The 57,671-nt window shown below is 37.1% G+C and carries 55 protein-coding genes, 1 tRNA gene and 1 pseudogene (1 of these 57 running past the window's edge); 29 read left to right on the top strand and 28 right to left on the bottom strand.

Going from position 1 to position 57,671, the window contains the following annotated elements; translation table 11 throughout:
- Nucleotides 1-94: 94 nt before the first annotated feature.
- From mnmG to rpmH, 6 genes are all read right to left on the bottom strand, one after another.
- The gene (gene mnmG / locus JUD45_RS04275; protein ID WP_138727257.1) at nt 95-2,023 is read right to left on the bottom strand and encodes a tRNA uridine-5-carboxymethylaminomethyl(34) synthesis enzyme MnmG; all 1,929 of its coding nucleotides are present in this window, start codon (nt 2,021-2,023) and stop codon (nt 95-97) included.
- Between the two features lie 41 nt (nt 2,024-2,064).
- Nucleotides 2,065-3,456 (bottom strand): tRNA uridine-5-carboxymethylaminomethyl(34) synthesis GTPase MnmE, encoded by a 1,392-nt coding sequence (gene mnmE, locus JUD45_RS04280; protein WP_138727258.1) that lies wholly within the window; start codon nt 3,454-3,456, stop codon nt 2,065-2,067.
- 178 nt (nt 3,457-3,634) lie between these two features.
- Nucleotides 3,635-4,363 carry an RNA-binding cell elongation regulator Jag/EloR gene (gene jag / locus JUD45_RS04285; RefSeq protein ID WP_203619741.1) on the bottom strand — a complete coding sequence of 243 codons (729 nt, stop codon included), beginning with the start codon at nt 4,361-4,363 and terminating at the stop codon, nt 3,635-3,637.
- Nucleotides 4,364-4,467: 104 nt separating this feature from the next.
- Nucleotides 4,468-5,301 (bottom strand): membrane protein insertase YidC, encoded by an 834-nt coding sequence (yidC, locus tag JUD45_RS04290; protein ID WP_034530614.1) that lies wholly within the window; start codon nt 5,299-5,301, stop codon nt 4,468-4,470.
- On the bottom strand, nt 5,301-5,663 hold the full coding sequence (rnpA, locus tag JUD45_RS04295) for a ribonuclease P protein component (protein ID WP_034530615.1): 363 nt from the start codon (nt 5,661-5,663) through the stop codon (nt 5,301-5,303). Before rnpA ends, yidC begins: the two co-directional genes overlap by 1 nt.
- A 60-nt stretch (nt 5,664-5,723) precedes the next feature.
- Nucleotides 5,724-5,858, bottom strand: a complete 135-nt coding sequence (gene rpmH, locus JUD45_RS04300) for a 50S ribosomal protein L34 (protein WP_034530627.1) — start codon at nt 5,856-5,858, stop codon at nt 5,724-5,726.
- Nucleotides 5,859-6,345: 487 nt separating this feature from the next.
- On the opposite strand from rpmH, the gene dnaA reads away from it, so the two are divergent.
- From dnaA to JUD45_RS04380, 16 genes are all read left to right on the top strand, one after another.
- Nucleotides 6,346-7,689, top strand: coding sequence for a chromosomal replication initiator protein DnaA (gene dnaA / locus JUD45_RS04305; RefSeq protein WP_138727260.1), 1,344 nt, complete (start codon nt 6,346-6,348; stop codon nt 7,687-7,689).
- Nucleotides 7,690-7,858: 169 nt separating this feature from the next.
- Nucleotides 7,859-8,995 (top strand): DNA polymerase III subunit beta, encoded by a 1,137-nt coding sequence (gene dnaN, locus JUD45_RS04310; protein ID WP_203619742.1) that lies wholly within the window; start codon nt 7,859-7,861, stop codon nt 8,993-8,995.
- Nucleotides 8,996-9,126: 131 nt separating this feature from the next.
- Nucleotides 9,127-10,221, top strand: coding sequence for a M24 family metallopeptidase (locus tag JUD45_RS04315; RefSeq protein WP_138727262.1), 1,095 nt, complete (start codon nt 9,127-9,129; stop codon nt 10,219-10,221).
- 202 nt (nt 10,222-10,423) lie between these two features.
- Nucleotides 10,424-10,642, top strand: coding sequence for a S4 domain-containing protein YaaA (yaaA, locus tag JUD45_RS04320; protein ID WP_187155851.1), 219 nt, complete (start codon nt 10,424-10,426; stop codon nt 10,640-10,642).
- Between the two features lie 9 nt (nt 10,643-10,651).
- The gene (gene recF / locus JUD45_RS04325) at nt 10,652-11,767 is read left to right on the top strand and encodes a DNA replication/repair protein RecF (RefSeq protein ID WP_138727263.1); all 1,116 of its coding nucleotides are present in this window, start codon (nt 10,652-10,654) and stop codon (nt 11,765-11,767) included.
- A 23-nt stretch (nt 11,768-11,790) separates the two neighbouring features.
- Nucleotides 11,791-13,737, top strand: a complete 1,947-nt coding sequence (gyrB, locus tag JUD45_RS04330; protein WP_034533762.1) for a DNA topoisomerase (ATP-hydrolyzing) subunit B — start codon at nt 11,791-11,793, stop codon at nt 13,735-13,737.
- 118 nt (nt 13,738-13,855) lie between these two features.
- Entirely contained in the window at nt 13,856-16,333 is a 2,478-nt protein-coding gene (gene gyrA / locus JUD45_RS04335) for a DNA gyrase subunit A (protein ID WP_236018484.1), read from the top strand.
- Between the two features lie 123 nt (nt 16,334-16,456).
- Complete coding sequence (locus JUD45_RS04340; protein ID WP_203619744.1) at nt 16,457-17,749, top strand: MFS transporter; 1,293 nt, start codon at nt 16,457-16,459, stop codon at nt 17,747-17,749.
- A 168-nt stretch (nt 17,750-17,917) separates the two neighbouring features.
- Complete coding sequence (locus JUD45_RS04345) at nt 17,918-19,006, top strand: hypothetical protein (RefSeq protein WP_138766079.1); 1,089 nt, start codon at nt 17,918-17,920, stop codon at nt 19,004-19,006.
- 185 nt (nt 19,007-19,191) lie between these two features.
- Nucleotides 19,192-19,482, top strand: coding sequence for a 30S ribosomal protein S6 (rpsF, locus tag JUD45_RS04350; protein ID WP_053791249.1), 291 nt, complete (start codon nt 19,192-19,194; stop codon nt 19,480-19,482).
- 42 nt (nt 19,483-19,524) lie between these two features.
- Nucleotides 19,525-20,019 (top strand): single-stranded DNA-binding protein, encoded by a 495-nt coding sequence (gene ssb, locus JUD45_RS04355; protein WP_054606012.1) that lies wholly within the window; start codon nt 19,525-19,527, stop codon nt 20,017-20,019.
- 28 nt (nt 20,020-20,047) lie between these two features.
- The gene (gene rpsR / locus JUD45_RS04360) at nt 20,048-20,284 is read left to right on the top strand and encodes a 30S ribosomal protein S18 (protein ID WP_034530639.1); all 237 of its coding nucleotides are present in this window, start codon (nt 20,048-20,050) and stop codon (nt 20,282-20,284) included.
- A 162-nt stretch (nt 20,285-20,446) separates the two neighbouring features.
- A complete protein-coding gene (locus JUD45_RS04365) occupies nt 20,447-22,483 on the top strand; it encodes a DHH family phosphoesterase (RefSeq protein WP_138727267.1) in 2,037 nt (678 codons plus the stop codon).
- 67 nt (nt 22,484-22,550) lie between these two features.
- A complete protein-coding gene (gene rplI, locus JUD45_RS04370) occupies nt 22,551-23,003 on the top strand; it encodes a 50S ribosomal protein L9 (RefSeq protein ID WP_138727268.1) in 453 nt (150 codons plus the stop codon).
- 24 nt (nt 23,004-23,027) lie between these two features.
- On the top strand, nt 23,028-24,416 hold the full coding sequence (gene dnaB, locus JUD45_RS04375) for a replicative DNA helicase (protein WP_034530644.1): 1,389 nt from the start codon (nt 23,028-23,030) through the stop codon (nt 24,414-24,416).
- A 60-nt stretch (nt 24,417-24,476) separates the two neighbouring features.
- Nucleotides 24,477-25,658 (top strand): MDR family MFS transporter, encoded by a 1,182-nt coding sequence (locus JUD45_RS04380; RefSeq protein WP_203619745.1) that lies wholly within the window; start codon nt 24,477-24,479, stop codon nt 25,656-25,658.
- Nucleotides 25,659-25,683: 25 nt separating this feature from the next.
- On the opposite strand, the gene JUD45_RS04385 is transcribed toward JUD45_RS04380, so the two are convergent.
- Nucleotides 25,684-26,505: a DUF1129 domain-containing protein gene (locus JUD45_RS04385; RefSeq protein WP_203619746.1), complete on the bottom strand. Its 822-nt coding sequence runs from the start codon at nt 26,503-26,505 to the stop codon at nt 25,684-25,686.
- Complete coding sequence (locus tag JUD45_RS04390) at nt 26,495-26,818, bottom strand: PadR family transcriptional regulator (RefSeq protein WP_203619768.1); 324 nt, start codon at nt 26,816-26,818, stop codon at nt 26,495-26,497. Before JUD45_RS04390 ends, JUD45_RS04385 begins: the two co-directional genes overlap by 11 nt.
- A gap of 608 nt (nt 26,819-27,426) precedes the next feature.
- On the opposite strand from JUD45_RS04390, the gene JUD45_RS04395 reads away from it, so the two are divergent.
- The 6 genes from JUD45_RS04395 to JUD45_RS04420 all read left to right on the top strand — a co-directional run bounded on the left by JUD45_RS04395 (nt 27,427) and on the right by JUD45_RS04420 (nt 33,684).
- On the top strand, nt 27,427-28,617 hold the full coding sequence (locus tag JUD45_RS04395) for a metal-dependent hydrolase family protein (RefSeq protein WP_203619747.1): 1,191 nt from the start codon (nt 27,427-27,429) through the stop codon (nt 28,615-28,617).
- 17 nt (nt 28,618-28,634) lie between these two features.
- Nucleotides 28,635-30,275, top strand: coding sequence for a peptide ABC transporter substrate-binding protein (locus JUD45_RS04400; protein WP_203619748.1), 1,641 nt, complete (start codon nt 28,635-28,637; stop codon nt 30,273-30,275).
- A 180-nt stretch (nt 30,276-30,455) separates the two neighbouring features.
- Nucleotides 30,456-31,622 carry an aminotransferase class I/II-fold pyridoxal phosphate-dependent enzyme gene (locus tag JUD45_RS04405; protein WP_203619749.1) on the top strand — a complete coding sequence of 389 codons (1,167 nt, stop codon included), beginning with the start codon at nt 30,456-30,458 and terminating at the stop codon, nt 31,620-31,622.
- Entirely contained in the window at nt 31,623-32,612 is a 990-nt protein-coding gene (locus JUD45_RS04410; RefSeq protein ID WP_203619750.1) for a D-2-hydroxyacid dehydrogenase, read from the top strand.
- Between the two features lie 98 nt (nt 32,613-32,710).
- Nucleotides 32,711-33,160, top strand: a complete 450-nt coding sequence (locus tag JUD45_RS04415; protein ID WP_203619751.1) for a MarR family winged helix-turn-helix transcriptional regulator — start codon at nt 32,711-32,713, stop codon at nt 33,158-33,160.
- Between the two features lie 11 nt (nt 33,161-33,171).
- Nucleotides 33,172-33,684 (top strand): GNAT family N-acetyltransferase, encoded by a 513-nt coding sequence (locus JUD45_RS04420; protein WP_203619752.1) that lies wholly within the window; start codon nt 33,172-33,174, stop codon nt 33,682-33,684.
- Nucleotides 33,685-33,708: 24 nt separating this feature from the next.
- Here JUD45_RS04420 and JUD45_RS04425 read toward each other — a convergent pair whose 3' ends face one another.
- The 11 genes from JUD45_RS04425 to JUD45_RS04475 form a co-directional block, all read right to left on the bottom strand.
- Nucleotides 33,709-34,029 (bottom strand): hypothetical protein, encoded by a 321-nt coding sequence (locus JUD45_RS04425; RefSeq protein WP_203619753.1) that lies wholly within the window; start codon nt 34,027-34,029, stop codon nt 33,709-33,711.
- 86 nt (nt 34,030-34,115) lie between these two features.
- Nucleotides 34,116-35,483 carry an aspartate ammonia-lyase gene (locus JUD45_RS04430; RefSeq protein WP_203619754.1) on the bottom strand — a complete coding sequence of 456 codons (1,368 nt, stop codon included), beginning with the start codon at nt 35,481-35,483 and terminating at the stop codon, nt 34,116-34,118.
- A gap of 139 nt (nt 35,484-35,622) precedes the next feature.
- On the bottom strand, nt 35,623-37,032 hold the full coding sequence (sufB, locus tag JUD45_RS04435) for a Fe-S cluster assembly protein SufB (RefSeq protein ID WP_203619755.1): 1,410 nt from the start codon (nt 37,030-37,032) through the stop codon (nt 35,623-35,625).
- Nucleotides 37,016-37,438 (bottom strand): Fe-S cluster assembly sulfur transfer protein SufU, encoded by a 423-nt coding sequence (gene sufU / locus JUD45_RS04440; protein WP_203619756.1) that lies wholly within the window; start codon nt 37,436-37,438, stop codon nt 37,016-37,018. Before sufU ends, sufB begins: the two co-directional genes overlap by 17 nt.
- A complete protein-coding gene (locus tag JUD45_RS04445) occupies nt 37,425-38,639 on the bottom strand; it encodes an aminotransferase class V-fold PLP-dependent enzyme (protein WP_203619757.1) in 1,215 nt (404 codons plus the stop codon). The genes sufU and JUD45_RS04445 overlap by 14 nt, the downstream gene beginning before the upstream one ends.
- Nucleotides 38,632-39,789 (bottom strand): SufD family Fe-S cluster assembly protein, encoded by a 1,158-nt coding sequence (locus JUD45_RS04450; RefSeq protein WP_203619758.1) that lies wholly within the window; start codon nt 39,787-39,789, stop codon nt 38,632-38,634. The genes JUD45_RS04445 and JUD45_RS04450 overlap by 8 nt, the downstream gene beginning before the upstream one ends.
- The gene (gene sufC, locus JUD45_RS04455; RefSeq protein ID WP_203619769.1) at nt 39,789-40,562 is read right to left on the bottom strand and encodes a Fe-S cluster assembly ATPase SufC; all 774 of its coding nucleotides are present in this window, start codon (nt 40,560-40,562) and stop codon (nt 39,789-39,791) included. The genes JUD45_RS04450 and sufC overlap by 1 nt, the downstream gene beginning before the upstream one ends.
- Nucleotides 40,563-40,566: 4 nt before the next feature.
- The gene (nrdG, locus tag JUD45_RS04460; protein WP_041152657.1) at nt 40,567-41,139 is read right to left on the bottom strand and encodes an anaerobic ribonucleoside-triphosphate reductase activating protein; all 573 of its coding nucleotides are present in this window, start codon (nt 41,137-41,139) and stop codon (nt 40,567-40,569) included.
- Nucleotides 41,108-43,282: an anaerobic ribonucleoside-triphosphate reductase gene (nrdD, locus tag JUD45_RS04465; protein WP_203619759.1), complete on the bottom strand. Its 2,175-nt coding sequence runs from the start codon at nt 43,280-43,282 to the stop codon at nt 41,108-41,110. The genes nrdG and nrdD overlap by 32 nt, the downstream gene beginning before the upstream one ends.
- 318 nt (nt 43,283-43,600) lie before the next feature.
- Complete coding sequence (locus tag JUD45_RS04470; protein WP_203619760.1) at nt 43,601-44,746, bottom strand: YdcF family protein; 1,146 nt, start codon at nt 44,744-44,746, stop codon at nt 43,601-43,603.
- Between the two features lie 100 nt (nt 44,747-44,846).
- Nucleotides 44,847-45,542, bottom strand: coding sequence for a YoaK family protein (locus tag JUD45_RS04475; RefSeq protein WP_080998063.1), 696 nt, complete (start codon nt 45,540-45,542; stop codon nt 44,847-44,849).
- Between the two features lie 110 nt (nt 45,543-45,652).
- Between JUD45_RS04475 and JUD45_RS04480 the strand changes: the two genes are divergently transcribed.
- Nucleotides 45,653-46,807 carry a cation:proton antiporter gene (locus tag JUD45_RS04480; RefSeq protein WP_138727285.1) on the top strand — a complete coding sequence of 385 codons (1,155 nt, stop codon included), beginning with the start codon at nt 45,653-45,655 and terminating at the stop codon, nt 46,805-46,807.
- Between the two features lie 522 nt (nt 46,808-47,329).
- Here JUD45_RS04480 and JUD45_RS04485 read toward each other — a convergent pair.
- Nucleotides 47,330-47,755: a GNAT family N-acetyltransferase gene (locus JUD45_RS04485; protein WP_138727286.1), complete on the bottom strand. Its 426-nt coding sequence runs from the start codon at nt 47,753-47,755 to the stop codon at nt 47,330-47,332.
- Complete coding sequence (locus JUD45_RS04490) at nt 47,742-48,191, bottom strand: MarR family winged helix-turn-helix transcriptional regulator (RefSeq protein ID WP_138727287.1); 450 nt, start codon at nt 48,189-48,191, stop codon at nt 47,742-47,744. The genes JUD45_RS04485 and JUD45_RS04490 overlap by 14 nt, the downstream gene beginning before the upstream one ends.
- A 298-nt stretch (nt 48,192-48,489) precedes the next feature.
- On the opposite strand from JUD45_RS04490, the gene thiW reads away from it, so the two are divergent.
- Nucleotides 48,490-48,999 carry an energy coupling factor transporter S component ThiW gene (gene thiW, locus JUD45_RS04495; RefSeq protein WP_203619761.1) on the top strand — a complete coding sequence of 170 codons (510 nt, stop codon included), beginning with the start codon at nt 48,490-48,492 and terminating at the stop codon, nt 48,997-48,999.
- A gap of 29 nt (nt 49,000-49,028) precedes the next feature.
- On the opposite strand, the gene JUD45_RS04500 is transcribed toward thiW, so the two are convergent.
- The gene (locus tag JUD45_RS04500; RefSeq protein WP_203619762.1) at nt 49,029-50,168 is read right to left on the bottom strand and encodes a cation:proton antiporter; all 1,140 of its coding nucleotides are present in this window, start codon (nt 50,166-50,168) and stop codon (nt 49,029-49,031) included.
- 280 nt (nt 50,169-50,448) lie between these two features.
- On the opposite strand from JUD45_RS04500, the gene JUD45_RS04505 reads away from it, so the two are divergent.
- On the top strand, nt 50,449-51,093 hold the full coding sequence (locus tag JUD45_RS04505) for a CPBP family intramembrane glutamic endopeptidase (RefSeq protein ID WP_138727290.1): 645 nt from the start codon (nt 50,449-50,451) through the stop codon (nt 51,091-51,093).
- A gap of 36 nt (nt 51,094-51,129) precedes the next feature.
- Here JUD45_RS04505 and JUD45_RS04510 read toward each other — a convergent pair whose 3' ends face one another.
- Genes JUD45_RS04510 through JUD45_RS04530 form a run of 5 tightly spaced genes read right to left on the bottom strand, consistent with a single transcriptional unit; the run spans nt 51,130 to nt 55,183 of the window.
- Complete coding sequence (locus JUD45_RS04510; RefSeq protein ID WP_203619763.1) at nt 51,130-51,993, bottom strand: transporter substrate-binding domain-containing protein; 864 nt, start codon at nt 51,991-51,993, stop codon at nt 51,130-51,132.
- A gap of 17 nt (nt 51,994-52,010) precedes the next feature.
- Nucleotides 52,011-52,703, bottom strand: coding sequence for an amino acid ABC transporter permease (locus JUD45_RS04515; protein WP_203619764.1), 693 nt, complete (start codon nt 52,701-52,703; stop codon nt 52,011-52,013).
- Between the two features lie 14 nt (nt 52,704-52,717).
- Nucleotides 52,718-53,383 (bottom strand): amino acid ABC transporter permease, encoded by a 666-nt coding sequence (locus JUD45_RS04520; protein WP_203619765.1) that lies wholly within the window; start codon nt 53,381-53,383, stop codon nt 52,718-52,720.
- A gap of 19 nt (nt 53,384-53,402) precedes the next feature.
- Complete coding sequence (locus tag JUD45_RS04525; protein WP_054605195.1) at nt 53,403-54,149, bottom strand: amino acid ABC transporter ATP-binding protein; 747 nt, start codon at nt 54,147-54,149, stop codon at nt 53,403-53,405.
- A gap of 2 nt (nt 54,150-54,151) precedes the next feature.
- Nucleotides 54,152-55,183 carry a uroporphyrinogen decarboxylase family protein gene (locus JUD45_RS04530; RefSeq protein ID WP_190238381.1) on the bottom strand — a complete coding sequence of 344 codons (1,032 nt, stop codon included), beginning with the start codon at nt 55,181-55,183 and terminating at the stop codon, nt 54,152-54,154.
- 575 nt (nt 55,184-55,758) lie between these two features.
- On the opposite strand from JUD45_RS04530, the pseudogene JUD45_RS07090 reads away from it, so the two are divergent.
- Nucleotides 55,759-55,824: pseudogene (locus JUD45_RS07090) on the top strand (zinc-ribbon domain-containing protein); the annotation flags it as partial.
- Between the two features lie 12 nt (nt 55,825-55,836).
- Nucleotides 55,837-56,331, top strand: a complete 495-nt coding sequence (locus JUD45_RS04535) for a hypothetical protein (protein ID WP_225424902.1) — start codon at nt 55,837-55,839, stop codon at nt 56,329-56,331.
- Between the two features lie 96 nt (nt 56,332-56,427).
- Here the strand turns inward: JUD45_RS04535 and JUD45_RS04540 are convergent.
- Nucleotides 56,428-56,500, bottom strand: a tRNA-Lys gene (locus JUD45_RS04540).
- Between the two features lie 359 nt (nt 56,501-56,859).
- Between JUD45_RS04540 and yycF the strand changes: the two genes are divergently transcribed.
- On the top strand, nt 56,860-57,570 hold the full coding sequence (gene yycF / locus JUD45_RS04545; RefSeq protein ID WP_203619770.1) for a response regulator YycF: 711 nt from the start codon (nt 56,860-56,862) through the stop codon (nt 57,568-57,570).
- Nucleotides 57,571-57,596: 26 nt separating this feature from the next.
- Nucleotides 57,597-57,671, top strand: partial view of a cell wall metabolism sensor histidine kinase WalK gene (gene walK / locus JUD45_RS04550; protein ID WP_138727297.1) — the start only. Its footprint extends 1,782 nt past the window's final position; 75 of the gene's 1,857 nt are visible here — the first part of the coding sequence; it begins with the start codon at nt 57,597-57,599; its stop codon lies beyond the right edge, outside the window.

Below are 57,671 nucleotides of genomic sequence, written 5' to 3' on the forward strand. Positions count from 1 at the left end.
TGTCACCGGTTGAATACCGGATCAATTCCTCCCAGAAAATAGCATAACCATCTTCCAATTTTAGGGGTTCAGGTCAACGGCTTTTTTATTTTACTTATTTTTTGATTTTAGCGATTTTGCCTTGTTGGATGTAAACACCTAAAATGGCAACATCTGAAGGGTTAACCCCTGAAATTCTAGAAGCTTGAGCCACAGTACGTGGTCTAATCTTTTCTAGTTTTTGACGAGCTTCAGTAGCTAAACTGTCAATTGCATCGTAATCGATGTCATCTGGAATCTTCTTAGCTTCCATCTTCTTCATACGAGCAACGTTTTCTTCGGCCTTCTTGATGTATCCAGCGTACTTAGTTCTAATTTCAACTTGTTCTACCACACGACGACCTAATGGCTTGTCAGCTGGTTCAATGAACTTCAACAATGTGTTGTAAGTTACGTATGGACGACGTAGGAATACAGATGCCAAAATACCATCCCTAAGTGGCTTGTCACCGTGAGATTCAACGAATTCGTTTACTTCATCACTTGGTTTGATACGAGTGTGATCTAGACGATCTAATTCTTTAATAACGGCTTCTTTCTTTTCCAAAAACTTGTTGTATCTTTCGTCTGAGATTAGGCCTAATTCGTGACCCTTTTCAGTTAGACGGAAGTCAGCATTATCGTTTCTTAGAAGTAGACGATATTCGGCACGACTAGTTAGTAAACGGTAAGGCTCGTTTGTTCCCTTAGTTACCAAGTCATCGACTAAAACACCAATGTATGCTTCGTTACGTTTTAGAACCATTGGATCCTTGCCTTGGGCACGTAATGCAGCGTTGATTCCGGCGTATAGACCTTGTCCAGCGGCTTCTTCGTATCCTGAAGTACCGTTAGTTTGACCGGCAGTGTATAGGTTCTTAACAATCTTAGTTTCAAATGTTGGTTTTAATTGGTAAGGTGCAACGACATCGTATTCGATGGCGTAACCTGGTCTCATCATTTCAGCGTGTTCTAGTCCAGCAACACTGTGTAACATCTTTTGTTGTACTTCTTCTGGAAGAGAAGTTGAAAGACTATCACAGTAGTATTCGTTGGTTTCACGACCTTCTGGTTCCAAGAAAACTTGGTGTCTGTTCTTGTCAGCGAAACGAACAATCTTATCTTCGATTGATGGACAGTAACGAGGGCCAACCCCTTCGATAACACCGGTAAACATAGGTGCACGGTCTAGGTTGTCACGAATGATTTGGTGTGTGTGTTCGTTAGTGTAGGTTAACCAACATGATAGTTGATCCTTAACTGGAATGTACTTGTCATCAGGAGTTTCAAAACTGAAGTGGTTAACTTCTTCATCTCCTGGTTGTTCTTCTGTCTTAGAGAAGTCAATTGTACGACCGTTAACACGTGGAGGTGTACCAGTCTTGAAACGTTTCAATTCGAAACCTAATTCTTCTAGGTTTTCTGACAACTTCAATGCAGGTTGGGAGTTGTTTGGACCTGAAGAGTATCTTAGTTCACCAATGATAATTCTTCCACGAGCAGCAGTTCCGGCACAAATAACAGTTGTTTTTGAGTAGTACTTAGCACCTGTGAAAGTGACGATACCCTTGCAGACACCGTCTTCAACGATTAGTGAATCAACAATTCCTTGTTTTAAATCCAAGTTAGGTTGTTTTTCGATAGTTTCCTTCATTGCACGGTGGTAAGCGTGCTTGTCAGCTTGCGCACGTAATGCACGAACGGCAGGACCCTTACCAGTGTTTAGCATTCTCATTTGCACGTAGGTCTTATCGATATTTCTACCCATTTCCCCACCTAATGCATCGATTTCTCTAACCACTGTTCCTTTGGCTGGTCCACCAAGTGATGGATTACATGGCATAAATGCAACCATGTCCAAGTTAATTGTGATTAGCATTGTTTTGTTTCCCATTCTGGCTGAAGCAAGCGCAGCTTCACTACCAGCATGACCGGCACCAACGACGATAACGTCGTATTCACCGGCATCGTATTGGATATTTTCTTCGCTTACGATTTGGCTCATTTGTTTTCCTCCATTAAAAATGTTTCACATGAAACAATTGACTATTTTCCTAGACAGAATTGGCTGAATAGTTGATCTAATAGCTCACCGTTATAACTATCACCGGTAATTTCACCAAGTGATTCCCAACATGCGTGCATGTCCATTTGAACTAAATCAACCGGTAGACCTTCATCCAATCCGTTAATTACGCTGTTTAGTGATTCCTTTGCATTGTGTAACAAACTAACGTGTCTGGCATTCGTAACCATGACGTCGTTTTGTGAGCTTTGAATTCCTTGAGTAAAGAATAACTTAGCAATCATTTCCTCAAGTGGTTCAGTTCCGTTGTCTTGTATTGCAGAAGTAGTAATCACGTTTTCTGCACCGACTAAGTTCTTAACTTCATCAACATCGATTTGTTGAGGCAAGTCGGTCTTGTTCAAGATAGTGATTCGCTTGGAATCATTAGTTAATTCGATTAATTGACGATCTTCGTCAGAAAGTTTTTCAGAGTAGTTCAATACTAATAGAACTAGGTCTGAACTAGCGATAGCCTTTCTTGAACGTTCCACACCGATTTTTTCAACTTTATCTTCGGTTTCACGGATTCCGGCAGTATCGACTAATTTCAAAGGAACACCCTTAACGTTAACGTATTCTTCCAACACGTCACGTGTAGTTCCTGGAACATCTGTAACGATGGCCTTATCTTGGTGTAACAAGTGGTTTAAGATACTTGATTTACCAACATTTGGACGACCAACGATAGAAGTAGCAAGTCCATCCCTTAGCACTTGTCCTTGCTTGGCAGTTTCTAGTAGTTTTTCAACCTTAGCTTTTAAATCAACCGCATTTTCCTTCAATAACTTAGAAGTCATTACTTCGGCATCGTCATATTCAGGGTAATCGATGTTAACCTCAACATTTGCTAAAACGTCCAAAATTTGTTGTCTAAGCGTTCTAATTAGTCTTGAAAGGTTTCCTTCAAGTTGGCTTTCAGCAGCCTTCATAGAGCGCGTAGTTTTGGCGTCAATAACATCCATGACCGCTTCTGATTGTGAAAGGTCAATTCGTCCATTCAAGAATGCACGTTTAGTAAATTCACCCGGTTCAGCAAGACGGGCACCATAACTTAAAATCAATTGAAGAATGGTGTTAGTGGCTAAGATACCACCGTGACAGTTAACCTCAATCACGTCTTCACATGTGTAGGTCTTTGGTGCTCTCATTACTGATACCATCACTTCATCGACGTCTTCGTTAGTGTCTGGATCAAAGACATGTCCGTAGTTAATGGTGTGTGAGGCAACCTTGTTTAAGTCTTTGCCTCGATAAATTTTACTAATTACCTTTAAAGCGTCATCCCCACTGATTCTAACGATGGAGATTCCCCCTTCACCAGGTGGTGTTGAAATCGCTGCGATTGTATCAAAATCTGTAGTCGTTGCCATGTTCCTCTTCCTTTCTTAATTATCAAAATCCGTATTGTGGCCTAGCGCACAAAAAAAGTGCCCACTCCACGCCAAAAAAACTCAGCATGGATAAAGCACTTTGACTACTTCATCTATCTCTGATAAGAATGATACCTTATATAATAAAAACTTTATCCGGTTTTGTCAATTTATATGACTATCCTTGTGGTTCTACAACGACAGCACGGTAAGGTTCGCGACCTGATGAGAATGTGTTGACGTATAGATTGTCTTCTAGTTGGTTATGAATAACCTTTCTTTCAAAAGAAGGCATTGGATCTAGGTATACCGGTTGTCCTGTTGCGACCGCTTCTCTGGCTGTTTTTTCAGCTAATTTCTTCAAAATTTCAGTACGGCGGTGACGATAATCGGCTGTATCTAGTTGAATTGATAAACGGCTGTATCCGATGTGGTTCAAGTAGATTTGTGCCAAGTTTTGTAAAGCATTGATGGTTAGACCATGCTTACCGATTAATAGACCTTCTTGTTCAGTCTTGAAGTTAATACGAGCGAACTTTCTGTTAATAATCTTAGGTTGTAATTCTGCTGAAACGCCCAATTCTTCAATAATTGGCTTCAAATAAGCCACTAGATCTTCCATAGCTTGTTCATTTGAATGATGACGTTTCTTTGTTTCTGTTGTTTCTTCTGGTTGATTGTTAATCTTAATGTTTTTTGTTGGTGTTGCTGCGATTTCTTGAGAGTTTGATGCATTTTTATCATTTTTAACGTTGATTTCGACGATTGCATCACGTTTTCCGATTCCAAAAAAGCCTTTACGGTTTGTTTGAACAATGTTGATATCAGCATTGCTCTTATCAACGTTTAGTGACTTTAGTCCTTCCTCGATCGCTTCACTGACTGTTTTAGCAGTAAATGTTGACATGTTGGGACTCCTTTTAAAATAAACTATGTTATTAATAATATCACAAACTAGCGGTCCAATGATACACAAAAAAAGCGTCTGATTATAAAATCAGACGCTTTTTATTATTTACGACGAGATTTTTTAGCTTTACGAATTGCTTTTTCAACATTACGCTTGTGTTGTTTTTCAGCACGAAGCTTTTCTTCTCGTTCTCTTTGAATCTTCCAAGGGTTTTGAATAAACAATGTTTGTACAGCTTGGAAGGCATTTGTTACTACCCAATAAATTGAGATTGCAGCAGGAATATTTAATGCCATGAAGAAAATGATAACGGGCATCCCAAACATCATTCCCTTTGTCATCCCATTTTGCTCAGGTTGTGACTTCATTGCTAGCCATGAACTAATGAAAGTAAATACGGCGGCTAGAACCGGCATAATAAAGTATGGGTCTTTATGTCCTAATTGTAACCATAGGAAATGACCTGACTTCAAAATATCTGTACGCCAGATAGCTTGGTATAAGGCCCACAAGATTGGTAATTGAACTAATAGTGGCAAACAACCAGCAACAGGGTTAACCCCTGCTTCAGCGTATAGCTTTTGTTGTTCTTCACGAAGTAACTTAACAGTTTCAGTATCCTTTGATGAATACTTCTTTTGAAGTTCCTTTAACTTAGGTTGTAGTTCTTGGGTCTTCTTCATACTCTTGGTTTGATAAATCATCAAAGGCAAGATAATGATACGAACGATGATGGTGAAAGCAACGATACCCATTCCATAGTTAGAACCGAAGAATTTGGCTAACCAAATGATGGCTCTTGAGAAATTAAGTACGATAACTCCATCCCATAGACCGGTACTGTGTGAAGTAATTGGTTTATTACTACATGCAGTCAAGAAAAATACCAATCCTAAAATTGAAGTAAGTGAAAGATACTTTTTAAATTTTTTCATTAGTCTTCTCCCTCAACATAATCAGAATCAAGCAAGTTTGCTAATTTTAAAACATGAACCATATTCTTTTTGACTTCTTCCATTGATAATTGGTCGGCTCTTGGACGAGCAATGACCAAGAAATCAACATCTTGTCTTAGATATGGCTTTAATTCAGTCAAACTTTGTCTAACTCGTCTTTTAACCCAGTTTCTGTGAACGGCATTCCCAATCTTCTTACCAACTGAAATACCAACTCTAAAATGGGGTTGATCAGGCTTTTCCATTTGATAAATGACAAAAGTCCGATTAGCAACTGAATTATGTTTTTCAAAAACATTTTGGAATTCTGCTTCTTTTTTGACGCGATATGACTTACGCATAATCCATCTCCATTAAATTTTGTTCAATATAATGAAAAAGACCACTGAATGGTCAGTGGTCTATACAGTCAATGACTTTCTACCTTTTTTACGACGGCGAGCTAAAACTTTACGACCGTTGCTAGTGCTCATACGACTACGGAAACCGTGAGTACGTGCGTGCTTACGTTTCTTTGGTTGGTAAGTTCTCTTCATTACTAACCCTCCCTTATATATTTTGTATGTTTCTTTTCTATGTCAAATACATTTCCTAAACATAATACCATAAAAAAATTAATGATGAAACATAAAAATCAAATTCTTTCCCTAAAGGACCCCATTTTTTATCCACATTTTAATTTGTTTCATACACATTTTGATATTTTTCTTGTTAATTAAAATTTTCCAATTAACAGGCTTTTCCACAAGTTTTCCACAAGCGAACAGCCTGTTATTAAAATTATTCACAAGTTGTGCATAACTTTTTGTTTTTATTGATATGTCGGTTATACTTACTTGTGGATTATTAACATTTTTCTGTGGAAAACTGAAAAATTAGATGATTTTAATCAAGTTATCAACAGGGTGTGGAAAATAAAATTAACAGGGTGTGAAACAATTATACACAAGTAAATGTGCTTGTGGAAAACTTTTTTTTTTAATGGTAAAATTACTAAAGATTTTTAACGGGAGGAAATGATTCATGGATAAAGACTCATTATGGGAAGCAATCAGTGAAGCTTTTGAAAAAAATTACTCCACTACAACCTATTCAACATGGATTGCTACAGTTAAGCCCATTAGCTTAGTCGGAAATGAGCTAACGCTAGAACTTCCATCTCCTCTCCATCGTGATTATTGGGAAGATAAGTTAGAGGACTCTTTAGTAGAGTATTCATACAAAATAACTAAAAGAGATATCGTTCCAAAGTTCGTATTAGAAGGAGATCTAAGGAATTCAGCTAAGAAAGATGATCATGTTAAAGAGAATTCAAGCAGCGCAAATGACAATGAATTCTTACAAAACAGTCATCTAAATCCTAACTATACATTTGAATCCTTCGTTATCGGTAAAGGTAATCAAATGGCGCATGCAGCGGCGCTAGTTGTTTCCGAAGACCCAGGAAAAATGTATAACCCACTTCTTTTGTACGGAGGTGTCGGATTAGGAAAGACCCACTTGATGCACGCAATTGGTAACAAAATTCTAGAAGACAATCCAACTGCAAACATTATGTATGTAACTAGTGAATCATTTACCAATGATTTCATTAATGCGATTCAAAATAATGAAACTGAAGCATTCAGACAAGAATACAGAAACGTCGATGCTTTGCTAGTTGATGATGTTCAGTTCTTTGCTGATAAGGACGGGACTCAAGAAGAATTCTTCCATACTTTCAATGATTTGTATGAAAATAAAAAACAAATTGTTTTAACTTCTGATCGTTTACCAAAGGAAATTGCCAAGTTGCAAGATCGTTTGGTTTCTCGATTCGCCTGGGGACTTCCGGTAGATATTACCCCTCCAGACTTAGAAACAAGAATTGCTATCTTGCGTGCAAAAGCAGAAGCAGACGGGATTCAAGTTCCCCCAGATACGCTTAACTACATAGCTGGTCAATTTGATTCAAACGTTCGTGAACTAGAAGGTGCATTGTCACGTGTACATGCATTTGCTAACTTCAAAAAAGTTCCAATTACAACTGATTTAGTATCAGAAGCCCTACGTGGCCTTAACAATGGTGATTCAAAACCTGAGATTACGGTTGAAAACATCATTAAATCAGTTTCAACTTACTACAACGTTTCTATAGACGATTTAAAAGGGAAAAAACGTGTCAAAACTATCGTTATCCCTCGTCAAATAGCAATGTATTTAAGTCGTACTTTAACTAATAGTTCTCTTCCAAAGATTGGAAATGCATTTGGTGGTAAAGATCATACAACTGTTATTCACGCATACGATAAAATCGCAGAAGCAGTTCAATCAGATTCAACCATCAAAGATCAAATTAAAGAGCTAAAAGAAACATTAGAGAGATAATTGGTGTGTGGAAAAACGTGGTAACTTATCCACAGGTTATCCACATGTGTAAAACTCTATGTCCGTAAGTGCTAATTAACTTTTCCACAGTATACACAGGCCCTACTACTACTGTTTTAACTATATATATTAATTAATATTAAATAATACATGCGAGGAGACATTCAAAATGAAATTTTCAATCAAACGATCAGCATTCATTCAAGGAATAAACATGGTTTCAAGAGCAATTTCATCAAAAACCACTATTCCTATTTTGACTGGTCTTAAGCTAACAGCATCAAACGAAGGTTTGATCTTAACTGGTAGCAATGCTGATGTTTCTATCGAAACTGTTATTGATAAAAACGATGCTGATAACGAGCTAATCATCGAAGAAGAAGGTTCAATCGTTTTACCTGCTAGATTCTTCAGTGGAATCGTTAAGAAATTACCTAGCGATAAAATGACACTTTCTGTTGCTAATGGTTTCCAAACTGAAATCACTTCAGGAAGTTCATCATTCACTATCAATGGTTTAGATGCGGCTGATTACCCTCACTTACCTGAAATCGAAAACGATAACGAAATTTCATTGTCAGGTGATGTATTCAAGGAAATCATCAACCAAACTGTTATTGCCGTATCAAACCAAGAAAGTCGCCCTATCCTAACTGGTGTTCACTTTGTACTAAAGGACGGTACTTTATTTGCTGTCGCAACTGATTCACACCGTCTAAGTCAACGTAAAGTGGCCCTTCCTGATAACCAAGGCGAATACGACGTTATCATTCCTGGTAGCAGTCTTTCAGAACTATCAAAGATGATTTCAGATGATACTGAAAACGTTAAGATGAAGATCACTGAAAACCAAGTGCTATTCACTATTGGTAACACTTACTTCTACTCAAGATTACTTGAAGGAACATACCCTGATACTTCTAGATTGATTCCTAAAGAATCAGAAACTGACGTTCAATTTGATGCATATGAACTACTTGGAGCTATCGAAAGAGCTTCACTTCTATCTCATGAATCAAGAAACAACGTTGTTAAGCTAACTATCAAGGCAAATGTTAAACAAGTAACCATCTCTGGTAACTCTCCAGATGTTGGTAACGTTGAAGAAGAAGTTGAAAGCAAGGAAGTTGCTGGAAATGACTTAGAAATTTCATTCAACCCTGACTACATGAAGGACGCCCTACGTGCATTTGGACACTCAATGATTAATGTGTCATTCACATCATCACTACGTCCATTCACCCTTGTTCCTTCTGAAGATGCTGAAAACTTCATCGAATTAATTACCCCAGTACGTACTTTCTAGTGAATTTAATATTTCATCTAATAAAACGCGGCTCTTGTCTAATAAAGGGTCGTGTTTTTTTAATTTACGAATTAATAATTGTTTGAATTTTTGTCATTTTAGTCTAAGATATATTAAAAGGAGGGGTTTGCATGTCTAAGATAAAGTCAATCCAGGACTGGACCTACAACAACGGATTAGATTTCACATATCTAAGTGATCCGAAAACAATTCAATACTTAACTGGGTTTTACAGTGATCCAGTAGAGAGGGTATTAGCATTAATCGTATTTCCTGAAAAGGATCCGTTTATGTTTGCACCCGCATTGGAAGTAGAAGCAATTAAAGATACTGGTTTTCCATATGATGTTTATGGATACTTAGATCATGAAAATCCATGGCAAAAGATTGCTGCTCATATTCAACAAAGAGTGGAAACGCCAAAATCAGCAGGAATTGAAAAAGAAAGCTTAACAGTTGCACGTTTAGAAAATTTACACAGAGAGTTGCAAAATGTGACTTTCGAAACTGATGTTACTGATTATTTGAACACAATGCGTTTGATTAAGACTCCAGACGAAATCGAAAAATTAAAAGAAGCAGGTAAAGAAGCTGATTTTGCTTTTGAAAAAGGTTTCGCAGCATTAAAAGCGGGAAAGTCAGAAAAATCAGTCGTGGCTGAATTGGAATACGCACTAAAACAAAAGGGTGTCATGGAAATGAGTTTTGATACCTTAGTTCAAGCAGGGGCACATGCCGCTGAACCACATGGTGCAACTTCCGATAATTTAGTAAAAGAAAATGAAATGGTGCTATTTGATCTAGGAACAGTACATGATGGATACATCTCTGATGCCACTAGAACTGTTGCTGTTGGTGAAATTAGCGATAAACAAAAAGAAATCTACGATGTCTGTCTAGAAGCTCAATTAGCTGCGATGGATTTCGTAAAACCTGGTGTTACAGCTGAAGAAGTTGATAAGGTCGCAAGAGACATTATTGAAAAGGCTGGATACGGCAAGTACTTCATTCACCGTTTAGGTCATGGAATGGGGATGTCTGAACACGAATTCCCATCAATCATGGAAGGAAACAAGATGGTCTTAAAACCCGGTATGTGTTTCTCAATTGAACCCGGAATTTATGTTCCAGGATTCGCCGGAGTTAGAATCGAAGATTGCGTTTACGTAACCGAAGATGGATGCGAACCATTTACCCATACACCTAAAGAAATTAAATATTTATAAAATAAGACCCCTTAGAAAGTTATCTAAGGGGTTCTTTTTGCGTTTAAAGTGATTTTTTAAGGATATGAGCGATTTTGGCATAGATTTAACTAACTAGTAAGCACTTTTTTATAATTGCTTAGAAAGGCGAAAATTAGCTTATAAACTATACTTTTAACCACCAAAAGGGTATAATAATACATAGGAAAAGGTGGGTGAAGTTTTGAAAAAGAATGTTTTCATCGATACCGAATATATAACATTAGGTCAATTGTTGAAGGAAGAAGATGTTGTGTCTTCCGGTGGTCAAGCTAAGTGGTATTTAAAGGACCATGCAGTAAAACTAAACGATGAACCTGAAGATCGTCGTGGTAAGAAATTATACGACGGGGATAACGTTGAAGTTATTGATGTTGGTTTGTTTTTTATTCGCAAAAAGTAGGCTTTATTTATGAAATTAAGAGAACTCAAATTACGTAATTTTCGTAATTATAGCAATGTAGAGGTGCAGTTCTCACCTTCAATCAACGTTTTATTGGGTAACAATGCCCAGGGAAAGACCAACATGCTAGAAGCAATCTATGTTTTAGCATTAACACGTAGTCATCGTACCAATAACAATCGCGATTTGATTAATTGGGAAAATGAAAATGCTCAGGTCTATGGCGAAGTTGAAAAAGAGCTAGGCACCACTAAATTGGAAATCGATTTGGGAAAGAAAGGCAAACGTGCAAAGGTAAATCAACTCGAACAGGCCAAACTATCCTCATACGTTGGTGAACTAAACGTGATTTTGTTTGCTCCGGAGGACTTATCCATTGTTAAAGGAGCACCGACAGTACGCCGTCGCTTCATGGACATGGAATTTGGTCAAATGAGCAGCCAGTATTTATACAATAATTCTCAATATCGCAAAATTCTAAAACAACGAAATAATTACCTAAAGCAGCTACAGCTAAAAGAGGCTTCGGATAAGCTTTACCTAGATGTCTTATCTGATCAATTAGCGGCATACGGTGCCAAGTTAATTTTTCAACGTTTGGAATTATTGAAGAAATTGCAGGGATGGGCAGCAAACATCCATGCTGAAATTTCTCAGGGTAAAGAAGAATTGAAGTTTAAATATGTTTGCGCATTGAAGAAAAAACAGCAGACCAATGAAAACGACATCTATACCGGTCTAAAGGAATTGTTTGACGAAAATAAAGACAAAGAAATTAGACAGGGTAATACGTTATATGGTCCGCATCGTGATGATTTACAGTTTATTATCAACGGAAAAGATGTTTCGACGTTTGGCTCACAGGGCCAACAAAGAACATCCGCACTTTCGGTTAAGTTAGCCGAAATTGATTTGATGAAGGAAGAAACGAACGAATATCCAATCCTATTGTTGGATGATGTTTTATCCGAGTTAGACGATAATCGTCAGACTCACTTATTAAAGTCAATTCAAGATAAAGTGCAAACGTTTTTGACGACTACGAGTCTAAGCGGAATTGCTCGCGACTTAATATCTGATCCAAAGGTATTCAATATTTCAAGTGGGCAAGTCGTAGAAGAATAGTCTGAATTAGGGGAGGAATAAAGTTGACTGAAAATGAAAAAGAAGAACAAAGAAGGAAAGCTGACGAATATAATGCCAGCCAAATTCAAGTTCTAGAAGGTCTAGAAGCGGTACGTAAACGTCCAGGTATGTACATTGGATCAACCAGTGTACAAGGTCTCCACCATTTGGTATGGGAAATTATTGATAACGGGATTGATGAAGCCCTAGCTGGTTTCGCCGACACAATCCACGTAACTGTTGAAAAAGATAACAGTATTACAATCGTTGATAATGGACGTGGGATTCCTACTGATATCCAAGAAAAAACTGGAAAGCCAGCCCTAGAAACAGTATTTACTATCTTGCATGCCGGAGGTAAGTTCGGTGGTGGCGGATACAAAGTTTCTGGTGGTCTTCACGGGGTTGGGGCATCAGTTGTTAACGCGTTATCAACTGAATTAGATGTAACCGTAACTCGTGATGGTAAGAAGTACTACATGGACTTCAAGCGTGGTCATGTTAACACCAAGATGAAATTCGTCGGTGATGATGATCCAGATAACCACGGTACTAAGGTTCACTTCCTTCCAGATCCAGATATCTTTACTGAAACAACCACATATAACATCAAGACTTTAACTGAAAGAATTAGAGAACTTGCTTTCTTAAACAAGGGACTAAAGATTTCACTTCGTGACAATCGTCCAGAAGAACCAACATACGAAGAATTCCACTACGAAGGTGGTATCAAGCACTACGTTGAATACATCGATAGTGAAAAGACACCATTATTCGAAGAACCAATCTATGTTGAAGGAATGGAAAATGACATTTCAGTTGAAGTTGCACTTCAATATACTGATGATTACCACAGTGAAATGAGAACATTTACTAACAACATTCACACCATCGAAGGTGGTACTCACGAAGAAGGTTTCAAACGTGCATTAACTCGTGTTATTAACGATTACGCTCGTAAGAATAACCTATTAAAAGAAAAAGACGATAACTTAACCGGTCCTGACGTTCGTGAAGGTTTAACAGCCGTTATTTCTGTTAAGCATCCGGACCCACAATTCGAAGGACAAACTAAGACTAAGTTAGGTAACTCAGACGCAAGAACTGCTACTGACCACATCTTCTCAGAACACTTTGCTAAGTTCTTATTTGAAAACCCAACATTGGGTAAGCAAATTGTTGAAAAGGGTGCATTAGCATCTCGTGTTCGTGCCGCTGCAAAACGTGCACGTGAAGTTACTAGAAAGAAATCAGGACTAGAAATTTCTAACTTACCTGGTAAGTTAGCCAACAATACTAGTCGTGACCCTGAAATCTCTGAATTATTCATTGTCGAAGGGGACTCCGCGGGTGGATCTGCTAAGCAAGGTCGTTCCCGTTTGACCCAAGCTATCTTGCCAATTAGAGGTAAGATTTTGAACGTTCAAAAAGCGACAATGGACAAGATTTTAGCCAATGAAGAAATCAGATCAATGTTTACAGCAATGGGTACTGGTTTCGGTAATGACTTTGATATTGAAAAGGTTCATTACCACAAACTAATTATCATGACCGATGCCGATGTCGATGGTGCCCATATTCAAACACTTCTATTGACATTGATTTACAACTACATGCGTCCACTAATTGACGCTGGATATGTCTACATCGCTCAACCACCTTTGTATCGTTTACAACAAGGTAAGATGATTAGATACATTGCAAATGATGATGAATTGGAACAATGGAAGGCTCAATTGCCTGCATCTCCAAAACCTAGCATCTCTCGTTACAAGGGTCTTGGTGAAATGGATGCCGAACAACTTTGGGATACTACTATGAACCCAGACAACCGTCGTTTACAAAGAGTTGAAGCAAAGGATGCTGCACAAGCTGCTGAAATCTTTGATATGTTGATGGGTAACAAAGTAGAACCACGTCGTAAATTCATTGAAGAAAACGCCACATTCGTTGAAAACTTAGACATTTAACATGAATGTTTCATGTGAAACATTTTAATGTAACGACCATGAATTGGAGGTAAAAACATTGGCCAATAATGAAGATTTATCAAGCCATCGTATTGAAAACGTTGACTTATCTGAAAAAATGAAAACATCATTCTTGGACTACGCAATGAGTGTTATCGTTGCGCGTGCCCTTCCTGATGTTCGAGACGGAATGAAACCAGTTCACAGAAGAATCCTATACGATATGCGTGAACTTGGTTTAACTCCTGATAAACCATTCCGTAAGTCTGCCAGAATCGTAGGGGATACTCTTGGTAAGTATCACCCCCATGGTGACGCTGCAGTTTATGGATCAATGGTTAGAATGGCCCAAACATTTAGTTACAGATATCCATTGGTTAATGGACATGGTAACTTTGGTTCTGTCGATGGTGACGGTGCCGCTGCCATGCGTTATACCGAAGCAAAACTAAGTAAAATTGGGATGGAAATGCTAAGAGACATCAACAAGGACACTGTCGATTTCCAAGATAACTTCGATGGTAGTGAAAGAGAACCAGAAGTATTACCTTCTCGTTTTCCTAACCTACTTGTTAATGGTGCTTCCGGAATTGCCGTTGGGATGGCTACAAACATTCCACCTCACAATTTAAGCGAAGTAATCTCAGCAATTCATATCTTGATGAACAATCCAGAAGCTACTACTGCTGACTTGATGGAAGCATTACCTGGACCTGACTTCCCAACTGGTGGGGTCGTTTTAGGTAAGTCTGGAATTAGAAGAGCTTATGAATCTGGTAAAGGTAGCATCGTGCTACGTGCCAAGACTGAAATTGAAGAACAAAAGAGTGGTAAGCAACGCATTATCGCCACTGAAATTCCATACATGGTTAACAAAGCGAAGTTAATCGAACACATCGCCAACCTAGTTCGTGACAAACGATTAGACGGAATTACAGATATCAATGATGAATCTGACCGTGATGGTATGAGAATCGTGATTGATGTTAGACGTGATGCATCTGCTCAAGTTGTTCTAAACAACCTATACAAGCTAACATTAATGCAAACTAGCTTTAGCTTTAACATGCTAGCTATCGTTGAAGGTACTCCAAAGATTTTAAGCTTGAAAGAAATCTTAAATGAATACTTGGAACACCAAGTTAACGTTATCAAACGTCGTACTGAATACGAATTAGCCAAAGCTGAAAATCGTGCTCACATCTTAGCTGGTTTGATTGTGGCATTGGATAACATTGATCGTGTTATTACAATTATTCGTGAATCACAAACCTCAGCCATCGCCAAGGATCAATTAATGAGCGAATTCTCGCTAACTGATAAGCAAGCTCAAGCTATCTTGGACATGCGTCTTGTTAGATTGACTGGTTTGGAACGTGACAAGATTGTTAGCGAACACGCTGAACTATTAAAAGACATCGAACGTTACAAGGAAATTCTAGGTAGTCGTGAAAAGATTAATGAATTAATCTATCAAGAATTACTAGAAATCCAAGAAAAATACGGTGACGAAAGAAAGACTGAATTACGTGTTGGTGAAGTTCTAAGTATCGAAGACGAAGATTTAATCGCTGAAGAAGATATCATGATTACATTGACTCACAACGGTTACATCAAGCGTACAGCTACTTCAGAATTCAAGAGCCAAAACCGTGGTGGTCGTGGTGTGCAAGGAATGGGTGTCCATGATGATGACTTCATCGAACACTTACTAGCAACTACTACCCACCATTCATTACTATTCTTTACCAACCTAGGTAAGGTTTACAGAATGAAGGGTTACGAAATTCCTGAATACGGTCGTGCTGCTAAGGGTATTCCAATCATCAACTTATTAGGAATTGATACAGATGAAAAGATTCAAGCTGTTATTCCAGTTGACGATAACGAAAGTAACGATGGTAAGTTCTTATTCTTCACAACCCTAAAGGGAACTGTAAAACGTACACCAATCGATGAATTCCAAAACATCAGAAGCAATGGTCTAAAGGCTATTCACTTGAAGGATGAAGACGAATTGATGCGTGTATCAACAGTATCTGAAGACCAAAACATTATTATTGGTACTCACTTAGGTTACTGTGTCAGCTTCAAGGTTTCAGACGTTCGTTCAATGGGACGTTCTGCTACCGGTGTTCGTGGTATCCGACTAAGAGAAAATGATTACGTAGTTGGTGGGGATGTATTAGATCCAAACGACAACGTCTTCGTTATCTCTGAAAATGGTTACGGTAAGCAAACTCCTGCTTCCGAATACCAAATCAAAGGCCGTGGTGGTAAGGGTATCAAGACAGTTAACGTGACTGAAAAGAATGGTCCATTAGCTGGATTGACTACTGTTGCCGGTGATGAAGATATCATGCTTGTTACTGACAAGGGTGTTATGATCAGATTTAGCATTGCTGATGTTTCACAAACCGGTCGTGCTACTCTAGGGGTTCACTTAATCAAGATTGATGAAGATTCTAGAGTATCAACTGTTGCCCGTGTTCAAAAAGAAGACGAAACAGAAGATGATGCTGAAGAACAAACTGCTAGTGTAAGTTCTGACGACGCACAATCAACTGAAGAAACAAATAACAACGACGAAGAATAATCGTTAAACAAAAAAGCTTTCATGTAGGACGTTAAATCCTATGATGAAAGCTTTTTTATTGTGGTTGCTCATCAATAAATCTATAATGAGTCCTTAATACATTTTAAAAACGGGGGTGAGCGAATGGAAAAACAAAATCAATTAACGCAAAGCGAATCAAACCAACAAATTATTAAGTCATTGACCAGTAATGGCTTAGGAGCATTTAGCTATGGTATTTTTCAATATGGTATTAGCTTTATGCTGCTACATGCAACACACTCGCCGCTAAGTTTTGGAATGAATATAGCGGTTGGTCCATTAATCAGTCTTTTGACTTTTATTTCAATTGGAAACTTTGTGGATACCCATAATCATAAGAGAATCATATTTTGGGGATATATATTAAGAATAATTGGTTTTATTGCGCTCGCTTTAGCATTGCCATTTTTTCATGGAGAGTCATTATTAATTCCAGTTGCGTTATTTATCGCGATTGATTCAATTTTAGTTAATCTTAGGAATACGGCCTATTCAGCGTCGATTCGTCAATTAGTAAAAATGTCTGATGTTGCCAAACTGACTTCGCTCACAACAGCAGTGGCTTCTGCTTCCAGGATTTTATCTCCGGTGTTAGGAATTACCCTTTATGCACTGATTAGTGTTGAAGGATTAATTGTACTGGAAATACTTGCAACAATCGTTGCGATGATAATTATGATGACACTTCACTTTTTCGAAGTAGACGATAGTAAACGTGAAAAAGTTTCACAGGTTGATCAATTTAAACAAACACTTCAATATGTAAAAAAACGTCCTTTTATTCGAGACAGTATTGTGGCTGAAATTGTAGTTAATTTTTTCTACACGGCTGTTGTTACCGGGAGTCCGTTCATTATTGTTAACCAATTAGGACTACCAAACTCTGTAGTGATTTGGACAGAGACAGGATATTCAATTGGATATTTAACTGGTAGCTTGATTACCAGTCAGTTGAAAGAGCAACGCCACTTTGGAATTAAGCTTATGTCAACAATGATTCTAGTTGGAATTAGTTTACTAGGATTAGGTGGATTGTTCTTAATAACTAGAAATCAAATAATTGTTTCAGTAATTGGAATGTTATTGTCATTATTAATGGAATTATCGTTTGCCATTTTTGATTTAGCGATTGAAATTAGGTTGCAAAGTACGGTTGAACATAGCATTTTAGGGAGAGTTAGTTCAACTTTGTATACTGTTGGTTATGCGATTATGCCATTTGGAACACTAGTATACACATGGTTGTATGATACATTCTCTAACGGTAGTTATATTATGATTGCAAGTGGTGTAATTCTGATTGTTTACACTGTTTTTAGCATCTCTAAATTTATTAAAAATATTAGAATCGATGACGTGTATGTTGAAAAACATGCAGATCAGATAAACTCTTAGAGGGGATTAACATGCGAAGAAATAAGCGTCATTCACCAGAAACAATTAAGCAAATTAATCATTCATCGCGATTAATTAAATTTCAAATCTAATAATTTTATAAAAAAACGATTAAATATTCCTTTATTGATGATAAAATAATTTTATACGGAGATAGAGGGGATATTTATGGTAATAAAGAAAAAATTCAAAATGATGATATTGTCTCTCGCTTTGCTTTTGTTTGTATTAATGGGGGTTAATGCAAATGCAAACGTGAAGACGTATCATCAAAAAGGGTACGCAATGGTTGGCGGATATGCTACACATTACGTTAAAAATAAAAATTATGCATATATACCATTGTATGATTATGGTTCTAGTGTAGGATATTACGAAAATAGAACTTATCAAACAGAGTCATTTACAATGTTGGGTAGTCGTGGAAACTTCCACCGTAATGCAATAAGTAGTTATTATCTACCAGTAACATATAATTGGAGTGGAGATTTAGGAAATGCCCAAAGCGTTGTTATCTCTAAATCAGGCCAATATGCGTACATAATGTATCCAGGTGCAAATACTACAATTGTTAGATATGATTTATGGAAACTTCAAAGTTTAGGTATTACTACCAACAACATGGCTGGATTAAGACTGGGTGTCAAAAGAAGGGATCCACAAATTCTATCAGCAATTAAGTTTGGTCCAAAATTCGATGCAGGTCATGGTCAATCGCTTGCATTAAACCCAAAGACTAATATGCTTTGGTATATCAAAATGGATGTTGTGACCAACAAACCAACATTAGTTGAAGTTAGTCCTAATACGTTAAAACCAGTAAAGCAAATTAAATTTAATTTTAGTAGAAATTATTCAATCAATAATGAATTAGCTATTGATAAGCGTGGTAATTTTTACACATACGTTAAATATCGTATGCACGGAAAATCCGCCGGAAGAGTTGTTATCTTTAAGGGACAAGTAAAGAAAAATTATGTAATCTTTAGAGCAATCAGACAAGGATTAGAAAATGGACCAGGTTTTCAAACCCAAGGAATGGGATATAACCCGGTCAGCAATCGTTTATATCTAGTTTCTGATGGTGTTATTTCATCAATTCCAGTAAATAGATTAAGTAAACTACGCCCTAAAGATGTTCGAACAACTAAGTTTAAAACTAATCTAGAATTTGAAGGGATTGCCTTTAACCGAGCTGGTTTAGGATACATCTTAACAATTCGCGGAACTCAATTATTTACCATTAATAACTTTTAAAAAAATAACGGGAATGTTTCTTTGCGTATATTTAAATGTATCGCAGAAAAACAATCCCGTTTTTTGTATTGAATATTTTATTTTTTAATGTTAAACTTATTGAACGTGAGTATTGGTTATAAATAACTCGTACTCCTTACTCAGCCCAAGAGGTTGGGTCTAAAGTCCACAAGGAGGTGTAATTCATGGAAGAACACAAATATGAAATTACTTACATCATTCGTCCAGATATGGAAGAAGGAGCTAAGAACGACTTAGTTGCTAAGTTCGACAAGGTTCTAACTGACAATGGTGCTAAGATTATTGATTCAAAAGACTGGTCAAAGCGTCGTTTCGCTTACGAAATCGCCGGTTACAACGAAGGTGTATACCACATCGTTAACCTAACTACTGCAGACAAGACTGCTCTAGACGAATTCGACCGTCAATCAAAATTCAGTGATGACATTCTACGTCAAATGACTGTAAGAAGATAATTTAGAATTTAAACGTTTAAAAAGAGAGGAGTAATTTTCAGCATGATTAATCGTACAACTTTAACTGGTAGATTAACACGGGATGTTGATTTGCGATACACTCCAAGCGGTTCAGCCGTAGGTAACTTCACTTTAGCTGTTGATCGTAGTTTTACTAACCAACAAGGTGAAAGAGAAGCAGATTTTATCAACTGTGTTATCTGGCGTAAATCCGCTGAAAACTTTGCTAACTTCACCCACAAGGGTGCTTTGGTTGGTATTGATGGACGTATTCAAACAAGAAATTACGAAAATCAACAAGGCCAAAGAGTATATGTTACTGAAGTAGTTGTAGAAAACTTTGCATTACTAGAACCTCGTTCAAGTAATCAAGGTAACAACAACGCCGGCAACAATGCTCCTCAAGCAAATGCAGGAAATAATAATCCATTTGATTCATCAAACAATGCCCCATCTAATGGTGGTAACAACTCAGCGGATCCATTCGCTAACTCTGGTGATCAAATTGATATTTCCGATGATGATTTACCATTTTAATGTGTAAATAAAAGAGGAGGGAAATTTAATGGCTCAACAAAGAAGAGGTGGACGTCGTCGCCGTAAGGTTGACTTCATCGCCGCAAACCATATCGAATACATTGATTACAAAGATACTAACCTATTAAGTCGTTTCGTATCTGAAAGAGGTAAGATTTTACCACGTCGTGTTACTGGTACTAGCGCAAAGAACCAACGTAAGTTAACTCTTGCTATCAAGCGTGCACGTATCATGGGCTTAATGCCATTCGTTTCAGAAGACTAAAAATAACTTTTTAACTGGGATTGATTTTTATTAATCTCAGTTTTTTTATGCTAAAAAATACTGATATGAAGGGGATACAAACAATGTTTGTAGCTCCTTTTTTTGAATAATCACCTAATGTGATAAAATAAAGATATAAAAAATAAAAAAAGAGGAGTTACAATGAAAAAATTGTTCTCGCTAACTAACCTACCTCCATTTTTAAAGAACCAGGTTCTTAGATGGATTGCGTTAGCTTTAACCGTATTATCAATCTTTGGTTTGGTTGTATCTTTCCTATATGATTGGAAATCCGGTGTTATTTTCTTAATATTCGTATGTTCATTGTTATCTTACATCTTTAAGAAAATGAACGATCTAAGTGTCAGCACCGATAATTACATCTCAGACCTTTCATACCGTATGCACCGTGGCGAACAAGAAACGCTCTTGGAAATGCCGGTTGGTGTATTAATGATCAGTGAAACAGGAGCAATTGAATGGGTAAACCCATATTTGACCCCTTATTTTGGTGATCAAGATTTACTTGGCAAGACCGTTGAAGAAGTAAATGAAGAACTATCAGATATTTTAGAAAATAACTGGGACAACCCTGATTATGCAACTGTAAAATGGGAAGACCATTATTTTACAATGTTGGTTCAAAAGGAATATCGCACCGTTTACATGATGGATATTACTAAGTACTACCAAATTGAAAAAGACTACAACGATGAAAAGATTGCTGTTGGTCAAGTTTTCTTGGATAACTATGATGAAATTACTCAATCAATGACTGACCAAGAAATCTCAAACCTAAATAACTACGTTACTAATGAATTGACTATTTGGGCGCAAAAATTTGGTTTCTTCATCAAACAAGTTGATGAAGATCACTACATCATGATGGCCTATTCCAAGGTCCTAAAGGATATTGAAGATGACAAGTTCAGTATCTTAGATGAAATTCGTGAATCTACATCTAAGCAAAACTACCCAGTTACATTGAGTATTGGGATTGCTTATGGTGAAGACAACTTAAACGACCTATCTGAACAAGCTCAAAGTGATTTGGACTTAGCTTTAGGTCGTGGGGGAGACCAAGTTGTTGTGAAGGCTAAAGACCACGAAGCTCGTTTCTATGGTGGTAAGACCAACCCAATGGAAAAACGTACCAGAGTTCGTGCTCGTATGATTTCTCAAGCCCTACAAGAACTATTCAAAGAAGCAGATACTATCTTTGTGCAAGGTCACAGCCAACCAGACATGGACTCAATTGGTGCCGGCCTTGGTATTCATCGTTTAGCTAAGATGAACAACAAGCACTGCTACGTTGTTATCCCAGATGGAACTTTCCACTCTGACGTACAACGTTTAATCGACAAGACTAAGGAAGACGAAACATTAGCTTCTGATATCATCACACCAGATGAAGCACTACAATTAGCTACTGACAACAGTCTTTTAATCATGGTTGACCACTCTAAACCATCAATGAGTGTGTCTGAAGACCTATACAATAGATTGGAAAGTAAGGTTATGATTATTGACCACCATAGACGTGGTGAAGAATTCCCTGAAAACCCAGTCTTGGTCTACATCGAACCATACGCTTCATCAACTTGTGAATTGATTACCGAAATGTTTGAATATCAATCACAAGATGCTGAACCAGTAAGCAAACTAGAAGCAACTGCAATGTTGACTGGTATCTTTGTTGATACTAAGCAATTCACTTTACGTACAGGTACTAGAACGTTTGATGCTGCATCATACCTACGTTCAGCTGGTGCTGACTCTGAAGAAATGCAACAATTCATGCGTGAAAATCCTGATGCCTACATGGCAAGAATGCACCTAATTTCAATGGCCAAGGTAGTTGAAGGACACGAAAACATGATGTACGTAGCCGGTGAAGAGGATAAGGTATACGATCCTGTCACTGCTGCTCAAGCTGCTGATTCAATGCTAAACATGTCTGGGGTAGAAGCTTCTTACGTTATCTCTCATCGTCCAGATGACTTAATCGGCATTTCTGCTAGAAGTAACGGTGAAGTCAATGTGCAAAGAGTAATGGAAGAACTAGGCGGTGGTGGTCATTTATCAAGTGGTGCTACCCAAATTGCTGACAAGACAATTGAAGAAGTAGAACAAATGCTTTTAGATTCTATCAATGAAGTAAAGAGCGAAGAAGCTCCAGAAGAATCTGAAGACAATTAATTCATTCATTTAAAAAAACACCCAGAGAGTTTATAATAATAAAAAGACATTAAGAGGAGTGATTTGAATGAAAGTTATATTTTTAGAAGATGTTCGCGGTAAAGGTAAACGTGGAGAAATCAAGAACGTTTCCGACGGATATGCACAAAACTTCTTAATTAAACAAGGTAAAGCTAAAGAAGCAACTAACTCAGCATTAAGCCAACTTCAAGGTGAAAAGCATGCCGAAGCAAAGGAAGCTGCTGCTGAATTACAAGAAGCAAAAGACTTAAAGAAAAAACTAGAAGATGATAAAACAGTCGTTGAATTATCTGCTAAAGTTGGTGCTGACGGCCGTTTATTCGGATCAGTATCCTCAAAACAAATTGTTTCAGAAATGCAAAAACAACATGGCTTAAAGATTGATAAGCGTAAGATTGAATTGGGTGAACCAATTAGAACCTTAGGTTACACTAACGTTCCAGTTAAACTACACAAGGAAGTTACTGCTACAATCAGAGTTCATGTAAGTGAAAAATAATCTTAAAGGAAATCGAGGGGTAGTATGAGTAACGAGTATATGAATGGTCAAACACCACCACAAGATTTAGATGGTGAAAAAGCCGTCTTGGGTGCTGTCCTATTAGACAATGAAAAATTAGCAGAAACCCAAGAATTTATTACCTCTGATGATTTTTACCGACATGCTCATCAGTTGATTTTCGCCGCTATGGAGACCTTGGGTGACAAGGATGAACCAATTGATGCGTCGACTTTAAGAACTGAACTTGAAGGTGGCCATAATCTAGAAGATGCCGGTGGTGTGGCTTACTTAGCAGAATTAGCAACCACAACACCAACTGCAGCCAATGCGGTCTACTATGCCAAAAACGTTCATCAAAAGGCAGTTGCTAGACGTCTGATCAAGACTGCAACGGACATCGTGACCGAAAGTTACAACAATAACGGAAACATTGACGAACTATTGGATAACGCTGAACGTTCAATCTTAAACGTTTCAGAAGATAGAAACAGCAATGGTTTCAAGTTCATTGGGGATGTTTTAGGCCAATCCCTAGATAGTATTCAAGAATTAGCACAACAAAAATCAACCGTTACCGGTTTGTCGACTGGTTTTCCAGCCTTAGATAAAATGACAACCGGTTTGCATGATGATGAATTAGTAATTCTAGCTGCTCGTCCAGCCGTTGGTAAGACTGCGTTTGCCCTAAACTTAGCGCAAAACGTGGGTACCAAATCTGGAAAAGCTGTTGCTATTTTTAGTTTGGAAATGAGTGCCGAATCACTAGTTAGTCGTATGATTTGTGCCGAAGGTAGTATCGACGCCAATCATTTGAGAACTGGTCAATTGACTGGTGAAGAATGGCAAAGCGTCTACATGGCAATGGGTAGTCTATCCAATGCCAGCATCTATATTGATGATACTGCCGGAACTAAGATTTCCGAAATTCGTGCTAAATCAAGACGTTTGGCCAAGGATACTAACAACCTTGGTCTAATCGTGGTCGATTACTTGCAACTGGTTGATGGTGGTAGCCAAGAAAACCGTCAACAAGAAGTTTCATACATTTCACGTCAATTGAAGAAGATTGCCAAGGAACTGGGTGTTCCAGTTATTGCGCTATCCCAATTGTCTCGTGGAGTTGAACAACGACAAGACAAGCGTCCGGTTCTATCTGATATTCGTGAATCTGGATCAATCGAACAAGATGCCGATATCGTTGCCTTCCTATATCGTGATGATTATTACGAAAGAGAAGACGGCGACGATGATGAAGAAGAATCAGAAGTAGAAGAAAACAACGACGTAGGTGAAGTTGAAGTAATTATCGAAAAGAACCGTTCAGGTCCTCGTGGAACTGTTAAGTTACTATTTATCAAATCACATAATAAATTCTCATCTATCGCGTACAATCCAGATGATGAGGGTTAATTAAAACTAAATCCTTAGCGTTTGCTAAGGATTTTTTTGTCAAAATTCGGGGGTGAGAGAATGAATGAAATTAAACTGCACTGGTTATTTCTTGGATCATTAATCAATAACATTGCGGTAAGTACGGTCTGGCCGCTTACGACGGTTTATATGCATGATGCATTGGGCAAGTCATTAACTGAGGTCGGCATAATTTTATTCCTATACTCAAGTTCTAACGTTTTGGGTAATTATATATCGGGGAAACTATTTGACCGCCATAATCGCTATATTTTGACGATAATGGGGATTATTACTTCCGTGTTGATATCGTTTGGATTAATTTTCTTTAATGGCTGGCCATATTATCCAATTGGATTGGTATTATTTGGCTTTACGACCGGATGGAACTTAACGATGATTAATTCATTAGGAACCACCGTTAAACTAAAATCTGGCCGTTTTATCTTTAACATGTTGTATCTAGCGCAAAACGTCGGGGTGGTATTTGGAACGATTGCGGTTGGCTTTATCTATCCAATCGGAATTGGCTATGTCTTCATGCTAACCACTGCCATATTGATTGTTTACGGTATTAGCGCCATTTTAACTTATCACAAAGAGGGTTCGATTTACCCAGTCAAACGTGATGCAATGAAGAAGACAAAGGTGAAGTTGCCACGTCCAAACTGGATTATCGTTACAACATTCTTTGTAACGCTAGCCATCATTTGGATTGTCTATGAACAATGGGTATCCAACATGTCGGTATACATTACCGGATCAGGAATTCCATTATCAATGTACAGTCTATTGTGGACGTTAAACGCATTCTTGTTGGTAGTATTCCAACTATTGATTAATTGGATTGCGCAAAAACACGACAGCCTATACTTCCAAATTTACTTTGGAATTCTATTTATCGGTTTGTCATTCTTCACACTAATCTTCACCCATACCTACACCGGATTCGTCATATCAATGATTGTTCTAACGTTGGGAGAAGCATCCGTAATTCCTTCAATTCCAGCGTTGGTCAACGAGTTAACGCCGGCTGAAGTAAAGGGTAAGTACCAAGGATTAACTAACGCCTGGGCCGCAATTGGTAAGGCAATTGGACCATTGGTCGGTGGAATCATCATCGATGCCACTTCGTATGGATTATTGTTCATCATTTGTACAATCACGTGTGTAGTAATCATTCTAGGATCAGAATTAATCGCCAGATACTCACGTAAAAAAGTAACTAAATATTCAGAATAAAAAAGAACCCTCAACAGGGTTCTTTTTATTTGTTTCTTTTTAGGATTTTCCAAATTGTCCTTACGTTAATGATTAATATGAAAACCAAAAAGATTAGAACAATTCTTGCTAGATTTTGTGAATGACCATGATAAAGATACTTTTCAAAAAGAGGAATTCTGATAATGATTCCAATAATGGAAAAACCGATTTCGTATAGATACACGGCGGATAAGAACGGTAGGTTTTTTCGTTCAATTATATAAATGACGGTTGATATGATGAATATAACAATGATTGTTAGTATGCCGGATAGACCTGGTAGATGAAGTTTTAACGGCGTTTCTATTAAGAAACTACCAATAACAAAAGCCAAAAATAAAATAAATAATATTGAGTAATTAATCCCTTTTACTAGTTTATTCTTTCGATATGCTTGATTTCCGATTAACCATAAAATTATAAGAGCAAAAAAGAAGACGCTGATGCCCATTAATAATATTCTTCCCAAATCTATGTTTGAATTAGGATTAATCATTTGTGGGACACTGAAAAAGATAGTGTAGCCAAAGAAGATATAACAAGCTAATTTAAAGGTATCAAAAAATGATTTTGGTAGGTTATCAATAATTTCAGATGCTAGTTGTTCAGGATCTTTACCAAAATAATCTTCGGCGTCTTGGCCATTATTTTGGGCTTCGATTAAATCGTTTAAGATTTCTAGTAAAGTGGTTTCGACGTCTTCTTCTCTTTGAAAGACCGCTTTGGCGCGGATATAAAGTAACAGATTTTCATAGTATTTCTTGTTTTTGGGATTTAATTTTTCCCTAAGTTCATTATTTCGCTCGATTAGTTGTTCAGCTTTCATTATTTTGCCCTCTTTCGTTGATTAATTTGTTTACGTTTAGCGATAAGTGGTTCCATTGATTTATAAATGATTCTAGAGATTGTCTACCATTGTCGGTGATGTAGTAGTATTTTCTCTTTGGGCCTTCTTTTGACGTCTGCATTTTACTAAAGATTAATTCTTTCTTTTCCATGCTAATAAGAAGTGGGTAGATTGTTCCTTTTGGAACGTCTTCAAAGCCGTATTGTGAGAGACCTTGGCTTATTTCATATCCATAGTATGGTTTTTGGTTAATTAAGATAAGAAGGCATCCTTGGAGGATTCCTTTCAGCATTTGACTGGATATATCTTGAGATTTTTTTGTTCCCAAAGCACTTTCTCCTTTACTAGTTTGTATAACATACTAGTAAGCATAAATATCTTCTACTAGTTTGTAAAGCAAACTAGTTAATTTACTAAAAAATATTTAAATTCGATCTATATCATTAGAATTAAATGAGAGTGATAAACGTTGCTATGTAGCTATCATTATTTTATCTAATGTTAGTATCGAAAACGCAAATGGCAAAATGGTTAGAAAATCATTGACCTTTTTGAACTCGAAGTCTAGTATTTGAAATGTTCAATAAATAAAAAACAAATAACTAATAAAACATTTTTGATTAAGGTAATTAGATTATTAGCCGTACAAAGCGAGTGTCGTTGCTGAAAGGACATTGCGACTACTGATTGAAAGACTTGATTGTATAAGTTCACTTTTCTAGGTGAAATGGTAGTACCCATTATCGTACCGCGTATGAAGCATTAATTTGTGTAGTACGAGCGAGAAAATATTTGTGAAAATATTTTGAATCTGGGTGGTACCACGTTACAGACGTCCCTTGGCCAATTGGCTGAGGGGCGTTTTTTTAGTTATTTGTTAAAAAGTTGGGAGAGATTTATATGCATAGAAAAATTTTTAAGAACGCCAACATCTTTGATGGAGTCCACGAAGATGTCTTTAAAGATTTTAGTTTTGCAGTCGATGTAGAGACAGGAAAGATTACTGAAATCGCTCAAGAAATTTCGCCAGCATCAGACGACGAAGTAATTGATGTAAATCATAAGTTTGTCGCACCGGGTTTAATCAATGCCCACACGCATATTACTAGCGAACCTCATGTTGGCAAAGAAAAAGATAAGGATATTGTTGAAACCACGGTTGATTCAATTCAAGCCTTACATGACTTCTTAAAATCAGGTTGTACATATGTTAGACAATGCGGATCCAAGTTTGGAATTGATATTCCAATTAAAAGATTAATTGTCGAAGGGAAAATCAAAAAGGTTCCACATATGATGGCCGCAGGGAAAGCTTTCACGATGACTGGTGGACATGGAGATTACTCTAACGGTGGAAACGTTGTAGATTCCCCTGATGAAATGAGAAAGAAAATTCGTGAAGGATTAAAAGCTGGTGCCGATTGCATCAAGATCATGGCTTCTGGAGGGGTCATGTCACCTGGTGACTTCATGGACGAAGCACAGTTAACTGTTGAAGAAATGAAGGTAGCTGTTTATGAAGCTCACAATAAACATAAGATTGTCGCAGCTCACGCAGAAGGAAATCCAGGAATTAGAAATGCGATTGAGGCGGGGGTTGATTCAATAGATCATGGATTTTATGTCGATGATGAAGAAATTGAAATGATGAAAAAACAAGGTACATATATTGTTCCTACCATCATTGCAGCTGCTTCCGTTACTGAAAAGGGAAAAGAAACATTACCTAAATGGGAGCACCAAAAGATGGCAAATGCAATGGAAGATGGATATAGAAATATCAAAAATGCCTTCCAAAAAGGCGTCAAAATTGCATTAGGTACGGATGCAGGAACACCTTATAACTATTTTGATATGACAACACCTAAAGAGTTAGAAATGATGGTTGAACGCATCGGAATGAGTGAATTTGAAGCGTACAGAACTTCTTATAACGCCGCAGAGTTAATGAAAATTAATGATGACTACGGCTCGATTGAAGAAGATAAATATGCGGATTTCATAATCATTGATGACAACCCAATGAAAGATATCAAGGCAGTTCAACAAACAGATAAAGAAGTGTATGTAAGCGGAAGAAAAGAATTTTAAATTAGGGGATGAATTTTATGAAGAAAAACAAGTTTATTATCGGATCAGGAATTTTAATGATGGCAATTGGATTAGCAGCTTGTGGCAAAACAAACTCAGCTACTGAAACATCAAATAATGGAACTACCAAACCAATTAATTGGATGGAAACAGCTGACTTAAGTACATTAGATCCATCTAAAGTGTCCGATGCAGTTACTTCAAATACGATTTCTAATATTCAACAAGGTTTATTAGTAAGTGGTAACAACGGCAAAGTTAATTACGGAATCGCTAAGAGCTATGATATTTCAAAAGATGGTAAAACCTATACATTTCATTTACGTGATGCAAAATGGAGCAATGGTGAAGACGTAACAGCTGATGATTTTGTTTACGGAATTCAACGTACAGTTGATCCAAAGACAACGTCTCAAAGTTCTTATGACATGGATCACATTCAAAACTATGATGAAGTGCAAAAAGGAATTAAACCAGCTACTGACTTAGGAGTATATGCACCTGATAAACATACTGTTGTATTTAAGCTTTCATCACCACAACCTTACTTTAAGTACCTAGTTACTGGCACAGACTTCTTCCCACAAAAGAAATCTTATGTAGAATCAAAGAGAGATAAGTTTGGAACTAGCTCAGACAATGATATCTATGATGGACCATTTACCATGACTGGTTGGACTGGTACAAACGATACCTGGAATTTGGTTAAGAATAAGTACTATTGGAACGCTAAAAATACCAAAATTGATAAAGTTAAGGTTAGTGCTGAAAAAGATACTAATACTGCCTTTGATGAATATCAATCTGGACAATTAGATGAAATGATGCTTTCAAGTAAAGAACAAGTAAAGCATTTCAAGAATAGCCCAGAGTACCATCAAAGAACTAATTCAGGTGTTTACTTTATTGAAATGAATGAAAAGAGAGTTCCAGCTTTTAGAAACGCAAACATTCGCAAGGCAATGTCTATGATTATTAATAGAAGTCAATTTACCAAAGATGTAATGGGTGATGGTTCAGTACCAGCTAGGGGAATTGCTGCTCAAGGAATTTCATATAATAATGGTAAAGACTTCACTGATGCATCATATGTAAAAGATGCTGCTACTTACAACAAAGATAAAGCCATTCAATACTGGAAGAAAGGGATGAAAGAAATTGGTAAGAAATCAATAACTATTGATTTGCTATATGACGACACTACATTGGGTAAATCAGTAAATGAATTTCTTCAAAACGTTGCTTTTAGTCAACTACCAGGATTGAAAGTAACTACTTCAACCATTCCAATGAAGAATAGAATGGCTCGTCAACATAGTGGCGACTTTGACATTACTGTGGCTGGATGGGAAACAAATTATCCAGACCCAATTTCATACTTGCAACTAATGACTAGCGATAGTTCATCTAACTACGGTAAGTGGAGCAATAAAGAATACGACAAACTTGTAAAGGCCGCTTCAACAACCGATGCCAACAACAAGGAAAAACGTTGGGACGACATGGTTAAAGCCGAAAAGATTCTTATGAACGAACAAGGAATTATTCCTTTCTATCAAAGATCACAACCACAAGTTTTGAAGACTAACATTAAAAATGTTGGATATTCTGCTACAGGTGCAATGTGGTATCTAGGTGATGCCTACGTTGAAAAATAACATCAAAAAAAGAACCCGTTTAAAGGGTTCTTTTTTATTTTCTACAGATAAGTAGATGAAATAATTTCATTTTTCTAATACTAAATTAATAATTAGTTTGACATTACCTATCTAAACGTAATAATATATCGATAATGTTTCTAATCATTTTCTAATATTTGCAAAGGGAGGTTGATTAATATGTCTAAATTAATTAACAAAATTAGTGACAGAATGAGTAACGTCCAACCTGATGTCTTATTAGGTTTCAGTAACTCTATTTCTGATGTTGAAGGCTTAATTCCATTAACAATTGGTGAACCAGATTTTAATACACCTGATCACATTAAGGAGGCAGCTATTGATGCAATTAACAATAACCACAGTCATTATACTGACTCACGTGGTGTGAAAGAATTGCGCGAAGCTGCCGTTAAATTTTTAGCAGATAAATACGATTTACACTATGATTCCGAAACTCAATTCGTATCTACTGTAGGGGTAACTGAAGCGCTATTTATTACTTTTGGTGCATTACTAAACCCAGGCGATGGCGTTGTTGTTCCTTCACCCGCGTTTTCACCATATTTCAATAACGTTGAATTCTATGGCGCTCATTCGGTAGAAGTAGATACATCTGATGACGGATTTGTTTTAACTCCCGAAAAATTAGAAGAAGCGATTAAGGAACACCCAACGATTAAAATAGTAATCATCAATACACCTAATAACCCAACTGGAGTTTCATATACTTCAGAACAGTTAAAGGGAATTGCTGACGTAATTAAAGAACATGATTTAATTTGTTTCAGTGACGAAATTTATAGCGAATTAACTTACGATCAAGAACATGAATCAATTGCTAAGTTTATTCCTGAACGCACAGTTGTTTTCAATGGACTATCTAAGTCACACGCTATGACCGGTTGGAGAGTTGGTTTGGTTTACGGACCAGAAGAAATTATTAGTACTGCTCGCTCAATTCATGAATACACGGCAACATCATTACCAGGACCAGTTCAATACGCTGCAATTGAAGCGTTAACTAATGGTAAAGACGACGGTCTTGGCATGAAGAAAATTTACGAAAAGCGTCGTAACTTATTACGTCAAGGATTAGCTGATGCAGGTATCGAAAGTGCAAACCCAAGTGGAGCTTTCTATATTTTTGCTAAGATTCCTGATAAGTTTGGCGATGATGATTTTGAATTTTGTCGTCGTATTGCCAGAGAAGCTAAGGTTGGTACAATGCCTGGTAGCGCTTTTGGTAAGTCAGGAAAGGGGTATTTCCGTCTAAGTTATGCAACTAGCGAAGAAAACTTGAACGAAGCAGTCAAAAGAATTGCTAAGTTTGTGGAGGATAACTAGATGAAATTACTAATGTTTAACACCCAACCATATGAAATAGAAACTTTTGAAAAAATTGCCGATGATTTGAATGTTGAGATTGATTGTATAGAAGATGGTTTATCTCTTGATAACGTCGATAAGACAAAGGACTACGATGCAATCACTATTCAACAACACGGTAACCTTGAAGGTGATGAATTATACAAACGTTTAGCCGAAAACGGTATTAAACAAATTTCATTACGTAGTACCGGATACGAAATCATTGATTTAGATTTGGCAAATAAATACAACTTAAAAGTGACCAATGTTTCTGGATACTCACCTCGCTCAGTCAGTGAATTAGTATTAGCTGATACCATGGCGTTATTGCGACGCTTAAAAGATTACAGCAAACGTGAGGAACGAAACGACTTTAGTTGGACTGGTGCGCAAGCCCGTGAAATTCACAATTTAACCGTTGGAGTAATCGGTGCTGGAACCATCGGAAGTGCATCCGCACGTATTTTTAGAGCGCTAGGTGCTCGTGTATTAGCTTATGATCCAGTGCAACGAACTGATTTAGCTGATACGGTCGAATACGTCGATGTAAACTACCTATTATCAGAATCTGATGTTGTAACCCTACACACACCTTTAACACCTGAAATGGACCGTTTTATGAATTTTGATCGATTCAAGAAGATGAAAAACGATGCCATTTTTATCAATGCTTCACGTGGTGGAGTCGTTGATACTGACGCGTTAGTTGCTGCATTAGAAGCCGGTGAAATCGGTGCAGCAGGAATTGACGTGTTTGATGGTGAAGCTGGAATCACCAGTGTCGATCTTGGCGACAAAGGATACGATAATGACAACTTAAAGACTTTAATTGCGATGGATAACGTAATTGTTACTCCACATATTGCCTTCTTTACCGACATTGCGGTCTACAATATGGCGTTATTCTCAACGAGAGATGCTATCAAGATTGTTAACGGAGAAGAGGCTGTTTACCCCGTTAATTAAAGAAACAAAAAAGAGCTCATAATGAGCTCTTTTTTATTTGGAAAATAATATGTAATTGTGATATAGTTGCATTTACAACAAAAATCGGAGGTACTTATATGGATTCATTAAGGAAAATAGGTGTGATAGCAAGGTCTTTGGATTCGATTAGTAATATAGAGTTTAAGGAGTATGAATTATCAAAGGGTCAATATCTATATTTAGTCCGTATAGGTGAAAACCCCGGGATTATTTTACAACAACTATGTGAAATGATTTGTGTTGATAAAACGACTGGTAGCAGGGCCGTTAATAATCTAGTAAAAGCAAATTTAATAAGAAAAGAAATTAGTGAGAACAATAGAAAAAATCAGCTCTTATACCTGACTGAAAAAGGAAGAGAAATGTATGGCATTGTAGATAGGGAAAATAAGTATTCTAACGAAGTTGCACTTAGTGGTTTTAGTGCATCCGAAAGAAAATTATTTAATCAATTATTGAATAAAGCCAAAGACAATGTCGTAAAAGATTGGCAAAAAGTTAAACGTGGTGAGAAGAGAGAATACTAGGAGGAATCGTTATGACAGAAATGAAGAAAGTGAAATTATCTGACGCTTACGAACTTCGTCAAATTAGTATTGAAACTTTTAAAGATACATTTGGTGACGATAACAGCCAAAAAGATTTAGATGAAATGTTTGCTAATAGTTATGGAATGGATCAGCTAAAGAAAGAAATTAGTAATGATAACACTGATTTTGAGTTTGTTTACGTTGATAATGAACTGGCTGGTTACCTAAAGATTAATATCGATGACGCTCAATCTGAAGATATGGGCAGTGACTATTTAGAGGTGGAAAGAATTTACATTAGAAAGAATTTTAAACGTCGAGGTTTAGGTTCTCAATTTATGAACTACGCGATTAATTCTGCTAAAGAAGCGAATAAGAGCTATATTTGGCTTGGAGTTTGGGAAAACAATGCAAACGCAATTAGTTTCTACCAAGTAAAAGGATTTACGCCTTTCTCTGAACACATCTTTGTTGTTGGTTCAGATAAGCAAAGAGATATTTTGATGAAAAAATCAATATAAAAAGAGCTCATAATGAGCTCTTTTTTAGTTATATAAACTATATACGCTTAATAGGACGGAAATGATTAAATTAATCAAAATGACGGTAAAACCAAGTGTCCCGTTTGCGACTAGGATGATTCCTAAGATAAATGCGATGATTCCGATTACTGCGGTAATCATCCAATTATTTTTCCAGAAGAATGAAATGATTTCAACAAATGTCAAAATGGTAATTAACCACAATATTGTTAGTGAAAAATCAGTTACGTATAAGTCTGAAATATCTTTGATGGTGATAATTAGCATGTAGACGGTCATCAAAAGACTGATGGCGGCTAGCACACCTTTTGTAGTTTTTTGCATTGTATTCAACTCCTGACTTTATTTTAAAGGTAGGAGGGATGCTTGTAAAACTAAAAAATAAAAAGAGCTCGTATCGAGCTCTTTTATTAGTTTTCACCATTAACTAGATATTCTGGGGAGAATAGTTGTTTAACTTTTTCAGGAGATAAAATATGGTTTTGGATCAATAGATTTGGGACGGTTTTGTTCTCTTTGGTGGCTGTCTTGATTAGTTCGGTGGTCTTGTTGTAACCCAAGATAGGAGATAGGACTGTGGCGGTTACAGCAGACTTTCTAACGTCATCTAGGCATTGTTTTACATTGACGTCGATACCATCTAGACAGTGATCAACCAATGTTTCGATTGCACGTGCCAAGTGAACTTCGGCGGTTAAGATGCTCTTGAACATAATTGGTTCAAAGGCATTTAGTTCCAGTTGACCTGCTTCTGAAGCGGCTGTGACAGTGGCGTCAAAACCGATAACTTCAAAAGCAACCTGGTTCACAACTTCTGGGATAACAGGGTTAACCTTGTTAGGCATGATTGATGAACCGGCTTGGCGTTTTGGTAGGATTAATTCATTTAAACCAGATTGTGGACCGCTACCAAGTAGACGTAAGTCGTTACTGAACTTGGATAAGTCAACGGCCAATGTTTTTAAACTAGAGGAGAATGCGACGAAGTGATCTGTGTTTTGAACCGCGTCGATTAAATCTTCATCCTGTTTTAGGTCCAAACCGGTAATCTTGTTGATTTCTTCTACGATGTGATCACGGTAGTACTTAGTTGTGTTAGTTCCAGTACCGATGGCAGTTCCACCCATGCTGACAGTTTTTAGTTCATTTTCTGCGCTGTTGATTCGTTTCAAATCACGACGGAATAATGATGCGTAAGCATGGAATGTCTTTCCGTAGGTGGTAGGAACGGCATCTTGAAGTTGGGTTCGACCTAATTTAATGGTGAACTGGAATTTCTTTGATAGTTCATCTAGGATTTCGATTAATCGATTAATTTCGCTAGTTAATTTTGGTAAACGTTTAATCATTGCTAGTTTACCGGCGGTTGGGTAAGTATCGTTAGTAGATTGTGCCTGGTTAACATCATCGTTTGGATGAATGAAGACATCAGAGTGTAATTTCATTGCGACATTGGCAATTACTTCATTTACGTTCATATTTGTGGAAGTTCCAGCACCACCTTGGATGGCTGGGGTGATAAAACTCTCTGGTGAGGGGTGCTCAAGCAAGTAGTCGCAAGCGTCTACAATTGTGTTATATTTTATAACATCAGTCGATTTTGCACCGTAATTTGCGGTGACTGAGGCTTTTTTGATTTGAATGTAGCTTTCAATCAAAAGTGGGTCAACTTTCTCTTCTGTAATCGGGAAATTCCCTGCGGCTCTAAGGGAATGGATGCCATACAAGGCATCATCAGGAACTTCTAGTTTACCAACACAATCTTTTTCGATACGCATAAAAACATCTCCTAAATAGTTATATGTTATAAAATGTTACATTAAGTATAAACTAAATCTTTAATTAGTCAAATGAAATATATAAATTTGTTTCACATGAAACAAAAACGCCCCTAGAAAAGCTCTAGGGGCGTTAGTTTTAACCAACGGAATCTTCCATTTGGTAATCAATTAATTTATTTAATTCCATCGCATATTCCATTGGAAGTTGATTTGAGAAGGGTTCAATGAATCCCATGATAATCATCTTAGTAGCCTGAGCTTCGGATAAGCCACGGCTCATTAAGTAGTATAGGTCTGTTTCTGAAATCTTTGAAACCTTGGCCTCATGTTCGATTTCGGAATCACCATTGTAAATGTCATTGTGCGGAATGGTATCACTCATCGAGTCATCATCCATGATGATTGTGTCACATTCGATATGTGATTTGGAGTAGTGAGCATCTTCAATCATACGAATTTTTCCACGGTAGTTACAAATTCCACCATCTTTACAGATTGATTTTGATACTACGTTGGATGAAGTATGAGGAGCATGGTGTCGCATGATGCATCCAGTATCTTGGTAAATATCACCGCTGGCAAATGCGATTGATAACATTGTTCCGTTAGCGTAGGGACCGTTCAAATCGATACTTGGGTACTTCATGGTAACCTTTGATCCTAGGTTTCCATCGACCCATTCCATTGTGGCATTTTCATCGGCGGAAGCACGCTTAGTTTCTAGACTGTAAACATTGTCGGACCAGTTTTGAATGGTGGTGTAACGACAAAAGGCGTTCTTCTTTACGAAGACTTCAACGTCGGCTGCATGCAAACTATCTTCTGAATAGTTAGGTGCTGTACAACCTTCGACGTAGTTAACACTGGCATCTTCATCAACGATGATTAGGGTTCTTTCGAATTGACCGGTTCGACCAGCATTGATTCTAAAGAATGCTTGAATTGGAATCTTGGCATGAACACCCTTTGGAACGTATAGAAAAACACCACCAGACCAAACTGCCGTGTTTAGTGCAGCAAATTTGTTCATTTGAGGTGTGACTAGTTTACCAAAGTATTCTTTAACTAGGTCTGGATGTTCTTTTAATGCCGTATCGGTATCGGAAAAGATAATTCCCATGTCGGCGAATTCTTTTTTGATGTTGGCATAGACGGCTTCTGATTCGTATTGAGCTTCGGCACCTGCTAGATATTTACGTTCAGCTTCTGGAACACCAATTTTTTCAAAGGTGTTTTTAATATCTTCTGGAACATCGTCCCAACTACGAGAGACTGAATCGGTTGCTCTTTGGAAATATCTGATTTTTCTTAAGTCTAAATCAGATAAATCGGGGCCAAAATCGGGCATGGGTAGTTTTTGGAAGATTTTAAAAGCGTTCAAACGAATATCTAACATCCATTTGGGTTCATGTTTTTGTGCTGAGATTTCGCGGACGATATCTTCAGTTAGGCCATCACCAGTTGAAAAGACGGGTTTGACGTCGTCTTTAAAACCGTATTGATAATCATCATTTAAGTGTTGGATTGATTTATCGATTGATACCATCTCCGTTAATTAATTGATAAATTGCTTTGAAGGGAAGCATGGCACATTTAATTCTAATTGGTAGGTGCACGACAGATTGAAAGGCGACTAAATCACCTAACAATTTTTCATCAAAATCTTCGTGTGTCATCATTTTGGACATATTTAAAACGAGTTCATTGATTTGATCTGCGGATTTATCTTGAATTGCTTCTAGCATCATCTTGGTAGCACCTTTACAAATAATGCAGCCATCGCATGCAACTTGTAAGTTGGTTACAGCAGGATTTTTTTCATCCGTTGCCATCATAATGTCATCACCACAGGTGGGATTGGTTAGATGGACATCTGAATCAAACTGATTATTGTTTGGGCACTCACTAGCTTTTTGCATGATGATGCGTTGATAAATGTTACTTAGATCCATTGAAAAATTCCTTCATTTCGTTAATACAGTCGACTAGTCGATTGCATTCTTCAACAGTGTTGTAAATGTATAGACTAGCGCGTAAAGTCGCGTTGACACCCAATTTGTGGGTTAGTGGTTCGGCACAGTGTTGGCCAGCTCTGACGTCGATATTCTTAGAGTCAAGGAAGGTTGCAGCGTCGTGTGGGTGAATGTTGTCGACGTTAAAAGAGACGATTCCAGTTTGACGCTTAGTTGGTCCGTATACTGAAACGCCGTCTAATGCGCTAAGTTGGTCGTATAGGTATTGGCCTAGTTTTTCACATTGTGCTTGCACGTTAGTCATTTTAAGTTCTTTTAGATAAGAAATCGCGGCGTCTAGACCGATGACACCTTCGATATTAGGGGTGCCAGCTTCTAGTCTGTATGGAATGTCTTTGACCTTGTAGTCGGTAGTGGAGACTGATTCAATCATTTCACCGCCGACACGGGGACTATCCATGTTTTCTAGTAAATCTTGCTTACCGTATAAAACACCGATGCCGGTAGGTGCCATCATCTTGTGTCCAGAGAAGGCTAACCAGTCAATTGGTGTTTTTTGCACATCGATTGGTAATTCGGGAGCAGCTTGCGCACCGTCGACTAAGATGTCAGCACCATGTTTATGAGCCAGTGTCGTTAGTTGATCAATGGGATTGATGTTTCCTAAGACATTGGAAACGGCAGTGACTGCCACTAGTTTGGTTTTGTCGGAAATGATTTGTTTAGCGGCATTTAAGTCGATATTGGCATCTTCATTTAGAGGAATGAATTTTAAAGTTGCGCCGTTATTTTTTGCAATCTTTTGCCAAGGAAGGAGGTTACTGTGGTGTTCTGCAATTGAAACCACAATCTCATCACCAGCTTTTATGTGCTTTGCGTAATATCCGTTAGCGATTAAGTTGATGCTATCGGTGGTACCAGCAGAAAAGACAATTTCTTTTGCGCTGATGGCATTGATAAATGAGGCGATGTTTTCTCTAGATTGTTCAAACATTTCTGTCGTTTCTCCAGCATCAGTATAGACACTTCGGTGCACGTTGAAATTATGATGAGTATAAAAATTACTGATAGCGTCAATGACGTACTTTGGCTTTTGAGTCGTTGCAGCGTTGTCAAAGTAAATCATATCTGAGTGCTCTTTGAAAATGGGAAAGTGATGACGAATGTTTAGACTATCCATGAATACGCTCCTTTAGGTTATTTAATAAGTGTGTTTGAACTGATTTATCTGGGAATTTTTCGATCAGTGGTGTCAAGAATCCGCGGGTTAATAGGAAACGGGCAGTCTTGGCGTCAATTCCTCTTGTTTTTAAATAGTATAGCTGTTCGGGGTTAACTTTACCAACACTTGCAGCGTGACCGGCAACCACATCGTGATTGTCGATTAAAAGAATTGGGTCAATCTTCCCCTTACTATCGGGACTTAAAGTCAATAGTCGACTGATTTGATCTGAATCAGAATCGCTAGCTTCCAGCTTAATTTGACCAGTAGTATCGTAGACAGTCTTGGATTTATCGGCGACGATACCACGTTGTGATATCAAGCCACTCGTATTGGGACTTTTATTGATAATTTTGGTTTGAACTACTTGGTTTTGGTTTTGATCGGATAGACTCACTAGATTAATTCTAGCGGAACTGCCCATACCATCGAGGTCAATGTTGCTGTAGTAGCGACTGTCACCATGATTAAATAGACCAACATAAGTCTTTAAGTTCGCATTTTGTGCTAGATAAGCATTTAAAACACGATGTGATTTTTCACTACCAGTCATTTCAGCGTCATAGAAGGAAACATTGGCATGATCACCAAGTAATACTTCGATCATTAGGCGGTCATTTTTAGGATGATTCTTTGAATCCTTGTAGGTAAATGAAACGTCACTTCCAGATGCGGCAATAATTAGAAGATGTTTTTCCTGCATGTTGTGATCGACTAAGTCGGAGATGTCGATTGACTCATCAACGCAGACATCCTTGGGGATGAAAACAAACCCACCACTTTGTAGATACGCAAGATGGATTGCATTTAACGCGTTATCACGCCAATAAATTGCTTTTTCCATCAAGTTTTCTTGGATTAGTTCTGGAAATTCGTTTGCAGCCGCGAACAAATCCATCATGATAATCCCTAAATCTTGTAATTTTTTAGGTGATAAGTTTTTTGTATCGATTGAATGGGAAATAAGTTCTGGAGATTCAAAGTAAAACTTACGAAGTGGGGCGGGAACTTTCATCGTATTTTTCATGTCGTTTGCGACAACTCTTTTAACAGTTAACCATTGTGGTTCGTTATGTGATTGCGCAAATTCTTGAACGGACATACTCATTATTCATCCACCAGCTTTACATCAATACCAAGTTGGTCACGTAATTGAGCATAACCATTTTGTTCTAGTTGTTCAGCTAGGTGATAGTCACCGCTAGTAACAACGCGACCGCCCATCATAACGTGGACGACGTCTGGTTTAACGTAACGAAGAATACGGTTGTAGTGGGTGATTATAAGGGATGAGAAGTGATTATCTCGCATATGATTGATTCCCTTTGAAACAACTTTTAAGGCGTCGATATCTAGACCAGAATCGATTTCATCTAGGATGGCTAGATTGGGTTGAATCATCATCATTTGAAGAATTTCGTTTCGCTTCTTTTCACCACCGGAGAAACCTTCGTTAAGGTATCTATCTGTGTATGATTCGTCGATATCCAAGAAATCCATGACATAGTCTAGGCGCTTCATGAAGTCTAAAACAGAGACTGGTTTATCAGCCAACGCATTCATTGCAGCGTGAATGAAGTCGACATTTTTAATCCCGCTGATTTCAGTAGGGTATTGCATACCAATGAATAATCCCAAACGGGCACGTTCATCGGTTGCCATGTCGTTTAATTCCTTGCCATCAAATGAGATGGTTCCTTCAGTAATTGAATACTTTGGAGAACCCATGATGGTTTGAGAAAGAGTCGACTTACCGGTTCCGTTTGGTCCCATGATGACATGGACTTCACCGTCGGGGATGGTTAAGTTTAGACCCTTGATGACTTCTTCATCTGTTTCATTGATTTTAACGTGTAGGTTTTCAATTTTTAACACAATAATCCTCCTAGTGAACTAACTTGTCCCAAAGTACGACCTTATTTTCTTCAAGGGACTTTGGCACATTGATAATTCTTTGGTTAGCACTACCGCGGAATTGAAGAGTTAAATCTTTTTGGTCTTCCATGAAACGACCATCAACTAGGATGTCGATCATTGAAAGTAGTTTTAATTTGTCATATGAATCTTTTAGTAATTCATCAAATGTGTAACCTGACCATGACCAGATATCCTTGGTGTGGCCGAATTCTTCTCTAACTCGTTTGCATAAACGAAGACATACTTGCGTATTCAAGAAGGGTTCTCCACCCAAGAGGGTAAGACCTTGAACATAATCTTTTTTCATATCTTCGATGATTTGGTCTTCTAAATCTTGTGAGTAAGGTTGTCCGTAATGGAAGTTTTGTGAGGCGACATTGTAACAGCCAGGGCATAAGAACTTGCAACCAGAAACATAGATACTGCAACGGATGCCCTCACCATCAACGAAGTTAAATGGCTTATAGTCAGCAATATATTGTTGGCTTAAGTCTTTTGCAAGCCATTCCTTAGGCTTTGGATTGTTTGGCTGTCTCTTCATGTGCGACACTTTCTACCATTCCTTTCGACATATTCTTTTGACGTGATGAAATTTCAACGTGACGACCGTGAACCATTGGACGTGCTTGAGGGTTACCCAAGTAACCACAAGTTCTCTTAACAACGTCACAGTACTTAGGATCGTGGTTACCACATTGAGGACACTTGAAGCCACGAGCGGTAGCTTCGAATTCACCCTTGAAACCACACTTGAAGCACTTATCAATTGAAGTGTTTGTACCTAGGTATCCAACATGGTCGTATGCCCAGTCCCAAACGGCTTCTAGTGCCTTAGGGTTTTGCTTTAGGTTAGGGTATTCACAGTAGTGAATGAAACCAGCTGAGGCATAGTGAGGGTAAGCTTCTTCAAATGTTAGTTTTTCAAATGGGTTAGGACGTTTTCTAACGTCGTAGTGGAAACTGTTAGTGTAGTATTCCTTATCTGTGATGTCCTTAACCTTACCGAATTTTTCGATATCGTCTTGAGCAAATGTATCAGTTAATGATTCGGCTGGAGTGGAGTATAGGCTGTAGTGGTATCCACTTTCTTTACTCCAAACACGGCATAGACGGTTTAATTCAGCAACGATGCTGACGGTGAAGTCGTGGGCTTCTTGGTTTGATTCCCAATCTGGACCGAAGAAGGCGGTACCAACTTCGTATAGTCCGATGTAACCAAGTGATACAGTGGCGCGTTCGTTTCTAAATAGTTCATCAACACTATCAGTTGATTTTAGGCGTTTACCAAATGCACCGTACTTGTATAGTAGTGGGGCGTTATCTGGTTTAGCTTCCTTGGTTCTTTCGATACGGTATGCCATGGCTTGGTGAACGATACCTAGCTTTTCTTCAAAAATGTGCCAGAACAAGTCCATGTCACCATTAGCCAATAGTGCGATACGTGGAAGGTTAACGGTAACAACACCTAGGTTCATACGACCAGCGTTAACGGCCTTACCGTTTTCGTCAGTCCACTTAGGTAGAAATGATCGACAACCCATTGGGGCCTTGAAGTCACCGGTGATTTCACAAAGCTTGTCGTACATCAAAATATCAGGGTACATACGCTTTGTAGCACATTCGATGGCTAATTCTTTAACGTCGTAGTTTTCGTCGTTAGGGTTTAAGTTTAAGCCTTTCTTCAATACATAGATAAGTTTAGGGAAGATGGCAGTACGACGTTCCTTACCAAGTCCTTTAATACGAATTCTTAGGATGTCCTTTTGGATTTCCTTTTCAATCCAGTTGGTACCTAGACCGAAACTAACAGTTGTGAAAGGTGTTTGACCTTGTGATGAGTATAGGGTGTTAATTTCGTATTCTAGTGATTGCATAGCGTCAAAGATATCCTTCTTAGTACGGTCTTTGGCGTAGTCTTCGCGCTTGTCTTCTTCGACCCATTCTGAAGCGGTCTTTAAGTGTTTTTCGTAGTTGATTTCGGCAAATGGAGCTAGCACTTCATCGGCACGGTCGAATGATAGACCACCATATTGTAGGGATGCTACGTTGGCGATGATTTGAGAAACTTGAGCGGTCGCAGTTTGGATTGAGCGAGGTGATTTAACTTCGGCGTTACCAATCTTAAAACCGTTATTCAACATTTCTGCAAAATCAACTAAGCAGCAGTTGGTTTCAGGAGTTGCTGGTGAGTAGTCTAAATCGTGCCAGTGAATATCACCTCTAAGGTGAGCTTTGGCTACTAGTGGAGGTAGCATTTGAAGACCGATGGCCTTGCTGGCAGCCCCTGCTTCTAGGTCTCTTTGGGTATTAAAGACGTTACTATCTTTGTTGGCATTTTCGTGAATAACTCTGTCGTAACGGTTGAATAGTTGGTCGATTCGAGCCTTTACATCGGTTGCTTTCTTGAATTTTTCAATGTCTTTTTGTTCATATTTTAAGTATTGCTCTTTAGCATCTAAGAAATCATTTTCTTCTAGAAATTGAATGATGAAGTCATGAATATGACTTGAGGTAATTTCTTCTTGATCCTTAGTAAATAGGTTCAAACGTTCAAAGAAACGCTTGTTATCTTCCTTACTAATACCCAGTTGATTTAGTACAAAATCAATCTTGTATTTATAGAATTTGGTCTTGTCACCAGAATTCTTTATAACGTTTAAATGGGCAAAAGTTTTATCAAACATTATATCAGTCCTATCCTTAAAATATACACTATAACTTGTGTCTAAAATAATGTTAACACGCATATATAGTGTAAAAACATTCTTGAATGTCAATTTGAATAGTGCGTACTGAATGATTATAATAATTTAATTTTCTCATAATACGTAGTGGTGAGCGATTTCGCTTTTTTTCGTCGAACATTTTTGAAATTTTGTCTAAAAATGTTCAAATTGAATACTTACATATCGTGCCCAAAGTATTGATATACTAACGTTTAATAAGTAAAATCCGAATAAAAAATACAAAAAAGAACTTTATTGAAAAAGTTCTTTTGAGAATTATCTTTGGATGTTTGGAATTAACCAGTATCCACTGGTTCTTAATGAATCCAAGATGATTTTATTTACGGCTGGGTCATTTTGTTTCAAAGTATTTAGAGCATTTGGATCATCGACTGATACTAGTTGAGAAAGACTGTATTTACCGTTTGAAACCAGTTTTGCAGTCTCAAATAGTGTGTAAGCTCTGCGCATATGCGATGAACTTGAGACAATCGTAACGTGCTTAGCATGATGATCGTTTAGTATGTGAGTCACGTTTATCACATTGCCGACGGTGTCTAGTGAACCTTGTTCGGTGATGATACGATCGCTATTAACGTCATGTTTAATCAACCAATTCTTCATAACCTTTGATTCTACTTTGGGTTCGGCTGGGAGTTCACCTCCAGAAACAATAATTTTAGCCTTTGGTTGTTTCTTGGAAAGTTCCAATCCCTTTTCTAGGCGCTGTAGTAGTGTCTTTTGTGGTTTGCCATTGCTGTCTAGGACGAATCCTAAAATGACGATGTAGTCACTTTTGCTTTCCTTATTTGTGTTACCAACATGTTGGTTTAGTTTCATATCTAATGATTTTTGGATGAATTTGGTTATCTTTTTAATTTTTGTTGTTTTGGAGTTATTCAAACGATTTAGTTTTTGAAGTGATGCCGAAAACTTTTTTGGTTGTTTGAATAATTCGTTATTCATCGCTAATTGAAGTAATGATTGGTAGTTACTCGGATCTATATTGCTGATTCTTTTCAAGACCAATTGTGCTTCCTTGGAGTTTCCGTTTAGTTGATAAATCGATGCCAGTCCCAACAGATATTGAATGTTATTAGGGCTGATTTTAAGAGCTTTTTCAAACAGCGAAATTAACTCTGTGTTGTTAGAGGAGCTGGTGACACCAACCTTTTGAGTGGAACCAAAATTAGGTTTGTGCCAGTAGTTATATTTGATAGCTTTATCGATTTGCTTTAGCTTTAATTGCTTACTCTTATCCTGTTTAAGCTGATTTAAAACGGATTTGTAAGAGAAATTATAGTTATATTGTTTAGCCTTGGTTTCACTACTTGCGTGCGACGTAAACTTTGGCGATAAAGCTGATTGACCCATGAATAGAAATGTCGATAGTAATAAAAGGTATTTGTGTTTTTTTAACATCCAACCCCTCCTCTGCTTTTGTAACTACATGTTAGCAGGGTGATGTTATTTTTAAGTAAATTAAACGTAAAAAAAGAGTAAATTTTAAATTTACTCTTTTTTATAATTGGTTTTCGTGTCGATAGATTAGGATGCATCGAATTTGGAATACAAGAATGACGATTAATTCCAATCCGACAACCCAGATGGTCTTAGTATGGAAGAAAAGTGATAAGATGCTGGCCTCAAAAGCTCCGCATAGAAAACTTAAAACCAGACCACCGTAGTAAAGTAACTTGGTTTTGAATTCGTGTTTTTTAGTCTCCAAATACAAGAATAGATTATTCATTGTTTTTTGAAGGTTTCCAGTACTAAACATGTTGGAGTATCCCAATCCAGACATTGTATTAAATGTTGAAAGTTGAAGGGCCGTTGTCAAAGACATTGAAGTCGTGATCATTAATTGTGGAACATTGTATTTCAAAAATCCCACGATTGTACAGACTGCAATTTCAATGGCCAAAATATAGACCTTCCAGTAGTTTAGTTTATGTTTATCAAGATTATGGTGAATCCAATTGGCCAATAAAATTCCGATTGAAAAGGCAATTACTGGCAAGATTCTTTCTAAAAAGTGACCATAATCGAATTGTGTCAACGCTAAAGCAGACAAAATTAAATTCCCTGTTTGGGTACTTGCAAAGATTCCACCATGTTCAATGTAAGTATAGGCATCAAGGCAACCACCAATGGAGGTTAAAAAGAATGCAGTTGATATTTTTTCACCGAAGCGGGCGGGGTGAGGTGCGTCGATAATGTTGACTCCCTTTCTCTAAAGTAATAAGTTATAACTAAGTTATTTATAAATAGTACTACCATATTGTATTAAAATAAACAGAATTGTTTTATTCAGGGGGAAGGATTTATTTGAATTATTTAATCGCATTGTTTTTAATGATTACTTTTGCGAAATTTTTTGGAATGATTGCTTCTAAAATACATATTCCAGAGGTAGTTGGACAAATTATTGGTGGTGTAATTCTTGGACCATCCGTACTGGGATTAATTCATCGACAAAACATCGTGATTGCTCTAGCTGGTTTAGGTGCTGCGTTATTGATGTTTGGTGCCGGATTAACCTGTGATATTGATCGATTGAAAAAATATTTCGGACCAGGTGTTATTGTTGCACTATTTGGCGTGGTATTACCAGTCGGATCAATTTACCTAGTATGTAGATATTTCCAACTTTCTATCATTGAAAGTGCCTTTATCGGAATTGTATTTGCTGCAACATCTGTTTCAATTTCAGTTGCCGTATTAGAAGAAATGAAAGAATTAAGATCGGCAGCCGGAATTACGATTTTAGCCGCAGCCGTAGCCGATGATATTATTTCAATTGTCTTGCTAAGTGTTTCTATTCCGATTTTAGGAGTAGGCCATGGTCACGGTAATTCAGATGCGTTATTCCTAATTGTTTTACAAATCGTATTTTTCTTATTCTTATGGCTTTGCTATAAGATTGTAACGTTATTAATCAATACTATAGATCTTGATACAGCCAAGGCAGGAGTATATTCATTCCTATTGTGCCTATTTCTGGCTGGAACCGCTGAAATGGTCAGGTTAAGTGCAGTTACCGGTGCTTTCTTTGCTGGTCTAATTGTTAGTCAGACTAAGTTCAAAAAGGTATTAATGGCTAGACTAAAAGGGCTAGGGACTTTGCTCCCAATTCCAATCTTCTTTGTAAGTATTGGTGTTGATATGCAAATTAATGGAATCTATAAGCACTGTTCAATGTTTTTAATTCTAATAGTTCTATCGGTTATAACTAAGTTCTTGGGTGCTTTTATCGGTGCCAAACTTAGTCGAATTGATTTAGCCAACTCCGTGGAAATCGGGGCAGGGATGATAAGTCGCGGAGAAGTCGGGATTGTTATCGCACAAGCTGGATTGGGCAGTCATTTTATTTCAACTAGCTATTATTCAACGTTGATTGCCGTGATTGTGGCGACAACAATTCTAGCTCCATTAATTTTAAAACCAGTTGTATTATGGAAACGCAAAAGAGAGTCAGTATAATCTGACCCTCTTTTTTTATGGAACATATGATATCAATACTAATATTAAATCGATGATCACAACGGTTATGATTGCACAACCTAATGATATTAATGGTAGGAATCTTTCATCACCAAAAAGACTCATATGACGAATCCTTTTATCAAATGAGTTGGTCATTTGTTTATATGATTTTTTAAGATCTTGTTTTAATTGTTTTGTGATAAGACGACAGTACTTACATTTGATTTGATTAAAAAATACATTACCGCAAATTGGACATTTTAAATGAATGATGATTAGTTCCTCCTTACTAAATTTTTACCCATTGTACCAATCGTTTTAATGGAAATAAATTTAGTGAAAAAGTTCAAAATGGACGCGGCGTTCATAAATACTCAATTAAATGTCGATAATGATTAATTATTGAACACGAAGTAAAAATAAATAAATTACAAATAGATGTTAAGTTAGTAAAATCACAATCAATTTTAAAAAATATTTCAAAAAAGCCCACCAAATTCGGTAGGCTTTTTTATTTGCTTAATATTCCATCTTAATGTGGTCAATTCCGGCTTCAATAAATGGTTCACTGGTAACTTTGAAACCACCTTTTTCGTAGTATCCAACGGCATGTGCTTGGGCGTCAATTTCGACTTTAGTACTAGGGAATTGTTCTTTTATTACTTTTAGGATATATTCCAAGAGTTCCTTCCCCTTACCGGTTCCGCGAACTTGTTGGGTAGTTAGGACGCGGCCAAATGTAACGTGGTCACCGTCTTGAAAGATCCTGGCGTACGCTGTGATGGTCTTACCATCGGTTTCAAAAACATGAAGGGAATTCTTGTCATTTTCATCAGGGTCGGTGTAGACAATGTGTTGTTCTTCAACGAATACTTCTGATCTGACGCGGTAAATTTCGAATAGTTCTTCTAGGGTTAGTTCTGAAAATTGTTTAGTCTTCCACATGATTAATTCCACCTTTTTCTAGTAGTTTGTTTAGGGTGTTAATTGATTGATAAAAAGTTTCTTGCTCCTCGTTGTCGAGATTATTTACGATTGATTGAATTTGTTCATCGGAATGGGTATTTAGCTGTTTAACGACTTTCTTTCCAGTAGCGGTTAAGACTAATAGCTTTGCTCGTTTGTCCTCTTTGGATGTAGTTTTTTCGACATAGTTTAGTTTGTTCAAACGCTTGATAACACGACTGACATAACTCTTGTCGAGATCTAAATTACTGGAAATTTTAATCGGGGTAGGCTTTTGCAGGTAGCTGATTTCCATTAATATTCGTGCTTCTGCCCAACTGATTTCGCTATTAAAAACGTTTTTTTGTAGGATTCCTAATCGCTGGGTGTATTCACGGTTGAAATGTCTGATTGTTTCAATTTGTTTATCGTCCATATCATCACATCCTTTGAAACAATTATATCTAAAAGGTGGCTTTTGTCCACTATTTAATTTTCATGAATCTTTTTGACTATTATATGTAAGTAAGGTATGATTTGAGAATACAAACATTAATGGGGTGCCTTAATCGGCTGAGATTATACCCAAGAACCTGATCCAGATAATGCTGGCGCTAGGGAAGATAAACGCACTTGGACTGTCCCTATCTATATAGATAGGGACTTTTTTAATTAAGATGCTGTGCAGGAAAACTCCATTAATGAAGTATACATATTTGAGGGGAGCTTTATTAATGGATTCAAAAGTTAGCATCAAGAAAGTAACGATTTTAGCAATTATGATTGCTTTAGATTTTGTGTTATCACCAATTTTTAGAATTGAAGGGATGGCACCAATGTCATCAGTACTAAACGTGACAGCAGCGGTATTGATGGGACCATGGTATGCATTAGTCATGGCCATCGTTTGCGCATGCCTTAGAATGTTATTGCTAGGAATTCCACCACTAGCATTTACTGGGGCTGTATTTGGATCATTTTTAGCAGGATTACTATATCTTATCTATCGTAAAAACTGGATGGCCGTAATTGGTGAAATTGTTGGAACTGGGGTGTTAGGTTCACTTGCCTCATATCCTGTTATGGTTTGGTACACTGGCAGCAGTAACCAACTATTCTGGTTCGTATTTACACCTAAATTCTTTGGTGGAGCGATTTCAGGATCCATTATCGCTTACATTATTTTATTGAGACTTTCAAAGACTCGTCAGTTCAAAGATATTCAAAAGCTATTTTTTAAGTAAACTAAAAAAGACACCCACGGGGTGTCTTTTTATATTTGTTTTATTTTCATCACGATTGGTTTTAGTAACAATGGTGCCAGAATTGTGGTTAAAATGATTGAAGCGATGATTGTTGAGTAGTAATTATCTGAGATTAGATTATTTTTCAAACCGATTTCAGAAATAATTAAACCAACTTCACCTCGACTAATCATTCCGACACCAATTTCGGTTGCTGATAATCGAGTGAATTTAAAGAAACGAGATCCTAAATATGCTCCCAAGAACTTCGTTATAACGGCAGCGATTGATAGCACGATGAATAGTGATGCGTTTTCTACGATTCCACTTATATTCATGTTAAGACCAACGTTGACGAAGAAAATTGGAATAAATAATAAGTTACCAAACTGATTTATTTGGCGGTCAACGTATTCTTTGTAGTTAGTCTGTCCAATCAATATACCAGCAAAAAATGCTCCAGTAATTGCGCTGATTTGAACGTGTTCTGCCAAAGCGGATAATAATAAACAAACGATTAAACCAACTATTGGTGCCAATGTATGATTGATTTTAATTTTGAATTTTTTGACTAAGATTAATAAGATCCAAACGAAAATAAAGAATCCAATTTGCATTAATATCAAAACGAAGATATTTTGACTGCCATGTGTTGAACTAACACCGGTAAATGTAATAAAGACGCTTAATAGCAAGATGGAAAGAATATCATCTGCCACAGCTGCCCCTAGGATTGTGACTCCTGATTTTGTATTTAGGGCGTTCATTGACTTTAGTACAGCAACTGAAATTGATACAGAAGTTGCGGCAAAAATAACACTGATAAATAGACTTTCAATGTTTGATAAAGCAAACAACTTACTGGTATAAAAAATACCGATAACTGGGAAAATAATGCCCATTATGGCCACGACAATGCTGGGTTTGAAATACTGTTTGAGTAGTTTTAAATCACTTTCTAAACCGGCGATAAACATTAATAAGATCACGCCTAATTCAGCCAATGACGAAATTAAATTCGTTGGTTTCACTAGATTCAAAATTGCGGGGCCGATTATGATACCGGCCACTAACTGTCCAACTACTGGAGGTAGGTTGATTCTAGAGAATATTTTTCCAGTAATTAGAGCAGTTAATAAAATAATAGGAATTGCTAAAATATAATTCACTTAATTTTCCTTTCGTTTTGTTTACTGAGATTATAAACACAAATCTAAATACTGTAAATATCGGTGAGATTAGTTCTATAAATATGAAGAAAGATGAATTATTTCAATTAAAAATATGTCTACTTTTGTTAATTTATCGGTGGATTAAGCAATATTTAGAAAATATTTTTAAATTTTCATAAATAATCCCCCGTTAATATTGAAAAGCTTTGTCTATAAACTAAGATGAAGATAAAAACAAACGAGGGGGGAGAATTCCACGTAACGTGGATAAACGGTTATGACAATTTTAAAACGAATATTAATTTTAATTGGATTATTAATCCTATCGCCATTTGTTGGATTGATTTCTTATCCGCTTAATTCATTCAGTGGGGGCGACTTTTGGGTGTTGATATTCCAAGTTATCTTCGCCATCATAGTCGTAATTGGTGTGATGATAGTCTTGTATCGACTAATCATTAGGGATAAATTTACTAGCTTGTTCAAAGATAATTATTTTTCTAAAAAGATTATTGTATATACAATTGAAATGATTTTGGTTGTGACGTTATTAATGCTAATGAGTGGGACGCCTAACGGGACGATTTATCAAAAACTAGTTCACATGACGAGCTTTACTGATGTTAGAATACAATATTTCTTCATTATCATTAGTGTGATTTTGGCACCAATTGTCGAGGAGCTATATTTTAGAGGATTAATCTTCACTTACGTAAATAAGACGACCAACTTAACCACGGCGTTAATTATTTCATCACTATTCTTTGGATTAGCTCATTCGTTATTCAATCCATTCATTTTTATCACACACGCAATTGTGGCAATTTTTATTGGATTAGCTAGAAATAAATCAAACGGGATCATCGCACCAATCATCATGCACATGATTTGGAACCTATTAATATTCTTGATGGTCCTATAAAAAAAGCATCCTGATTAAATTCAGGATGCTTATTTTTTAACCCTTGTTGTTCTTAAAGTTTTCTTCAGCGTGTGGAAGTTTAAATGTATCTTCACCCAACCATTTCTTTGAAAGCTTGTCTAGGTATCCGCTATCTTTAAGCTTCTTTAGATCCTTATTGATGGCATCGATTAGTTGTTTGTTCTTGTCGTTCTTACTTGCAACGATGTAGTCGTTCTTAACACCGATTGAAGGTGATACTGTTAAGCCCTTTGCGCCACCAGCTTTTTGAACGCCAATGAATGCTTGGTATGGGTAAAAGACGGCGTCAAATTGTTTTTCTTGAAGTTGCTTCAAAGTGTCACCTGAACTAATGTCACCAATGGCTGCTAAGTTAACTTTGTGCTTAGGGTTATCTTGGTTGTATTGTTCGATGAAGTTGTATCTTGCGTCATCACTTGAGATAGGAGCTAACTTAAGATTTCTTTCAGCGATGTCTTTGAAACTAGTAATCTTCTTTTCACCTGAACGGTATACTAAACGTAAATCAGCAATCGCTGTTGGGTTTGAGAATAGGTATTGTTCAGCACGTTTTGATGAGTACCAGAAACCAGATGATGCTAAATCGTACTTACCACTTGATAAACCAACGAATAGTGAATTTTGAGATGTGGTTGAGTACTTGAATTTGTATTGAGGCAAATCGGCATCTAACTTACGTAGTAATTCACCGTCGTAACCACCAATTTTATTACCATCGGCGTAAGTGTAAGGACGGTTGTCGGCAACACCGGCAACATTAACTACTTGAACGTGCTTCTTTGATGCTTTTTGTGAGTTTTGTGATAAGAAGTGAGCTGCACCAATTGCTACTACAGCTACAGCAATAATTCCTGAAATAATATAACCTTTTTTTGACATATAAATCTCTCCATTCTTTATGCAAATACATGTTGTTTAATTTTGTTTTCTAATAATGAAAGTAAACTCGCGAATATGAAACATACAACTAGGTAGATAACTAATGCATCTAGGTATGCTTCTAGATAGTTGAAACTAAATGAAGCTAAAATATTGGCTTGACCCATGATTTCAACGATTCCAATGTTATATACCAGTGCAGTATCCTTGATTAAATCAAGTAGGATGTTGGTAAAGTTTGGAATGAAGTTAGGAATCAATTGGGGAATGACCACTTTTTTAAATGTTGTCGACTTCGTTAGACCAACGGATATCGCAGCGTCATATTGTGATTTATCGACACCGTGATAAGCAGATCTGAATGCTTCGGATAGATTTGCCGAGGCATTTAAAGCAAACGCCACGATTCCAATAATCATGCTGGGCATGGTGAAACCTTTTGCGCCGGGATTGTTTTGATTGAGCAAGAATAATAATCTTGGCAGTCCATAATATACTATGTAGATTTGGACAATAATTGGAATTCCACGGAACAGTGATATATATACATCAAATATTTGTGCTAATACCGGTATCCGTTTTTCACGAACGATAGAAATCGGTATGGCCAAAATTAAACCAAAAATCACTCCGATAACCGATAGGAAAATAGTAACTGGTAGGACGGAAAGTAATTTTGGCATTGATTCAATCATGAAATTAACATTCATATAAGTTTCACCCCCTAACTATAGTTGTGTTTTTTAATGTATAGATTGAATAAAAATTCAAAAACTAATGTGATTACCCAATATAGCAATCCTAATACGATGAAAATCTTTAGTTGGTATACACCTTGGCTGACGTTAGCTAAGGTTGTCGCATTTCTGTACATGTCGGCAATCCCAATGACGTATACCAGTGATGAAGCCTTTAAAAAGCTTAGAAACATCGTTTGAATATTAGGAAGGGCGATGGTGAACATTTGAGGGATGATAATTACTTTTAAGACATCTCTTTTGTTCATACCAACAGCATATGCCGCGTCGAATTGACTGTCGTCAATGTCGTTGTATGCTGATCTGAATAACTCACCCATATAGCCACCAAATCCGATTGCTAGACCAAAGATGGCAAAGAAATTCTTGCTCCAGTCGTTGGCATCGATACCGACGAAGCCTAGTAAACGAGGAAATTCATAGTAGGATAATAGTAGTACTAATAATGGTGGGGTTCCTCGTGATAAACCGGTATATATTTTGGCGATAGCTTTGGATATCTTATCCTTTTGAAGTGATAGCCACATTACGAATAATCCAATGATACTGGAAATGATAAATGAAGTAACCAGAATAAATAGTGTATTGGGTAGTCCTGATAATAGATTCTTGATTATTTCTGACAGACTCATATGTTATTCACCTGCTTTCTTATTTATCTCTTGATACGGCTTCTAAGAACTTTTTGATTCGATCATTCTTAGGGTTGTCTATGATTTCTTCAGGAGTTCCTGCGGATAAAATTTCACCGTCTTCAAAGAAGATAACCTTGTTGGCAATGCGTTTAGCAAATGAGATTAAATGCGTTACCACAATCATGGTTTGACCGTTTTTCGCTAGTTGATCGATGTCGTCAACAACAGTTCCAACTAGTTCAGGGTCCAAAGCAGATGTTGGTTCATCGAATAAGATTACCGATGGTTTAAGAGCGGTTGCTCTCGCAATCCCAATTCTTTGTTGTTGACCACCGGATAATTGAGAAGGGTAGAAGTCTTTTTTATCAAGCATGTTTACTTGCTTCAATTCTTCTTCAGCAATCTTTGCGGCTTCTTTTTTATCCAGGTGTTTACCGTAAATTAAACCAGTTGTGATGTTTTCAAAAGCGGTCTTATTTTTAAATAAAGCGTAGTTTTGAAAAACCATCGCGATATGACGGCGTAGCCATAATTCATCTTGTGTGCTGACGTGACTTAGGTCTAGTTTTTTATCTTCTATTGATAGGGTTCCGCTGTCGGGATGTTCAAGTAGGTTGATGTTTTTTAAAAACGTTGTCTTACCAGAACCACTGGGCCCGATTACCGCAATCACGTCACCTTTGTTAATCTCTAGATTAACGTCTTCTAAAATTGTCTTTTTATTAAAGCTCTTTTTCAGATGATCAATCTTTAATAACGTCATTTTTAACTTCCTTTCCTTTGGTTGTAGGTGTGGGCAGCTTCTGCAGCCCATCTGATATGTTCGTCAGGAGTATCGCGTGGCACCGTGCAATCTGCACCAATGATAATGCCAGTTGTTCCTGTTTCATCTAATAATTTATCGATTTCTGCTTGGATTTCTTCTTTATTACCAGTTACTAACACATCGTTTTCAGTGTTACCTAGGCCTCCAAGAACAACCTTGTTTTTGAATAGTTTTTTACCTTCACTAAGTGAGTAACCGTCGAACTTGGTTGCCCAGTTGAATACGGGTAAGTCGTAGCCGACGAACCATTCTAGGTGATTTTGAGCTCCGGCGAATCCACAGATATGTAAAATACCAATGTCGAAGTTTTGATTGATATATTCAATCAATTCATCATCTAAACGTTTTTGAACCTTATCGAAGAATTCTTTATCAATTCGGTCGTCTTGAATTTCTTGGGTGCTGAAGAAGATGCCATCAACTCCTGCGTCGTGACCGACTTTGATTTGTTTCTTGATGTCTTCGTTAATCACTTCAAGTGCATGGATAACAACTTTCGGATTTTTTTCATACAAATCCGCAAATTTTCCATTTGCAATTTCCACGTCTACATCTGGTTGATCTGCGATTAAGATCCATTTGAATAATGTAATGGCGGAGAAGACGTTGCTGAACTTGATTTTGTCAGAATCCAGTGATTTAATTTGTTCTCTTAAAATCTTTGACTGACTGGTTAACCAAATATTGTCTTTATCGATTTCGGTGATGCTTTTTAGTGAATCAATGTCGTTTGAATTTTCAACGTTGTTTAGATTGTAGGTGAAAAATCCGTCGTTCATTAGCTTCACAAAATCAGAATCCACGCTTTCTACAAACTTTGGTTCGTTTGTAATGTCAGCGTCGACAAAGTATTGATTATCGTCTGCTTGCACATGTTCATTTGGCGTAAAATGATGCCATACAGAAAGGGGAATCGCGCTTTCCTCTTGATTGTTGAACGCCTTGATTAAATCATCATGAATGTTGCTCATACTAACCACTCCCATAAAAATATTTTGATAATAAAAAAGGGACTACCTTCAGCATTTACACTGAAGGTAGTCCCTTACATTTAATTTGAATTGTTTAAGGCCCGAATTTAGGTTTTAAGCATTCAGCAAATTAAGTGTATGAAAAAAGAGTTACCACTCAGTGCTAACTTGTTCATACACATACACATCATTGCTGAATTGTTAAACATAAAAATGGTTCCTCCTCTTTATCTTTATTATCATTGACCAAAGTATAGCACTTATTTTTAGTAACACAACTGATATTATAATTTTTCTCTAATTTTTTATTTCGAAATTCTAGTTAAATAAATTTCAATGATGACAGCTAAGTAACTGATGTGATTATGTTTTAGTAAGCAAATCATTTACGAAAAAATGAGTGAAAAATTAGAAAAAATATTTTTCTGATTTTTTGAAAAAAGAGTGCTGATAATGATGTTTTTTGGATAAACGGTCTAATTGTTTGCTTATCTTATGATATGATTTTAATGTTTGAAAAATATCGAAAGAATCTTCTATAGATTCTTAGACGAGAGGAATGCATTTATATGGCAATGAAGTTTTGCCCCAATTGTGGCGATAAACTAGAAAATATCAAAAAATTTTGTCCTAACTGTGGCGAAAGTTTGACAATGGAAGATACTTCAACAGTTGTTGAAAGTAACCAAGAAGAACCAATACATAACGTTAATTATAATGCACCAGTACCTGCGAAGATTGGTTTTGGAAATGATTTTAAAACCGATCGCGTCATCGCTTATAAACGAGCGATGGGGATTGAACCAACCGCAGACAATGTAGTGGTTGCCGAAGCTGCGAACATGGGTAGAATGCTAATATCCACTGCATATGCAGCAATCACTGACAAGTGGTTTATCTTGTCATTTGAAGAAGACGGTGTGTTATTCATGGGAATTAATAAGTTATCTCGATTCACCGGACAAAATATCTTTATTCCAAAGGAATCGATCTCTGAAATGGGATATAAAAATAGTGTTTTGAGAAAAGTATTTAGTTTTAAGACAGATGGAAGAAAAAACAAATACTATTTAAGCCCATTCCTATTAAATTGCGATTTCCAAAAGAAAAATATGGAAAAACTAGATAGTTTTATTGCTCAATACTAAAAAAGACGCTACTTATTAAAGTAGCGTCTTTTAATTATTCATATTATGATTAAGGTACAAAAAAACATCGCCTAAGCGATGTCTTTTTATCAGTTATGGGCAGTCAGGGGATCGAACCCTGGACCCACGGATTAAGAGTCCGTTGCTCTGCCAGCTGAGCTAACTGCCCAAAATATTATCTGTTGGCTATCAACCAACAAAAACTATAATACCATGTTAGAGTAAGGATTGCAACACTTTTTTTAAAATTAATTAACAAGCTGTTTAGCAATTCCTTGCCTCAAATCAACGATATTTATAATAGCATGATAATTAATATTTTGACAACCCCTAATTTTTGAAAAAAGTCATACTTTAAATCTTCATTGCAAGAACATTACGTTTAGAAAACAAAAGACCAAGCGTGTTATAATGTAGTAAGTTAACGGTTTAAAAACAGATAAAAGTATAACTATCCTTGAAATGATAGTATTTCGTTAACGTTTATATGAACAAAAAACAAATCAATTCCTGTTAAGGAGATAGAATATTATGGCAAAAATTTTAGTTGTAGATGATGAAAAACCGATCACAGATATTGAAAAATTTAATCTAGAAAAAGAAGGATATGACGTCGTAGTCGCATACGATGGGGAAGAAGCTCTTCAAAAAGTTGAAGAAGAAGCCCCTGATTTGATTATCCTTGATTTAATGTTGCCTAAAGTCGACGGTCTAGAAGTGGCCAGAGAAGTTAGAAAGACACATGACATGCCAATTATCATGGTAACTGCCAAGGATTCAGAACTAGATAAGGTCTTAGGACTTGAACTAGGTGCTGATGACTACGTTACTAAGCCATTCTCAAACCGAGAACTAGTTGCCCGTGTTAAGGCCAACTTACGTCGTCAATCTAATAACGATAATGGTCAAGTTGCTGACAATGAAAACAAGGACATCAAGATTGGTGACCTTGTCATTCATCCAGAAGCATACACCGTTACAAAACGTGGTGAAAACATTGAATTAACTCACCGTGAATTCGAATTACTACATTACTTAGCTCAACACATTGGTCAAGTAATGACTAGAGAACATTTGCTACAAACAGTTTGGGGATATGACTACTTTGGTGATGTTCGTACAGTTGATGTTACTGTTCGTCGTCTAAGAGAAAAGGTTGAAGACAACCCAAGTCACCCAATCTGGCTAATCACAAGACGTGGAGTAGGATACTACCTACGCAACTCAGAACAAGAATAATCGACAGAACTAAGGAGTAGTTTGCGGTGAATAGTAAGATTAAGTATTTTCAATCAATTCATTTTAAAATTGCGCTTGTGCTTGCGCTAATCTTATTGGTG

The organism is Apilactobacillus nanyangensis, from assembly GCF_016861915.1.
In the GTDB taxonomy this organism is placed as follows: Bacteria; Bacillota; Bacilli; order Lactobacillales; family Lactobacillaceae; genus Apilactobacillus; species Apilactobacillus nanyangensis.

What these genes read in the sequence shown, in the direction of transcription:
- mnmG (WP_138727257.1), bottom strand. Translation starts at nt 2,023, where the DNA reads ATGAGCCAAATCGTAAGCGAAGAAAATATCCAATACGATGCCGGTGAA.
- mnmE (WP_138727258.1), bottom strand. Translation starts at nt 3,456, where the DNA reads ATGGCAACGACTACAGATTTTGATACAATCGCAGCGATTTCAACACCA.
- jag (WP_203619741.1), bottom strand. Translation starts at nt 4,363, where the DNA reads ATGTCAACATTTACTGCTAAAACAGTCAGTGAAGCGATCGAGGAAGGA.
- yidC (WP_034530614.1), bottom strand. Translation starts at nt 5,301, where the DNA reads ATGAAAAAATTTAAAAAGTATCTTTCACTTACTTCAATTTTAGGATTG.
- rnpA (WP_034530615.1), bottom strand. Translation starts at nt 5,663, where the DNA reads ATGCGTAAGTCATATCGCGTCAAAAAAGAAGCAGAATTCCAAAATGTT.
- rpmH (WP_034530627.1), bottom strand. Translation starts at nt 5,858, where the DNA reads ATGAAGAGAACTTACCAACCAAAGAAACGTAAGCACGCACGTACTCAC.
- dnaA (WP_138727260.1), top strand. Translation starts at nt 6,346, where the DNA reads ATGGATAAAGACTCATTATGGGAAGCAATCAGTGAAGCTTTTGAAAAA.
- dnaN (WP_203619742.1), top strand. Translation starts at nt 7,859, where the DNA reads ATGAAATTTTCAATCAAACGATCAGCATTCATTCAAGGAATAAACATG.
- JUD45_RS04315 (WP_138727262.1), top strand. Translation starts at nt 9,127, where the DNA reads ATGTCTAAGATAAAGTCAATCCAGGACTGGACCTACAACAACGGATTA.
- recF (WP_138727263.1), top strand. Translation starts at nt 10,652, where the DNA reads ATGAAATTAAGAGAACTCAAATTACGTAATTTTCGTAATTATAGCAAT.
- gyrA (WP_236018484.1), top strand. Translation starts at nt 13,856, where the DNA reads ATGAAAACATCATTCTTGGACTACGCAATGAGTGTTATCGTTGCGCGT.
- JUD45_RS04340 (WP_203619744.1), top strand. Translation starts at nt 16,457, where the DNA reads ATGGAAAAACAAAATCAATTAACGCAAAGCGAATCAAACCAACAAATT.
- JUD45_RS04345 (WP_138766079.1), top strand. Translation starts at nt 17,918, where the DNA reads ATGGTAATAAAGAAAAAATTCAAAATGATGATATTGTCTCTCGCTTTG.
- rpsF (WP_053791249.1), top strand. Translation starts at nt 19,192, where the DNA reads ATGGAAGAACACAAATATGAAATTACTTACATCATTCGTCCAGATATG.
- ssb (WP_054606012.1), top strand. Translation starts at nt 19,525, where the DNA reads ATGATTAATCGTACAACTTTAACTGGTAGATTAACACGGGATGTTGAT.
- rpsR (WP_034530639.1), top strand. Translation starts at nt 20,048, where the DNA reads ATGGCTCAACAAAGAAGAGGTGGACGTCGTCGCCGTAAGGTTGACTTC.
- JUD45_RS04365 (WP_138727267.1), top strand. Translation starts at nt 20,447, where the DNA reads ATGAAAAAATTGTTCTCGCTAACTAACCTACCTCCATTTTTAAAGAAC.
- rplI (WP_138727268.1), top strand. Translation starts at nt 22,551, where the DNA reads ATGAAAGTTATATTTTTAGAAGATGTTCGCGGTAAAGGTAAACGTGGA.
- dnaB (WP_034530644.1), top strand. Translation starts at nt 23,028, where the DNA reads ATGAGTAACGAGTATATGAATGGTCAAACACCACCACAAGATTTAGAT.
- JUD45_RS04380 (WP_203619745.1), top strand. Translation starts at nt 24,477, where the DNA reads ATGAATGAAATTAAACTGCACTGGTTATTTCTTGGATCATTAATCAAT.
- JUD45_RS04385 (WP_203619746.1), bottom strand. Translation starts at nt 26,505, where the DNA reads ATGAAAGCTGAACAACTAATCGAGCGAAATAATGAACTTAGGGAAAAA.
- JUD45_RS04390 (WP_203619768.1), bottom strand. Translation starts at nt 26,818, where the DNA reads ATGCTGAAAGGAATCCTCCAAGGATGCCTTCTTATCTTAATTAACCAA.
- JUD45_RS04395 (WP_203619747.1), top strand. Translation starts at nt 27,427, where the DNA reads ATGCATAGAAAAATTTTTAAGAACGCCAACATCTTTGATGGAGTCCAC.
- JUD45_RS04400 (WP_203619748.1), top strand. Translation starts at nt 28,635, where the DNA reads ATGAAGAAAAACAAGTTTATTATCGGATCAGGAATTTTAATGATGGCA.
- JUD45_RS04405 (WP_203619749.1), top strand. Translation starts at nt 30,456, where the DNA reads ATGTCTAAATTAATTAACAAAATTAGTGACAGAATGAGTAACGTCCAA.
- JUD45_RS04410 (WP_203619750.1), top strand. Translation starts at nt 31,623, where the DNA reads ATGAAATTACTAATGTTTAACACCCAACCATATGAAATAGAAACTTTT.
- JUD45_RS04415 (WP_203619751.1), top strand. Translation starts at nt 32,711, where the DNA reads ATGGATTCATTAAGGAAAATAGGTGTGATAGCAAGGTCTTTGGATTCG.
- JUD45_RS04420 (WP_203619752.1), top strand. Translation starts at nt 33,172, where the DNA reads ATGACAGAAATGAAGAAAGTGAAATTATCTGACGCTTACGAACTTCGT.
- JUD45_RS04425 (WP_203619753.1), bottom strand. Translation starts at nt 34,029, where the DNA reads ATGCAAAAAACTACAAAAGGTGTGCTAGCCGCCATCAGTCTTTTGATG.
- JUD45_RS04430 (WP_203619754.1), bottom strand. Translation starts at nt 35,483, where the DNA reads ATGCGTATCGAAAAAGATTGTGTTGGTAAACTAGAAGTTCCTGATGAT.
- sufB (WP_203619755.1), bottom strand. Translation starts at nt 37,032, where the DNA reads ATGGTATCAATCGATAAATCAATCCAACACTTAAATGATGATTATCAA.
- sufU (WP_203619756.1), bottom strand. Translation starts at nt 37,438, where the DNA reads ATGGATCTAAGTAACATTTATCAACGCATCATCATGCAAAAAGCTAGT.
- JUD45_RS04445 (WP_203619757.1), bottom strand. Translation starts at nt 38,639, where the DNA reads ATGGATAGTCTAAACATTCGTCATCACTTTCCCATTTTCAAAGAGCAC.
- JUD45_RS04450 (WP_203619758.1), bottom strand. Translation starts at nt 39,789, where the DNA reads ATGAGTATGTCCGTTCAAGAATTTGCGCAATCACATAACGAACCACAA.
- nrdG (WP_041152657.1), bottom strand. Translation starts at nt 41,139, where the DNA reads ATGAAGAGACAGCCAAACAATCCAAAGCCTAAGGAATGGCTTGCAAAA.
- nrdD (WP_203619759.1), bottom strand. Translation starts at nt 43,282, where the DNA reads ATGTTTGATAAAACTTTTGCCCATTTAAACGTTATAAAGAATTCTGGT.
- JUD45_RS04470 (WP_203619760.1), bottom strand. Translation starts at nt 44,746, where the DNA reads ATGTTAAAAAAACACAAATACCTTTTATTACTATCGACATTTCTATTC.
- JUD45_RS04485 (WP_138727286.1), bottom strand. Translation starts at nt 47,755, where the DNA reads ATGTGGAAGACTAAACAATTTTCAGAACTAACCCTAGAAGAACTATTC.
- JUD45_RS04490 (WP_138727287.1), bottom strand. Translation starts at nt 48,191, where the DNA reads ATGGACGATAAACAAATTGAAACAATCAGACATTTCAACCGTGAATAC.
- thiW (WP_203619761.1), top strand. Translation starts at nt 48,490, where the DNA reads ATGGATTCAAAAGTTAGCATCAAGAAAGTAACGATTTTAGCAATTATG.
- JUD45_RS04505 (WP_138727290.1), top strand. Translation starts at nt 50,449, where the DNA reads ATGACAATTTTAAAACGAATATTAATTTTAATTGGATTATTAATCCTA.
- JUD45_RS04510 (WP_203619763.1), bottom strand. Translation starts at nt 51,993, where the DNA reads ATGTCAAAAAAAGGTTATATTATTTCAGGAATTATTGCTGTAGCTGTA.
- JUD45_RS04515 (WP_203619764.1), bottom strand. Translation starts at nt 52,703, where the DNA reads ATGAATGTTAATTTCATGATTGAATCAATGCCAAAATTACTTTCCGTC.
- JUD45_RS04520 (WP_203619765.1), bottom strand. Translation starts at nt 53,383, where the DNA reads ATGAGTCTGTCAGAAATAATCAAGAATCTATTATCAGGACTACCCAAT.
- JUD45_RS04525 (WP_054605195.1), bottom strand. Translation starts at nt 54,149, where the DNA reads ATGACGTTATTAAAGATTGATCATCTGAAAAAGAGCTTTAATAAAAAG.
- JUD45_RS04530 (WP_190238381.1), bottom strand. Translation starts at nt 55,183, where the DNA reads ATGAGCAACATTCATGATGATTTAATCAAGGCGTTCAACAATCAAGAG.
- JUD45_RS04535 (WP_225424902.1), top strand. Translation starts at nt 55,837, where the DNA reads ATGGAAGATACTTCAACAGTTGTTGAAAGTAACCAAGAAGAACCAATA.